The organism is Streptomyces sp. NPDC058619 (assembly GCF_042717785.1).
In the GTDB taxonomy this organism is placed as follows: domain Bacteria; phylum Actinomycetota; class Actinomycetes; order Streptomycetales; family Streptomycetaceae; genus Streptomyces.
The window spans coordinates 194,502-251,130 of the sequence record NZ_JBHXQN010000006.1; the positions used below are offsets into that span (position 1 = coordinate 194,502).

46 protein-coding genes and 4 pseudogenes (1 of these 50 running past the window's edge) are annotated in these 56,629 nt (G+C 72.6%); 12 read left to right on the top strand and 38 right to left on the bottom strand.

The window, feature by feature from the left end; genetic code table 11:
* Window positions 1-127: 127 nt before the first annotated feature.
* From ACFWTC_RS09065 to ACFWTC_RS09075, 3 genes and pseudogenes are all read right to left on the bottom strand, one after another.
* Window positions 128-1,168: a 3-isopropylmalate dehydrogenase gene (locus ACFWTC_RS09065; RefSeq protein WP_383921069.1), complete on the bottom strand. Its 1,041-nt coding sequence runs from the start codon at window positions 1,166-1,168 to the stop codon at window positions 128-130.
* Window positions 1,169-1,289: 121 nt separating this feature from the next.
* Window positions 1,290-1,421: a hypothetical protein gene (locus ACFWTC_RS09070; RefSeq protein ID WP_383921067.1), complete on the bottom strand. Its 132-nt coding sequence runs from the start codon at window positions 1,419-1,421 to the stop codon at window positions 1,290-1,292.
* Between the two features lie 260 nt (window positions 1,422-1,681).
* Window positions 1,682-2,274, bottom strand: a pseudogene (locus ACFWTC_RS09075) (LysR substrate-binding domain-containing protein); the annotation flags it as partial.
* Window positions 2,275-2,492: 218 nt separating this feature from the next.
* Here ACFWTC_RS09075 and ACFWTC_RS09080 point away from each other — a divergent pair.
* Both ACFWTC_RS09080 and ACFWTC_RS09085 read left to right on the top strand, forming a co-directional pair.
* A pseudogene (locus ACFWTC_RS09080) lies at window positions 2,493-2,906 on the top strand (zinc-binding dehydrogenase); the annotation flags it as partial.
* A gap of 118 nt (window positions 2,907-3,024) precedes the next feature.
* Window positions 3,025-4,058: pseudogene (locus ACFWTC_RS09085) on the top strand (alkaline phosphatase family protein).
* A gap of 6 nt (window positions 4,059-4,064) precedes the next feature.
* On the opposite strand, the gene ACFWTC_RS09090 reads toward ACFWTC_RS09085, so the two are convergent.
* Window positions 4,065-4,604, bottom strand: a complete 540-nt coding sequence (locus ACFWTC_RS09090) for a GNAT family N-acetyltransferase (RefSeq protein ID WP_383921064.1) — start codon at window positions 4,602-4,604, stop codon at window positions 4,065-4,067.
* Window positions 4,604-4,936 (bottom strand): hypothetical protein, encoded by a 333-nt coding sequence (locus ACFWTC_RS09095; RefSeq protein ID WP_383921061.1) that lies wholly within the window; start codon window positions 4,934-4,936, stop codon window positions 4,604-4,606. The genes ACFWTC_RS09090 and ACFWTC_RS09095 overlap by 1 nt, the downstream gene beginning before the upstream one ends.
* A 109-nt stretch (window positions 4,937-5,045) precedes the next feature.
* Here ACFWTC_RS09095 and ACFWTC_RS09100 point away from each other — a divergent pair, with 109 nt between their 5' ends.
* Window positions 5,046-5,747 carry a nitroreductase family protein gene (locus ACFWTC_RS09100; protein WP_383921058.1) on the top strand — a complete coding sequence of 234 codons (702 nt, stop codon included), beginning with the start codon at window positions 5,046-5,048 and terminating at the stop codon, window positions 5,745-5,747.
* A 94-nt stretch (window positions 5,748-5,841) separates the two neighbouring features.
* Here the strand turns inward: ACFWTC_RS09100 and pruA are convergent, their stop codons facing one another.
* Window positions 5,842-7,482 carry an L-glutamate gamma-semialdehyde dehydrogenase gene (gene pruA, locus ACFWTC_RS09105; protein WP_383921056.1) on the bottom strand — a complete coding sequence of 547 codons (1,641 nt, stop codon included), beginning with the start codon at window positions 7,480-7,482 and terminating at the stop codon, window positions 5,842-5,844.
* A gap of 31 nt (window positions 7,483-7,513) precedes the next feature.
* A complete protein-coding gene (locus ACFWTC_RS09110) occupies window positions 7,514-8,440 on the bottom strand; it encodes a proline dehydrogenase family protein (RefSeq protein WP_383921053.1) in 927 nt (308 codons plus the stop codon).
* A gap of 184 nt (window positions 8,441-8,624) precedes the next feature.
* Between ACFWTC_RS09110 and ACFWTC_RS09115 the strand changes: the two genes are divergently transcribed.
* Entirely contained in the window at window positions 8,625-9,878 is a 1,254-nt protein-coding gene (locus tag ACFWTC_RS09115) for a PucR family transcriptional regulator (RefSeq protein WP_384028941.1), read from the top strand.
* Window positions 9,879-10,028: 150 nt separating this feature from the next.
* Here the strand turns inward: ACFWTC_RS09115 and ACFWTC_RS09120 are convergent, their stop codons facing one another.
* Window positions 10,029-10,664 (bottom strand): TetR/AcrR family transcriptional regulator, encoded by a 636-nt coding sequence (locus ACFWTC_RS09120; RefSeq protein WP_383921047.1) that lies wholly within the window; start codon window positions 10,662-10,664, stop codon window positions 10,029-10,031.
* A gap of 89 nt (window positions 10,665-10,753) precedes the next feature.
* Here ACFWTC_RS09120 and ACFWTC_RS09125 point away from each other — a divergent pair.
* Window positions 10,754-11,790: pseudogene (locus ACFWTC_RS09125) on the top strand (MFS transporter).
* Between the two features lie 80 nt (window positions 11,791-11,870).
* Here the strand turns inward: ACFWTC_RS09125 and serA are convergent.
* The 6 genes from serA to ACFWTC_RS09155 form a co-directional block, all read right to left on the bottom strand.
* Window positions 11,871-13,460, bottom strand: a complete 1,590-nt coding sequence (gene serA, locus ACFWTC_RS09130) for a phosphoglycerate dehydrogenase (protein ID WP_383921044.1) — start codon at window positions 13,458-13,460, stop codon at window positions 11,871-11,873.
* 283 nt (window positions 13,461-13,743) lie between these two features.
* Window positions 13,744-14,745: a ketol-acid reductoisomerase gene (gene ilvC / locus ACFWTC_RS09135; RefSeq protein WP_384028939.1), complete on the bottom strand. Its 1,002-nt coding sequence runs from the start codon at window positions 14,743-14,745 to the stop codon at window positions 13,744-13,746.
* A gap of 153 nt (window positions 14,746-14,898) precedes the next feature.
* Window positions 14,899-15,423: an acetolactate synthase small subunit gene (ilvN, locus tag ACFWTC_RS09140; protein ID WP_069922074.1), complete on the bottom strand. Its 525-nt coding sequence runs from the start codon at window positions 15,421-15,423 to the stop codon at window positions 14,899-14,901.
* A 32-nt stretch (window positions 15,424-15,455) separates the two neighbouring features.
* Window positions 15,456-17,342, bottom strand: a complete 1,887-nt coding sequence (locus ACFWTC_RS09145) for an acetolactate synthase large subunit (protein ID WP_383920253.1) — start codon at window positions 17,340-17,342, stop codon at window positions 15,456-15,458.
* Between the two features lie 204 nt (window positions 17,343-17,546).
* Window positions 17,547-20,411 (bottom strand): putative bifunctional diguanylate cyclase/phosphodiesterase, encoded by a 2,865-nt coding sequence (locus tag ACFWTC_RS09150; protein WP_383920256.1) that lies wholly within the window; start codon window positions 20,409-20,411, stop codon window positions 17,547-17,549.
* A gap of 273 nt (window positions 20,412-20,684) precedes the next feature.
* Complete coding sequence (locus tag ACFWTC_RS09155) at window positions 20,685-21,632, bottom strand: 2-hydroxyacid dehydrogenase (protein ID WP_383920259.1); 948 nt, start codon at window positions 21,630-21,632, stop codon at window positions 20,685-20,687.
* Between the two features lie 71 nt (window positions 21,633-21,703).
* Here ACFWTC_RS09155 and ACFWTC_RS09160 point away from each other — a divergent pair, with 71 nt between their 5' ends.
* The 3 genes from ACFWTC_RS09160 to ACFWTC_RS09170 all read left to right on the top strand — a co-directional run bounded on the left by ACFWTC_RS09160 (window position 21,704) and on the right by ACFWTC_RS09170 (window position 24,364).
* On the top strand, window positions 21,704-22,711 hold the full coding sequence (locus ACFWTC_RS09160) for an aldo/keto reductase (protein WP_383920262.1): 1,008 nt from the start codon (window positions 21,704-21,706) through the stop codon (window positions 22,709-22,711).
* A gap of 105 nt (window positions 22,712-22,816) precedes the next feature.
* Window positions 22,817-24,052, top strand: coding sequence for a PQQ-dependent sugar dehydrogenase (locus tag ACFWTC_RS09165; protein ID WP_384028937.1), 1,236 nt, complete (start codon window positions 22,817-22,819; stop codon window positions 24,050-24,052).
* Between the two features lie 75 nt (window positions 24,053-24,127).
* Window positions 24,128-24,364: a DUF6191 domain-containing protein gene (locus ACFWTC_RS09170; protein WP_383920268.1), complete on the top strand. Its 237-nt coding sequence runs from the start codon at window positions 24,128-24,130 to the stop codon at window positions 24,362-24,364.
* Here ACFWTC_RS09170 and ACFWTC_RS09175 read toward each other — a convergent pair.
* From ACFWTC_RS09175 to ACFWTC_RS09195, 5 genes are all read right to left on the bottom strand, one after another.
* Window positions 24,327-27,398 (bottom strand): AAA family ATPase, encoded by a 3,072-nt coding sequence (locus ACFWTC_RS09175; RefSeq protein WP_383920440.1) that lies wholly within the window; start codon window positions 27,396-27,398, stop codon window positions 24,327-24,329. The genes ACFWTC_RS09170 and ACFWTC_RS09175 overlap by 38 nt on opposite strands.
* Before the next feature lie 79 nt (window positions 27,399-27,477).
* Window positions 27,478-27,681, bottom strand: a complete 204-nt coding sequence (locus tag ACFWTC_RS09180; protein ID WP_383920271.1) for a hypothetical protein — start codon at window positions 27,679-27,681, stop codon at window positions 27,478-27,480.
* A gap of 159 nt (window positions 27,682-27,840) precedes the next feature.
* Window positions 27,841-28,536 (bottom strand): hypothetical protein, encoded by a 696-nt coding sequence (locus tag ACFWTC_RS09185; RefSeq protein WP_384028935.1) that lies wholly within the window; start codon window positions 28,534-28,536, stop codon window positions 27,841-27,843.
* A gap of 116 nt (window positions 28,537-28,652) precedes the next feature.
* A complete protein-coding gene (locus tag ACFWTC_RS09190) occupies window positions 28,653-30,881 on the bottom strand; it encodes an MMPL family transporter (protein ID WP_384028933.1) in 2,229 nt (742 codons plus the stop codon).
* A gap of 215 nt (window positions 30,882-31,096) precedes the next feature.
* The gene (locus tag ACFWTC_RS09195; protein WP_383920279.1) at window positions 31,097-31,546 is read right to left on the bottom strand and encodes a signal peptidase I; all 450 of its coding nucleotides are present in this window, start codon (window positions 31,544-31,546) and stop codon (window positions 31,097-31,099) included.
* 53 nt (window positions 31,547-31,599) lie between these two features.
* Between ACFWTC_RS09195 and ACFWTC_RS09200 the strand changes: the two genes are divergently transcribed.
* Together ACFWTC_RS09200 and ACFWTC_RS09205 are read left to right on the top strand one after the other, a co-directional pair.
* Window positions 31,600-32,397: a GNAT family N-acetyltransferase gene (locus tag ACFWTC_RS09200; RefSeq protein ID WP_383920281.1), complete on the top strand. Its 798-nt coding sequence runs from the start codon at window positions 31,600-31,602 to the stop codon at window positions 32,395-32,397.
* A 66-nt stretch (window positions 32,398-32,463) separates the two neighbouring features.
* Window positions 32,464-32,964, top strand: a complete 501-nt coding sequence (locus ACFWTC_RS09205) for a DinB family protein (RefSeq protein ID WP_383920284.1) — start codon at window positions 32,464-32,466, stop codon at window positions 32,962-32,964.
* Window positions 32,965-33,218: 254 nt separating this feature from the next.
* Here ACFWTC_RS09205 and ACFWTC_RS09210 read toward each other — a convergent pair whose 3' ends face one another.
* The 11 genes from ACFWTC_RS09210 to ACFWTC_RS09260 all read right to left on the bottom strand — a co-directional run bounded on the left by ACFWTC_RS09210 (window position 33,219) and on the right by ACFWTC_RS09260 (window position 45,991).
* Window positions 33,219-33,968 (bottom strand): siderophore-interacting protein, encoded by a 750-nt coding sequence (locus ACFWTC_RS09210; protein WP_383920287.1) that lies wholly within the window; start codon window positions 33,966-33,968, stop codon window positions 33,219-33,221.
* Between the two features lie 237 nt (window positions 33,969-34,205).
* Window positions 34,206-35,720: an Asp-tRNA(Asn)/Glu-tRNA(Gln) amidotransferase subunit GatB gene (gatB, locus tag ACFWTC_RS09215; protein ID WP_383920290.1), complete on the bottom strand. Its 1,515-nt coding sequence runs from the start codon at window positions 35,718-35,720 to the stop codon at window positions 34,206-34,208.
* 16 nt (window positions 35,721-35,736) lie between these two features.
* The gene (locus ACFWTC_RS09220; protein WP_383920292.1) at window positions 35,737-35,982 is read right to left on the bottom strand and encodes a hypothetical protein; all 246 of its coding nucleotides are present in this window, start codon (window positions 35,980-35,982) and stop codon (window positions 35,737-35,739) included.
* A complete protein-coding gene (gene gatA / locus ACFWTC_RS09225; protein ID WP_383920295.1) occupies window positions 35,979-37,472 on the bottom strand; it encodes an Asp-tRNA(Asn)/Glu-tRNA(Gln) amidotransferase subunit GatA in 1,494 nt (497 codons plus the stop codon). Before gatA ends, ACFWTC_RS09220 begins: the two co-directional genes overlap by 4 nt.
* A 5-nt stretch (window positions 37,473-37,477) precedes the next feature.
* Window positions 37,478-37,774 carry an Asp-tRNA(Asn)/Glu-tRNA(Gln) amidotransferase subunit GatC gene (gene gatC / locus ACFWTC_RS09230; protein WP_010984178.1) on the bottom strand — a complete coding sequence of 99 codons (297 nt, stop codon included), beginning with the start codon at window positions 37,772-37,774 and terminating at the stop codon, window positions 37,478-37,480.
* Window positions 37,775-38,005: 231 nt separating this feature from the next.
* A complete protein-coding gene (locus ACFWTC_RS09235; RefSeq protein ID WP_383920298.1) occupies window positions 38,006-40,189 on the bottom strand; it encodes a putative bifunctional diguanylate cyclase/phosphodiesterase in 2,184 nt (727 codons plus the stop codon).
* Between the two features lie 388 nt (window positions 40,190-40,577).
* Window positions 40,578-42,782, bottom strand: coding sequence for an NAD-dependent DNA ligase LigA (gene ligA / locus ACFWTC_RS09240; RefSeq protein ID WP_383920301.1), 2,205 nt, complete (start codon window positions 42,780-42,782; stop codon window positions 40,578-40,580).
* Between the two features lie 31 nt (window positions 42,783-42,813).
* Window positions 42,814-43,797, bottom strand: coding sequence for a methionine synthase (locus tag ACFWTC_RS09245; protein ID WP_383920304.1), 984 nt, complete (start codon window positions 43,795-43,797; stop codon window positions 42,814-42,816).
* Window positions 43,794-44,483: an SDR family oxidoreductase gene (locus ACFWTC_RS09250; RefSeq protein WP_383920307.1), complete on the bottom strand. Its 690-nt coding sequence runs from the start codon at window positions 44,481-44,483 to the stop codon at window positions 43,794-43,796. The genes ACFWTC_RS09245 and ACFWTC_RS09250 overlap by 4 nt, the downstream gene beginning before the upstream one ends.
* An 87-nt stretch (window positions 44,484-44,570) precedes the next feature.
* A complete protein-coding gene (locus ACFWTC_RS09255; RefSeq protein ID WP_384028931.1) occupies window positions 44,571-44,915 on the bottom strand; it encodes a DUF1330 domain-containing protein in 345 nt (114 codons plus the stop codon).
* An 89-nt stretch (window positions 44,916-45,004) separates the two neighbouring features.
* On the bottom strand, window positions 45,005-45,991 hold the full coding sequence (locus ACFWTC_RS09260) for a GlxA family transcriptional regulator (protein ID WP_383920313.1): 987 nt from the start codon (window positions 45,989-45,991) through the stop codon (window positions 45,005-45,007).
* Between the two features lie 105 nt (window positions 45,992-46,096).
* Here ACFWTC_RS09260 and ACFWTC_RS09265 point away from each other — a divergent pair, with 105 nt between their 5' ends.
* Complete coding sequence (locus ACFWTC_RS09265; RefSeq protein ID WP_383920316.1) at window positions 46,097-47,038, top strand: NADP-dependent oxidoreductase; 942 nt, start codon at window positions 46,097-46,099, stop codon at window positions 47,036-47,038.
* A gap of 10 nt (window positions 47,039-47,048) precedes the next feature.
* On the opposite strand, the gene mnmA is transcribed toward ACFWTC_RS09265, so the two are convergent.
* Window positions 47,049-48,182 carry a tRNA 2-thiouridine(34) synthase MnmA gene (gene mnmA / locus ACFWTC_RS09270; RefSeq protein WP_383920319.1) on the bottom strand — a complete coding sequence of 378 codons (1,134 nt, stop codon included), beginning with the start codon at window positions 48,180-48,182 and terminating at the stop codon, window positions 47,049-47,051.
* A 68-nt stretch (window positions 48,183-48,250) separates the two neighbouring features.
* On the opposite strand from mnmA, the gene ACFWTC_RS09275 reads away from it, so the two are divergent.
* Window positions 48,251-48,925, top strand: a complete 675-nt coding sequence (locus tag ACFWTC_RS09275) for an N-acetylmuramoyl-L-alanine amidase (protein WP_383920322.1) — start codon at window positions 48,251-48,253, stop codon at window positions 48,923-48,925.
* Here ACFWTC_RS09275 and ACFWTC_RS09280 read toward each other — a convergent pair.
* From ACFWTC_RS09280 to ACFWTC_RS09310, 7 genes are all read right to left on the bottom strand, one after another.
* A complete protein-coding gene (locus tag ACFWTC_RS09280; protein WP_383920325.1) occupies window positions 48,918-50,081 on the bottom strand; it encodes a cysteine desulfurase family protein in 1,164 nt (387 codons plus the stop codon). The two genes, ACFWTC_RS09275 and ACFWTC_RS09280, sit on opposite strands and share 8 nt — an antisense overlap.
* A gap of 290 nt (window positions 50,082-50,371) precedes the next feature.
* A complete protein-coding gene (locus ACFWTC_RS09285; protein WP_383920327.1) occupies window positions 50,372-51,229 on the bottom strand; it encodes a thioesterase family protein in 858 nt (285 codons plus the stop codon).
* A 47-nt stretch (window positions 51,230-51,276) separates the two neighbouring features.
* On the bottom strand, window positions 51,277-51,933 hold the full coding sequence (locus ACFWTC_RS09290; protein ID WP_351273824.1) for a trimeric intracellular cation channel family protein: 657 nt from the start codon (window positions 51,931-51,933) through the stop codon (window positions 51,277-51,279).
* A 139-nt stretch (window positions 51,934-52,072) separates the two neighbouring features.
* On the bottom strand, window positions 52,073-53,167 hold the full coding sequence (locus tag ACFWTC_RS09295) for an ABC transporter ATP-binding protein (protein ID WP_383920443.1): 1,095 nt from the start codon (window positions 53,165-53,167) through the stop codon (window positions 52,073-52,075).
* A 14-nt stretch (window positions 53,168-53,181) separates the two neighbouring features.
* Complete coding sequence (locus ACFWTC_RS09300; RefSeq protein ID WP_383920330.1) at window positions 53,182-54,276, bottom strand: ABC transporter ATP-binding protein; 1,095 nt, start codon at window positions 54,274-54,276, stop codon at window positions 53,182-53,184.
* Window positions 54,273-55,271, bottom strand: coding sequence for an ABC transporter permease (locus ACFWTC_RS09305; protein ID WP_383920333.1), 999 nt, complete (start codon window positions 55,269-55,271; stop codon window positions 54,273-54,275). The genes ACFWTC_RS09300 and ACFWTC_RS09305 overlap by 4 nt, the downstream gene beginning before the upstream one ends.
* Window positions 55,272-55,403: 132 nt before the next feature.
* Window positions 55,404-56,629: the 3' portion of an ABC transporter substrate-binding protein gene (locus ACFWTC_RS09310; protein ID WP_383920336.1), read on the bottom strand. The gene runs 550 nt beyond the window's last position; the window shows 1,226 of its 1,776 coding nt (coding positions 551-1,776); the start codon falls outside the window, past its right edge; it ends in the stop codon at window positions 55,404-55,406.

Genomic DNA, 56,629 nt, shown 5'->3' on the forward strand with positions numbered 1-56,629 from the left:
GCGCGGGGACTCCGGTGAAACGGGGGGATTGCGGCCCAGGGGAGATGGTGACACCCGGGGCCGCACAGGAAAAGCCGCCGGGGCGTCGATCGCGACCCGGCGGCTTCCTGGAGGTGGAGCGGCCGGGTCAGCCGGCTACGCGAGCGGCGAGGGCGTCGCCGATGGCGTCGGTGGAGCGGAAGGTCCCGTCGCGCTCCGCGAGGTCGGCGGAGACGGCGTCCTCGATGCGGGCGGCCTGGGCCTCGTAGCCCAGGTGGCGCAGCAGGAGGGCGACGGAGAGGATCGTCGCGGTGGGGTCGGCCTTGCCGGTGCCCGCGATGTCCGGGGCCGAGCCGTGGACGGGCTCGAACATGGACGGGAAGGCGCCGGTCGGGTTGACGTTCCCGGATGCGGCCAGGCCGATCCCGCCGGTCACGGCGGCGGCCAGGTCGGTGAGGATGTCGCCGAAGAGGTTGTCCGTGACGATGACGTCGAAGCGCTCGGGCTGGGTGACGAAGAAGATCGTCGCGGCGTCGACGTGCAGGTAGTCGGTGGTGACCTCGGGGTACTCCCGGCCGACGGTGTCGAAGATGTTCTTCCACAGGTGGCCCGCGTACACGAGGACGTTGTTCTTGTGGACCAGCGTCAGCTTCTTGCGGGGGCGGGCGTTCGCCCGCTCGTACGCGTCGCGGACGACGCGCTCGACGCCGTACGCGGTGTTGATGCTGACCTCGGTGGCCACCTCGGCGGGGGTGCCGGTGCGCAGGGAGCCGCCGTTGCCGGTGTACGGACCCTCGGTGCCCTCGCGGACCACGACGAAGTCGATCTCCGGACGGCCGGCGAGCGGGGAGGCCGTGTTCGGGAACAGTTTCGACGGGCGCAGGTTGATGAAGTGGTCGAACGCGAAGCGGAGCTTCAGCAGCAGACCGCGCTCCAGCACGCCGGACGGGACCGAGGGGTCGCCGATGGCGCCCAGCAGGATCGCGTCGTGGTGCTTGAGGGCCTCCAGCTCCGCGTCCGGGAGGGTTTCACCGGTGCGGTGCCAGCGCTGGGCCCCGAGATCGTATTGCTTGGTCTCCAGCTTCACATCCTGGGGCAGGACCGCGGTAAGGACCTTGAGTCCCTGAGCCACGACTTCCTGGCCGATGCCATCACCGGGGATCACTGCGAGATTGATGCTGGTCGACATGGCGAAACCGTACTCCGTGTCCCAGCCCTCAGACATCTTGCGTCCACCATGTGGACCATCGTGAACGCAACATGTCCGGGGCGACGGTGGGCGAAGGCCTGCTCAGCGGCCCTGTACTGGCTCAGTGGCCGGTCGAGCCGCCGTTGTCCCGGCGGTCCAGCGCGCGCTGGAGGGCGGCGGCGGCGTTCTTGCGGTCGGAGTCCGCCGTGGAGGAGTGGCGGACACGGCGGACGGCAGCGGAGGTGGGGGTCATGGTGATCGACTCCTTGAGATCACGGCGTGGCGGGGCCACGGATGAGGGGTTCCTTCAAGGCGCCGGAAGAGGCGGGGAGCGGTGCGCCGCAGGGGTTGCCTGCCGGGGGCGCGCGCTCGCGACCGCCATTCGCCGGATCGGCGAGACGTTCGGCTCCTACAAAGCTAGGCCAGGTCCGGCTGTATGTCTCCGCACTTACTCGGACTTCCTACTATCTGAGACGCCGGACCCGGCCGCGGACCCCCCGCCGGAGGTCCGTTTCAGCCCTTCCCCGAACGGAGTTCCCTGATCAGAGCACCGACCGTGCGGGAAGCAGCCGATTCCGGTGTGGTGACGTACCCCACCTTCCTCACCGGGCGCGGGGGGCCCAGACCGGTGATCTCCACGCCCGGGACGGGCTCCCGCAGGGACAGTTCCGGGAGGATCGCCATGCCCAGCCGCGGCCGACCATCGTCAGCACCATCCCGTCGTCCTCGGCCTTGACGGTGGCCCGCGGGATCCAGTCCTGGGCCTTCCACTACGCGCGGGTGGCGGAGCCGCAGTTCTCGTCCCAGTCCAGGAGGGGCAGCGCTCTCGGGTCCGGGTGTCCCGCCGGGTGGACCAGGGCGTACGCCTCCTCCACGAGCACCCCGCCCAGCGGTCGGGGCGGCAGTTCCCGGGATCCGTCCAGGGTGGCGATGCCCAGGTCGGCGCGGCCGGCGGCGACCTCCCCGGCGACGCCGGCGCCGAGTTCGCGCACCGGCCGTACCTCGGGGCGGATGCCGGGGTGCCGGGCGGCGAGCCGCTCCAGGGCGGGCGGCAGCAGGTGCAGGGCCGCGCTGCGGAACGCCGCGATGCGCAGGACCCCCTCGACGGCGTGGGCGGTGCGGCTTCATGAGCGCAACCCCCTGCCCGGCCGGGGGATTCCTTCCTAGCGTCGGGGCCATGACCACGCGCACCGCTCACGCCGTCCACCAGTCCGCCCGCCCCGCCGGCTTCCCCGCCGCCGACTTCACCCGCGTCTCCTTCCCGGTCCCGGAGCCCGCGCCCGGCACCGCGCTGGTGGAGAACCTGCTGCTCCCGGTGGACCCCTACCACGACGGCCCGGTCGGCGAGCAGCTCGCACGGGCCGCCCCGGACGGCATCGACGTGTACGTGGACAACGTGGGCGGCGGCCACCTGGAGGGCGCGATCGACGCGCTGCGCGAGTACGGGCGCAGCGCCTGGGTCGGCGCCGTCTCCATGTACAACGGCGACCGGTCCCCCGCGGCGCCCCGCAACCTCTTCGAGGTCGTACACAAGTCGCTCCGCCTGGAAGGGGTATTGGTTCGCAATCACACCAATCTGCAGGACGAGCTGGAGGAGTTCCTCGTACCCCACCTGCGGAGCGGCCGGATCGGCACCGACACCACCGTTGTCCAGGGCTTCGAGCACACGGTGGAGGCGTTCAGGGGCATGCTCAGGGGCGGCAATCTGGGCAAGGTGCTGGTCCGTCCGGACGGCTGAATCCGACCACCCCGATGTTCACCGACTTCTTACCGCACGCCTGTAGACCTTTGGCGCGGCTCCCGCCACTCTTGCGGGCAATGTGCCGCCGGGGCACACGAGTTGGAGGCGAGAGGCCGTGACACCGATCAGCCGCAGAGGGTTCGTGGGTATCGGCGCCGGACTGGTGGCGGGGGCGGCGCTGCCCGGCGCGGCGCCCGCCTCGGCGGCGGCCGCCGCCGCGAGCGGCACCATCACCGACGTGAGGCACGTGGTGATCCTGATGCAGGAGAACCGCAGCTTCGACCACTACTTCGGCAGGCTCCGGGGCGTCCGGGGCTTCGGCGACCGCGCGGCCGGCAACATACCCGGCGGGTGGGGCACCTTCAACCAGCCCGACTGGGGCGGCCGCCGGTACCCGTGGAAGCTGTCCGCCACCCCGCCGGCGGGCGGGGTCGACGGCGAGACCCTCGCCCAGTGCAACGGCGACCTCCCGCACAGCTGGACCTCGCAGCACGCCGCCTGGAACAAGGGCCGGATGGACCGCCCGTCGCGCCGCCCGGCACGCCCGGCGAGTACCTGGACGGCGTCCCGATCGGGCTCGGCTTCCGCGTGCCGGTGATCGTGATGTCCCTGTGGACGCGCGGCGGGTGGGTCAGCTCGGAGGTCTTCGACCACACCTCGGTGCTGCGGTTCATGGAGCGGTGGACGGCCGCCCTCGGCACGCCCGCCTCCTGTCCGAACATCAGCGCGTGGCGCCGCCGGGTGACCGGCGACCTGACCGGCGTGTTCGACTTCGCGCACCCTGTCTTCGGCGTCCCGGCGGGCCTCCCGTCCACGGCGAAGGTGATCGGCCAGTCCACCTGCGCCCCGCTCCCGAACCCGGTGCCGCAGGACAACGCCCTGCCCGCGCAGGAGCCGGGCACCCGCCCGGCGCGGGCGCTCGCCTCCGGCGCGCCGGTCACCTTCACGATCCGCTCCAACGCCTACCGCACGGACGGCCCGTGGACCTACGCGGTCCCGGCGAACTCCTCCCGCGAGGACCACTTCAACGCGGTGGCGTACCAGAACGGCTGGTACGACTTCACGGTCCTGGCCGACTCCGACGGCACCTGGTCGCGCCGCTACACGGGCCACATCGAGACCGGCGCCCCGAGCGTCTCGGGGTCGTAGCGGCGGCTACAGCACGTCCCCGTTGCGCCAGTCGAAGTCGAGCCGCCCGGCGGGGTCCGGCAGGGCCCCGCCGGGCGGCGCCCACACGTAGGTGGACCCCTCCTCCCCGGCGAGCCGCTCCGGCCCGCCGGGGCCGAGGACCCCGAGCTGCCCGCCCCACACGCTCCAGCCGCGCCCGGCGTACAGTCCGGCCCCGTCCTCGGACGCCGACAGCGCCCCGAGCACGTAGGCCCGCCCGATGACCCGCTCCAGCCCGTCCATGACCAGGGCGCCGAGCCCCTGGCGGCGCCGGTCGGCCCGTACGGCGACTGCCTCCACGTACCCGGTCCGCAGCGCCCGCCCGCGGTGCACGGCCCGCCGCTGGACGACGCTCCCGTGCGCTACGAGCCGCCCGTCCGGGTCCCGCACCAGGACGTGCACGCCGCCGAGCGCGTGCTCGAAGTCCTCCTCGGCGAAGTCCCCTTCGAAGGCCTCGGCGAGCAGGGCCCGGACCTCTCGGAGCTCCGGAGCCGTCAGCTCGGACGTGTGCGCGGTCCGTGTGACCATCACCCCTCCAGCCAGTCGGTGTACCAGGTGCGGAAGTCCGGGCTCGTGGGCACGAGCCCGCCCCGGTCCGGGTCGAGCCACCAGACCTCTCCCGCGTACGGGCCGTTCAGGATCAGCCTGCTGTACATGCCGCAGCCCTGCTCCAGAGGGTGAGCGTGCCGCGGGTCCGCTCCTCGGCCCCGGAGCCGGATGCCGTGCTCCTGCTCGAAGGCGCGGATCCGGGCCTCCGGGAGCGGCGGATTCAGTTCGTACCGCTGTCCCTCGGACCAGTGGGTCCGCGCCGCCTTCTCCCGCAGCCGCGCCCGTACGGCCTCCGCGTCCCAGTCGCCCATCCCGCGACCGTACCAAGGACCGCATTGCGGACGCCGCGTGCTTTCCACCGGCCGGATTCGGCCGACGCGGCTCTGGCGGTCTGGACCATTGCCTCGACAGACTCGCCCCATGTCGCCCGATACCCAGCAGTGGACCCCGATCCACGGCCAGCCGTACCGCTCCGCCCCCTACCGGCCCGCGCGGATGCCGGGCGCGGAATCCCTCGCGCGGGCCGCCGAGTTGCGCGCGCGGATGGACGAGCGGCGCACCGTACGCCACTTCTCCCCGGACCCGGTGCCCGACCAGGTCGTGCGGGACGCCGTCGCCTGCGCCGCGACCGCCCCGTCCGGCGCCCACCAGCAGCCGTGGACCTTCGTCCTGGTCAAGGACCCGGCCGTACGGCAGCAGATCCGCGCCGCCGCCGAGCAGGAGGAGGTGCTCTCGTACGACGGCCGGCTCGGCGACGAGTGGCTCGCGGCCCTGCGCCCCCTGGGCACGGACGCCGTGAAGACCCACCTCACCGACGCCCCGGCCCTGATCGTGGTCTTCCAGCAGCGCTACTGGCTGGGCCCGGACGGCACGAAGCGCAAGCACTACTACGTCGACGAGTCGGTCGGCATCGCGGTCGGCATGCTGCTGTCCGCCCTCCACCTGTCGGGACTGGCCGCGCTGGTCCACACGCCCAGCCCGATGCGCTTCCTCAGCCACGTCCTGGACCGCCCCGAGAACGAGAAGGCCTTCGCCGTGATCCCGGTCGGCTATCCGGCGCCCGACTGCGAGGTCCCGGACCTGGTCCGCAAGTCCCTGGACCAGGTCATCGTGGAGGTGTGACCCCCTCCCCCGCGGGCGCCGCCCGGACATGGGACCGCCCCCGCTCCGGACTTGGGGGTACCGGAGCGGGGGCGGGGTTCAGGGGGCCGGGAGATCAGCCCATGTGGGGGTACGGGTAGTCGGTCGGCGCGACCAGGGTCTCCTTGATGGAGCGCGTCGACGTCCAGCGCTGCAGGTTCGTCGCCGCGCCCGCCTTGTCGTTCGTGCCCGAGGCGCGGCCGCCGCCGAAGGGCTGCTGGCCGACGACGGCGCCGGTCGACTTGTCGTTGATGTAGAAGTTGCCCGCCGCGAAGCGGAGCTTCTCCATCGCGTCCGCCGCCGCGTAGCGGTCGGCGGCGATGATCGAGCCGGTCAGGGCGTACGCCGAGACGGACTCCATCTGGGCCAGCATGGCCTCGTACCCCTCGGTGGACGCGTCGTCGTAGACGTGCACGGCCAGGATCGGGCCGAAGTACTCGGTCGTGAATACCTCGCTCGAAGGGTCCGTGCAGGCGATGACGGTCGGGCGGACGAAGTAGCCCTCCGAGTCGTCGTACGTGCCGCCCGCGACGATCTCGCAGGTCGGGTCCGCGGCCGCGCGGTCGATCGCGGCCTTGTTCTTCGCGAAGGAGCGCTCGTCGATGACGGCGCCGATGAAGTTGGTCAGGTCGCGGACGTCGCCCATGGCGATGCCGTTCACCTCGGCCGCGAACGACTCCTTGAAGCCGTCGTTCCAGATCGAGGCCGGAACGTAGGCGCGCGAGGACGCCGAACACTTCTGGCCCTGGAACTCGAAGGAGCCGCGGGTCAGGGCGGTCTTCAGGGTGGCGCGGTCCGCGGACGGGTGCGCGACGACGAAGTCCTTGCCGCCGGTCTCGCCGACCAGGCGCGGGTAGGACTTGTACTTCTCGATGTTGTTGCCGACCGTCTTCCACAGGTGCTGGAAGGTCTTGGTCGAGCCGGTGAAGTGGATGCCGGCCAGCTCGGGGTGGTTCAGGGCCACCTCGGAGACCGCGATGCCGTCGCCCGTGACCAGGTTGATGACGCCCTTCGGCAGACCGGCCTCCTCCAGCAGCTCCATGAGGAGGACCGCGGAGTGGGTCTGCGTCGGGGACGGCTTCCACACCACCACGTTGCCCATGAGGGCGGGGGCGGTCGGCAGGTTGCCGGCGATGGCCGTGAAGTTGAACGGCGTGATCGCGTACACGAAGCCCTCGAGCGGGCGGTGGTCGCTGCGGTTCCACACGCCGGCGGAGTTCGCGACCGGCTGCTCGGCCAGGATCTGGCGGGCGAAGTGGACGTTGAAGCGCCAGAAGTCGACGAGCTCGCACGGGGTGTCGATCTCGGCCTGCTGCGCCGTCTTCGACTGGCCCAGCATGGTCGAGGCGGCCAGCTTCTCGCGCCACGGGCCGGAGAGCAGCTCGGCGGCGCGCAGGATGATCGCGGCGCGGTCGTCGAAGGACATCGCGCGCCACGCCGGGGCGGCGGCGAGGGCGGCGTCGACGGCCTCCTGCGCGTCGGCCTCGGTGGCGTGGGCGAAGGTGCCGATGACGGACTTGTGGTCGTGCGGCTGGACCACGTCGAAGCGCTCGCCGCCACCCATCCGCTTGACACCGTTGATCGTCATCGGGAGGTCGATGGGGTTCTCGGACAGCTGCTTGAGCTGCTCTTCGAGCCGCGCGCGCTCCGGGGTGCCGGGGGCGTACGAGTGGACCGGCTCGTTGACCGGCGCGGGGACCTGGGTCACAGCATCCATGGGGCTGGTAACTCCTTGACCTAGTTCTTGGCTAGTTCTTGGTGATCATCGAGCGGAGGAAGAAGAGCAGGTTGGCCGGCTTCTCCGCCAGGCGGCGCATGAAGTAGCCGTACCAGTCGGTCCCGTACGCGGTGTACACGCGCATCCGGTGTCCCTCGGCGGCGAGCCGCAGGTGCTCCTCGCCGCGGATGCCGTACAGCATCTGGAACTCGTACTCGTCGAGCTTGCGCCCGGCCTGCCGTGCCAGCTCCTGGGCGATCGCGATCAGCCGCGGGTCGTGGGACCCGATCATCGGGTAGCCCTCGCCCTCCATGAGGATCCTCATGATGCGGACGTACGCCTTGTCGATCTCGGCCTTGTCCAGGTACGCGACCTCGGCGGGCTCCCTGTAGGCACCCTTCACGATGCGGACGCGGCTGCCGGCGGCGGCCAGGCGGCGGGCGTCGGCCTCCGTGCGGAACAGGTACGCCTGGATCACGCAGCCGGTCTGCGGGAAGTCGCGGCGCAGCTCCTCGTGGACGGCGAACATCGAGTCGAGGGTGGTGTGGTCCTCGGCGTCCAGGGTCACGGTGGTGCCGATGGCGGCAGCCGCCTCGACGACCGGGCGGACGTTGGCGAGGGCGAGCTCGTGGCCGCCTTCCAGCGCCTGGCCGAACATCGACAGCTTCACCGACATCTCGACCGTCTCGCCGAGGCCGAGCTCCGCGAGGCGCTCGATCAGCAGGAGGTAGGCGTCGCGGGCCGCGTGCGACTGCGCCACCTCGGTGATGTCCTCGCCCACCACGTCGAGGGTGACCTCGAGGCCGTTGCGGGTGAGCTCCTCGACGATCGGGATGACCTGGTCGACCGTCTCGCCGGGGATGAACCGGTTCACCACGGGCTTGGTCACCGGGGCGGCGGAGACGATGCGGCGCATCTTGTCGCTGCGCGAGGCGGCGAGGATCACGGGACCCAGCACGGGGGCACCTCCATCGGGTGGCAGAAGAAGAACGCGAGCGGGAGCGCCGGCGAAACCACAAGTAGAACCACCGTGAAACCTAAGGATCGCTTTGATCCTCTGCCATCGACAGCTGTCACGCATCCGTGTCCCGGATCTCATACAGATGTCTGAGAAGCCGGTCCGCAGGTGGGAGAATGGCCGGGTGAAGGGCGATTACCAGGACCTGGTGGACGAGATCTCGGCGCTGCTCGGCGCCCCGGCGACGCTGGAGAACCGGGACTTCCGCCTCATCGCCTTCGGCGCGCACGACAGCGACGACGACCTCGCGATGGACCCCGTACGGACCCGCTCGATCCTGACGCGGCAGTCCACAGCCACCGTGCGCTCCTGGTTCGAGGGCTTCGGCATCGCCCGCGCCACCGGTCCCGTACGGATTCCGGCGGCGCCCGACGCGGGGGTGTTCCGGGGGCGGATCTGCCTGCCGGTGCGGTACCGGGGCATCGTGCAGGGCTACGTGTGGCTCCTCGACCGGGAGCCCGGCCCCGGGCCGGAGGCCCTCGCCGCGGCCATGGAGGTGGCGGAGCGGGTCGGGACCCTGCTCGCCGAGGAGGCGAAGGCGGGGGCCGACCTGTCGCGGGAGTTCCTGGCGGTGCTCACCGCCGGACGGGGGTGGCAGCGGGACATGGCGGTGGCGGCGCTGCGGGCGGCTCTGGGGCCGGGCGGGGACGGGCTCCACGCGGCGGTGTGCGTGACGCCGTGGACCGGGGAGGCTCCGGGGACGGTACCGGGCGCGGCGGCGGTGTGCGTGGTCCCGCGGGCGCCGGCGGCCGAGGGCGGCGGGCCGGAGGGCGGCCGGGCGCTGGCGGTGCTGGTCCGGCTCCGCTCGACGGACGCCCTGGCCCCCGCGCTCACGGCGGTGGCCCGCCTGCTGCCCCGCGCCCCGGGGGACGGCACGGGCGGCACGGGCGGCTCGGGCGGCCCCGCTGTCGCGCCCGGCCCGAACGGCGCGGGCACCGGCTCCGGCCCGGCCGCGCCGTACGTCGTGACCGCCGGCGTGGGCGACCCCGTACGCACCCTCGCGGACCTCCAAGGCGCATGGGACCAGGCCCTGGCCGCGGCGCGGGCGGCCGCCGCCCAGCCGCGGCTCGGACCGGTCGCCCGGTGGTCGGAGATCGGCCCGTACAGGCTGCTGGCGGCGCTCGCCCCGGGCCCGGTGGACGACCCGTCGACACGCGCCCTGCTGGGCCCGGCCCACCGCGAACTCGCGCGCACGGCCGAGGTGTTCCTGGACTGCGCCGGGCAGGTGGGACGCGCGGCGGCGGCCCTGGGCATCCACCGGCAGACGCTGTACTACCGCCTGTCCCGGGTGGAGCAGCTGACCGGCCTCGACCTGGACGAGGGCGAGGACCGCCTGCTGCTGCACATGGCCCTCAAGGCGTCCCACCTGCACGGCTGACCGTGGCACCGACCGGCACCGGCGGGCCGCCGCGGCCCGCGGACCGGAGCCGTCCCCCTAGGGACGCTCCCCGATGCCCGTGGGGAGCCCGCTCCCCTGGCGTCGCGAGTGGCGCCGGCCGCCGGGCCCCCCGGGCGGGCGGTGGTTCCGTCAGCTGCCCGATCCCCCGGCGGACCCGTCGGCAGCCGCCTCCGGCGCGACCGCGCCCCCCGCCCCGCCCCCCAGCGCCGCGTCGGCGGCCCGGCGCATCCCCTCGGTGATCTCCTCGGCGGTGGCCGCCGTCGCCGGGTCGAAGAGCCACTGGATCATCAGGCCGTTCAACAGCGCCTGGTAGAAGGCGCCCAGGGTGCGCACGTCCCGGTCCGTCAGCTCGTCCTCCGGGGTGCCGGTCAGCATGCCGATCAGCCCCCGGCGCCCCTCCGCCTGCGAGCCCGCGATCATCGCCCGCAGCTCCGGCAGCCTCTCGCCGCTCAGCGCCACCTCCATGCTGGCCGACCAGACGGGTCCCGACTCCTCGTGCCCGGACAGGACGCCCTCCCAGAACGCGCGGAACCGCTCCAGCGAGCCGCCCTCCCCGCCGAGGCCGGACTGGAAGCCCTCGCCCCACTCCTCCATCAAGGCGATGAACGCCTGGGTGAGCAGCGCGTCCTTCGAGCCGTAGTGGTAGCCGATGGACGCCAGGTTGGTACCGGAGGCACTCACGATGTCGCGCGCCGTCGTGCGCACGAACCCCTTCTCGACCAGGCACTTCTTGGCACCTTCGAGCAGATCTTCACGATGTCCCATGCCGCCACGGTAGCAAGACGACCGTCCTAGACGACAGTTCCATACGTACGTCATAGACGATCGTATTAAACGACTGTACATTGCTCCTCATGACGCACCCCGCCGCCACGGCGCGACGCGCCGGCCGCCGCGAATGGACCGCCTTCACCGTCCTGTTGCTGCCGCTGCTCCTGGTCTCGATGGACGTCTCCGTCCTCTACTTCGCCATCCCCGCCATCACCCGTGAGCTCGACCCGAGCGCCACCCGACAGCTCTGGATCTTCGACAGCTACGCCTTCGCCCTCTCCGGCCTGCTGATCACCATGGGCTCGCTCGGCGACCGGATCGGCCGCCGCAAACTGCTGCTGATCGGCGCGGCCGCCTTCGGTCTCGCCTCCATCGGCGCGGCCTACGCCACCAGCGCCGAGATGCTGATCACCGCCCGCGTCCTGCTCGGCGTCGGCGGCGCGACCCTGATGCCCGCCACGCTGGCCCTCGTCCGCAACCTCTTCCAGGACGCCGGGCAGCGCGCCCGCGCCGTCGCCATCTGGTCCGGGGCCATGGTCGGCGGTGTCGCCCTCGGCTCGGTCATGAGCGGGGTGATGCTGAACCACTTCCACTGGGGCTCGGTCTTCCTCGTCAACGTGCCCGCGATGCTGCTCCTGCTGGTCCTGGTCCCCGTGCTGGTCCCGGAGTTCAAGGACCCGGCCCCCGGCCGCGCCGACCTGCCGAGCATCCCGCTGTCGGTGGCCGCCGTGGCGCGGCCCCCGCCGAGAAGGCCGGCTCCCTGCTGGAGACCGGCGCCGAGTTCGGCGGCGCCCTCGGCATGGCCGTACTGGGCAGCATCGGCACCGCGGTCTACCGCCGCGACCTCGCGGACTCCGAGTCCGCCGTACGGGAGACCCTGGGCGGGGCCGTGGCCACCGCCCACCAGCTCGGCGGGGCGGCGGGGACCCGGCTGCTGGACCTGGCCCGCGGGGCCTTCGTCCACGGAATGCAGTACGCGGCCTGGGGCGGCGCGCTGCTGCTGGTCGGGGCGGCGCTGCTCGCCGCGACCCTGCTGCGGCGGGCCGAAGTCCCCGCCCCGCCCGCGGCGGAGCCGGCCGGAACGCCCGGAGCCCCCGTGCCCGGGGGCACGTACAACTGACGGGGGCGGCGCGGGCGGTGGAACGCGGAAGGGCCCGGGGTCTCCCCCGGGCCCTTCCCCCGTTCAGCAGGTGTGCGCGATCAGCCGAGGCTGACCGTGCGCGCCGAGGCGGCGCCGATCTCGGCGGAGATGTCCGCGAGGACGCCCCCCGGGACCTCGGCGTCGACGGTGAGGACGACGAGCGCCTCGCCACCCTCCTCGGCACGGGCGACCTGCATGCCCGCGATGTTCAGGCCGGCCTCGCCGAGGATGCGGCCGACGGTGCCGACCACGCCCGGGCGGTCGGTGTAGCGCAGCACGACCATGAAGTCGGCCAGCGCCAGGTCCACGTCGTACTCGCCGATGCCGACGATCTTCTGCAGGTGCTTCGGACCCGCGAGCGTGCCGGAGACGGAGACCTCCGAGCCGTCCGACAGGGTGCCGCGGACGGTCACCACGTTGCGGTGGTCCGGGGACTCCGAACTCGTCGTCAGCCGCACCTCGACGCCGCGCTCCTGCGCGAACAGCGGGGCGTTGACGTAGGAGACCGTCTCGTCGACGACGTCCTCGAACACGCCCTTGAGCGCGGAGAGTTCGAGCACCTTGACGTCGTGCTGCGTGATCTCGCCGCAGACCTCGACGTCGAGACGGACCGCGACCTCGCCCGCCAGGGCGGTGAAGATGCGGCCGAGCTTCTCGGCGAGGGGCAGGCCCGGACGGACGTCCTCGGCGATGACGCCGCCCTGGACGTTGACCGCGTCGGGCACGAGCTCGCCGGCCAGCGCGAGGCGCACCGACTTGGCGACCGACACACCGGCCTTCTCCTGGGCCTCGTCCGTGGACGCGCCGAGGTGCGGGGTGCAGACGACCTGGTCGAGCTCGAAGAGCGGGGAGTCCGTGCAGGGCTCCTTCGCGTACACGTCGAGTCCGGCGCCGGCGACGCGGCCCTCCTTGATGGCCGTGTACAGCGCGGCCTCGTCCACGATCCCGCCGCGGGCGGCGTTGACGATGCGGACGGACGGCTTCACCTTGTGCAGGGCCTCGTCCCCGATGAGACCGAGGGTCTCGGGGGTCTTCGGCAGGTGCACGGTGATGAAGTCGGCGACCTCAAGGAGCTCGTCCAGCGTCAGCATCTTGACGCCCATCTGGGCGGCACGCGCGGGCTGCACGTAGGGGTCGTACGCGACGATCTTCATGCCGAAGGCCGACATGCGCTGGGCGACCAGGACGCCGATGCGGCCGAGGCCGACGACGCCGAGGGTCTTCTCACTCAGCTCGACGCCCGTGTACTTGTTCCGTTTCCACTCACCGTTCTTGAGCGCGGTGTTGGCCTGCGGGATGTTGCGCGCGGTGGCGACGAGCAGGCCGCAGGCGAGCTCGGCGGCGGTCACGATGTTGGAGGTCGGGGCGTTGACGACCATCACGCCGGCCTTGGTGGCGGCGGAGACGTCGACGTTGTCCAGACCGACACCGGCGCGGGCGACGACCCTCAGCTTCTTCGCCGCGGCGATGGCCTCGGCGTCGACCTTGGTCGCGGAGCGGACGAGGATCGCGTCGGCGTCGACGATCGCGGGCAGCAGCTCGGCGCGGTCGGCGCCGTTGACGTGCCGGATCTCGAAGTCCGGACCGAGTGCGTCCACCGTTGCGGGCGACAGCTCTTCGGCGATGAGTACGACAGGTTTCGAGCTCACGTGGTTCCTCACAAGTCCATTGCGGACGGCCGTCCCGACGGCCGCAGGCGTGGAGGGGGTAGCCGCGTGGAAGACGCACGACACTGTGGGCCTGACGCGTATGTGTTGAGCAGTGTAGTGGCGTTGGCGGCCCGGATTTCCGCCTGTACGGAAGGATCACCCGTCCGTGGTTGGCCGGGGTGGACAAGCCGCCCTCCGGAAGGGCGTCGTCCGAACCCGTCCCGGCCTTCCGGTGGTGTGCGGCGGGGGCGGGACGCACCGTCCCGGCCCCGCCGCCGCGAGATCAGCTCTCGTCGCTGTCGACCCAGCTCATGAGCTTGCGCAGCTTCTTGCCGGTGGTCTCGAGCAGGTGCTCCTCGTGGGCCTTCTTGTACGCGTTGTACTTCGGCAGACCGGCCTTGTACTCGGCCATCCAGGTGTTGGCGAACTCGCCGCTCTGGATCTCCGCGAGGACCTTCTTCATCTCGGCCTTGGTGGCGTCGGTGATGACGCGGGGGCCGGTGATGTAGTCGCCCCACTCGGCGGTCTCGGAGACCGACCAGCGCATCTTCTCCAGGCCGCCCTCGTACATGAGGTCCACGATGAGCTTCAGCTCGTGCAGGCACTCGAAGTACGCGATCTCCGGCTGGTAGCCGGCCTCGGTCAGGGTCTCGAAACCGGCCTTGACCAAGGCGGAGGCGCCACCGCAGAGGACGGCCTGCTCACCGAACAGGTCGGTCTCGGTCTCCTCGGTGAAGGTGGTCTTGATGACGCCGGCGCGGGTGCCGCCGATGCCGGCCGCGTACGAGAGCGCGAGGGCGAAGGCACTGCCCGAGTGGTCCTGCTCGACGGCGGCGATGCAGGGCACGCCGCGGCCTTCCTCGTACTGGCGGCGGACCAGGTGGCCCGGGCCCTTCGGGGCGACCAGGGCGACGTCCACGTTGGCCGGGGGCTTGATGAAGCCGTAGCGGATGTTGAAGCCGTGGCCGAAGAAGAGCGCGTCGCCCTCTTCGAGGTGGTCCTTGATGGACTCCTCGTAGATCTCGGCCTGGAGCGGGTCCGGGGTGAGGATCATGATGACGTTCGCCCAGGCGGCGGCCTCGGACACCGGGACGACCTTGAGACCCTGCTCCTCGGCCTTGGCCTTGGACTTCGAGCCCTCCTTCAGACCGACGACGACGTCGACGCCGGAGTCACGGAGCGACAGCGCGTGGGCGTGGCCCTGGCTGCCGTAGCCGATGACAGCGACCTTGCGGCCCTGAATGATGGACAGGTCGGCGTCGTTCTCGTAGAACAGCTCGGCCACTGGGATATCTCCTTGGTGCGCTGGTGTTGCTCCCACCGTACGGCGGGGAACGGAATCTGAGTTCGCCGGTCTCGCCATGCGGGCGGGGCGTGTCGGGCGGGGGCGTGTCGGGCGGCCGGCCGCGGCCGGTTGGCCGCGGCCGGGGCGCTGCGGTCAGGCGCTGCGGTCGAGTGCGCGCAGGCTGCGGTCCGTGATGGACCGGCCGCCGCGCCCTATGGCGATCGTGCCGGACTGGACGAGCTCCTTGATGCCGAAGGGCTCCAGCATCTTGAGCATCGCGCCGAGCTTGTCGGTGCCGCCGGTGGCCTCGATGGTGACGGCCTCCGGGGAGACGTCGACCGTCTTGGCGCGGAACAGCTGGACGATCTCGACGATCTGCGAGCGGGTCTCGTTGTCGGCGCGGACCTTCACCAGGACGAGTTCGCGCTCGATGGCGTTGTGCGGCTCCAGCTCGACGATCTTGAGCACGTTGACCAGCTTGTTGAGCTGCTTGGTCACCTGTTCGAGCGGGAGGTCCTCGACATTCACGACGATGGTGATGCGGGAGATGTCGGGGTGCTCGGTGACGCCGACCGCGAGGGAGTCGATGTTGAACCCGCGGCGGGAGAACAGCGCGGCGATCCGGGCGAGGATGCCGGGCGTGTTCTCGACCAGGACGGAGAGCGTGTGCTTGGACATGTGAGTCGTTCTCTCTCTCAGGCTCTCTCGGCTCAGTCGTCTTCGTTGTCGCCGAAGTCGGGACGGACGCCCCGGGCTGCCATGACCTCGTCGTTGGAGGTGCCGGCGGCGACCATCGGCCACACCATGGCGTCCTCGTGGACGATGAAGTCGATCACGACCGGGCGGTCGTTGATCGCGTTGGCCTCGGCGATGACCTTGTCCAGGTCGGCCGGGTCCTCGCAGCGCAGCGCCACGCAGCCCATGGCCTCGGACAGCTTGACGAAGTCCGGGACGCGGGTGCCCTTGCGGGGGGCGGCGGACTCGCCGAGCTGGGAGCCTGCGGCGGCGTGACCGGTCTCCTCGCCGTGCAGCACCGTGTTGGAGTAGCGCTGGTTGTAGAAGAGGGTCTGCCACTGGCGGACCATGCCCAGAGCGCCGTTGTTGATGATCGCGACCTTGATCGGGATGTTGTTCAGCGCGCAGGTGGCCAGTTCCTGATTGGTCATCTGGAAGCAGCCGTCGCCGTCGATCGCCCAGACGGTGCGGTCGGGCATGCCGACCTTCGCGCCCATGGCGGCCGGGACCGCGTAGCCCATGGTTCCGGCGCCGCCGGAGTTGAGCCAGGTGCGCGGCTCCTCGTACTGGACGAAGTGCGCGGCCCACATCTGGTGCTGTCCGACGCCCGCGGTGAAGACGGTGCCCTGCGGGGCGAGCGCGCCGATCCGCTCGATGACCTGCTGGGGGGAGAGCATCCCGTCCTCGGGCAGGTCGTAGCCCAGCGGGTACGTCTCCCGCCAGCGGCTGAGGTCCTTCCACCAGGCGCTGTAGTCGCCGGCCTTGCCGTCGGTGTGCTCGGCCTGGACGGCCTGGACCAGGTCGGCGATGACCTCGCGGGCGTCACCGACGATCGGGACGTCGACCGCGCGGTTCTTGCCGATCTCCGCCGGGTCGATGTCCGCGTGGATGATCTTGGCGAAGGGGGCGAAGCTGTCGAGCTTGCCGGTGACGCGGTCGTCGAAGCGGGTGCCCAGCGCGATGAGCAGGTCCGCCTTCTGGAGCGCGGTGACGGCGGTGACCGCGCCGTGCATGCCGGGCATCCCGACGTGCAGCGGGTGGCTGTCGGGGAAGGCGCCCAGGGCCATCAGGGTCGTGGTGACCGGGACGCCGGTGAGCTCGGCGAGGACCTTCAGCTCGGCGCTCGCGCCGGACTTCATGATGCCGCCGCCGACGTACAGGACCGGGCGCTTGGCCTGGCAGATGAGCTTGGCGGCCTCGCGGATCTGCTTGGCGTGCGGCTTGGTGACCGGCCGGTAGCCCGGGAGGTCCTGCGCGGGCGGCCACGAGAAGGTGGTCTTCGCCTGGAGGGCGTCCTTGGCGATGTCGACGAGGACCGGACCGGGGCGGCCGGTGGCGGCGATGTGGAAGGCCTCGGCGATGGTCCGCGGGATGTCCGCGGCCCGGGTGACCAGGAAGTTGTGCTTGGTGATCGGCATCGTGATGCCGACGATGTCCGCCTCCTGGAAGGCGTCGGTGCCGATCGCCTTGGAGGCGACCTGCCCGGTGATCGCGACCAGCGGCACGGAGTCCATGTGCGCGTCGGCGATCGGGGTGACCAGGTTGGTGGCGCCCGGACCGGACGTGGCCATACAGACGCCGACCTTGCCGGTGGCCTGCGCGTAGCCGGTGGCGGCGTGGCCCGCGCCCTGCTCGTGGCGGACCAGGATGTGGCGGACCTTCTTCGAGTCCATCATCGGGTCGTACGCGGGGAGGATGCAGCCGCCCGGAATGCCGAAGACGGTGTCGCACCCCACCTCTTCGAGAGAGCGGATGAGGGCCTGCGCACCCGTGACGTGCTCAACTGCAGCGGACTGGTGTCCGCCGGAACGGGGCCGCGGCTGCGGATGGTGGGCCCCGGTGGCCTGCTCGGTCATCGGCATTCTCTTCTCGAAGCTGAGGGTTTCACGAGGATTCGACTCTGTGCCAGTGCAACAAAAAACCCCTCGTGCCGGGAGGCAGGCGAGGGGAGCGCGTCGGGTGCGTTGAGCGGGGACATGCTGGTCCCGGCTTCAGCCGACGCGCTTTCCAAGTACGAGAATTCGGGTGCGCATGACACTGACCCTCCCTCCGGCGGGAGGTGGATGTCAAGTAGGTGGGACGGGCGTCTCATTATGTGAGCCTCTGTGGATGGCCATCGAACCCGCTGGCGAGCCCCCGGCCAAGGCGGGCTGCACCGCCCCGCCCGGTACGGGGAACGTACCGCGCACGAGCGCGCGGCGCAGCCTGTACTCGTCGAGGGGGCCGGAAAAGGCCATTCCCTGGCCGTGGGTGCAGCCCATGGCGCGCAGGGTGGCGACCTGCTCGGGGAGGTCCACCCCGTCGGCCACCGACTGCATGCCCAGGTCGTTTGCGATCCGCAACAGGCCTGCGGTGATCTTGTGGAGGCGGGCGGACTCCACCACCCCCTCCACCAGGCCCCGGTCCAGCTTGAGCATGTCCACCGGGAGCCGTCGCAGGGCGCTGATGGCCGCGTAGCCGCTGCCGAAGCCGTCGAGGGCGATGCCCACCCCCAGCCGGTGCAGGGCCGCCAGACGGCGCTCCAGGTCGTCGAAGGGGACCCGGGGGTCGGAGACGGCCAGCTCCAGGACGAGGGCCCCGGAGGGCAGCCCGTGCCGGGTCAGCAAAGCCTCCACGGAGCCGGGCGGCATGGAGCGGTCGAGGAGCCGCTGGGCGGTCATCCGTACGGCCACCGGTACGCCGTGCCCGGCCCGGTGCCGGTCGGCGGCCTGTTCGACGGCCTCCTCCAGCAGCCAGCGGCCCAGCTCGGCGGTCCGCAAGGCGTCGGGGCCGGCGGAGGTGGCGCCCTCGCTGTACTCGGCGACGCGCAGGAACTCGGCCGGGGTGAAGAGGATCCCCTGGGCGGAGCGCCAGCGGGCCTGGGCGGCCACGACCGAGACCTCGCCGGTGGCCAGCGACACCACGGGCTGGTGCAGCAGGGCGAACTCGCCCTCGTGCAGCGCGGTCCGCAGGCGCCCCGCCAGCTCCGCCTTGCGGACCACCTCGGCCTGCATCTGCGGGGCGTACAGCTCGACGCGGTTCTTGCCGCCCGCCTTGGCCCGGTACATCGCGAGATCCGCGTTGCGCATCAGGTCCGAAGGGGTGATGCCGGGGTCGGCGAAGGCCACCCCGATGCTGGCGGCGACCCGGACCTCGTTGCCCGCGATGCGGTAGGGCTGGGAGAGGGTGGTGCGCAGCCGGTCGGCGATCTCGTGCACCTGGTACTCGCGGGCGCTGCGGTCGCGGCTGCCGTCGCCCAGGATCAGCGCGGCGAACTCGTCCCCTCCGAGGCGGGCCGCGGTGTCCCCGGCCCGGACGGAGTCCTGGAGCCGGTGGGCGGCCTCGATGAGCAGTTCGTCGCCGGCCTGGTGGCCGATGGTGTCGTTGACCGCCTTGAAGCCGTCGAGGTCGATGAAGAGCACGGCGGTGCTCTGGTCGCCCGCGCGCCGTCCGGTGAGCGCCTGGCGGACGCGCCGGGTGAAGAGGGCCCGGTTGGGCAGGTCGGTCAGGGGGTCGTGCTCGGCGCTGTGCTGGAGCTGTGCCTGGAGCCGGACCCGCTCGGTGACGTCGCGGCTGTTGAGGATGAGGCCGCCCTGGTGGCGGTTGACGGTGGACTCGACGTTGAGCCATTCGCCACCGCCGGACTTGAACCGGCACTCGATGCGGGTGGTGGGCTCCTCGGTGGGCGGTGCGGCGAGGAAGCGGCGCACCTCGTGGACCACGCGGCCGAGGTCGTCGGGGTGGATCAGGGTGGCGAGCTCGGTGCCGACCAGCTCCTCGGCCTCGCGGCCGTAGACCCCGGCGGCGGCGGGGCTGACGTAGCGCAGGGTCCCGGTGGGTGCGGCGATCATGATGACGTCGCTGGAGCCCTGGACCAGGGAGCGGAAGTGGTTCTCCTTCTGGGCCAGTTCCTGGGTCAGCGCGATGTTGTCGAGGAGCATGATGCCCTGGCGGACCACGAGGGCGAGCACGACGGTGCAGCCCGTGACGACGACGACCTTGTCGACGCTGCGGCTCTCGATCACGTTGTAGAGGATGCCGAGCGTGCAGACGGCCGCGGCGAGGTACGGGATCAGCGCGGGCAGCGACCGGGCGATCGGGCGGCTGACGGGCCGCGGTCCGGGGGCTTCCACGGCCTCGTGCGCGGCGCCGGCCCGGCGGGCGCCCCAGGGCGCGTACGCGAGCAGCAGGGAGCCGGCGAACCATCCCGCGTCGAGGAGCTCGCCGGAGCTGTAGGTCTCCTTCAGCAGCGGTGACGTGAAGATGGCGTCGCACAGGACCGTGAGCGCGAGGGCCGCGATGGCCATGTTGACGGCGGAGCGGTTCGTCGCGGAGCGCCGGAAGTGCAGGACGAGCACTATGGAAACGAGGGCGATGTCCAGGAGCGGGTAGGCGAGTTCGAGGGCGGCGCCCGCCACGTTCTCCCCGTTGTGGGACCTGGCCGCCTTGGCGAGGGCCAGGCTCCACGACAGGATCAGCAGCGATCCGGCGATCAGCCAGGAGTCGAGGGCGAGGCAGAGCCAGCCGGCCCGGGTGACGGGGCGCTTGGCGAGCACGAGGAGTCCGACGATCGCCGGCGGGGCGAAGCAGAGGAAGAAGAACTGTGCCGGGGACGGGCTCGGCATCTCCTCGTGGATCACGACCTCGTACCAGCCCCAGATGCCGTTGCCGCAGGCGGACATCAGGGACGAGAGAGCAAAGAGCACCCAGGCGAGCCGGTCACGGTTCGCATGGGTGCGCGCGTACACGTAGCAGGATCCGGCGGCGACGAGGGCCGCGGCGCTGAGGCCGAAGTCACCCATGATGTCGGCCAGTTCATCGCTGCCCCAGCCGAGGCCGGCGCCGACGGCGTATCCCCCCCACACCACTGCCAGGAGTACCTGGACGGCCACTCCCCGGCCTCCGCCCGAGAGGGAGGGCCGGTTCAGGAGCGCCGCCCCCGGGGCACTCACCGGTCCCCCTCGCCTGCCGGCTTGGGGGCACCCCGTCGTCGCCTGCGGCGGCTCTGCCGCGTCGGATCCTTCGTCCATTGGCCGTACATCGCCCGTCGCCCCCCAAAGTGTCCGATCACTCCCCAGCGCCAGACGTTCGTGGCGCAGCCCCTTCTTCCGGACGATACACCACTTTCGTCACTCAGGGACATAGCATCTCTACGCTCCGTTACCACGCGGGGAGTTGTACCCACCGCCCGCATTCGCGTGACTGCGGAGCGTGCCCGCCGGCCGTCACCCGGTGACCAGCACCGTGTGCTCCACGGGCTCTCCGGCGGCGAACCGGGCGAGCTGGCGGGCGAGCAGTCGCTTGGCGCGGGGTTCGAACGCCGAGCTGCTGCCGCCGACATGAGGAGTGATCAGGACGTTCGGAGCATGCCAGAGCGGATGGCCGGCGGGCAGCGGTTCCGGGTCGGTGACGTCGAGTGCCGCGCGCAGCCGCCCCGACTCCACCTCCGCGAGGAGGGCCGCGGTGTCGACGACGGGGCCGCGCGCCACGTTCACGAGCAGGGCCCCGTCCTTCATCCGGCGCAGGAACCCGGCGTCGGCGAGGCCCCTGGTCTGGTCGGTCAGCGGTGTCGTGAGGACCACCACATCGGCCTGCGGGAGGAGTCGCGGGAGGTCGGCGAGGGCGTGCACGGGACCGCGCGCCGTGGTGCGCGCCGTGCGGGCGACGCGTGCGACCGGCCCGCACTCGAAGGGGACGAGCCGGTCCTCGACGGCCGAGCCGATCGATCCGTAGCCGACGATCAGGAGGGACTTGTCGGCGAGGGCTTCGTAGAACCCGCCGTGCCACTCCTCGCGGTCCTGGCCGCGGACCATGCCGGGGATGCCGCGCAGGGAGGCGAGGGCCAGGGTGAGGGCCAGCTCGGCGGTGCTGGCGGTGTGGACGCCGGCGGCGTTGCACAGCCGTACGCCGGGGCGCAGGTCGCCGAGGCCGCCGAGGACGTGGTCGATGCCCGCGGTGAGCGTCTGGACGACCCTGAGGGCGGGCATGGCGGCCAGCGGGCGCACGGTGACCTCGGGGGACTTCATGTACGGGGCGACGTAGAAGACGCAGTCGGCCGGGTCGGCCGGGAAGTCGTCCTCACCGTCCCACCGGCGGTATCGGAAGGAGTCGGGCAGGCCCTCGATCTCCTCGGCGGGGAAGGGGAGCCAGACGTCCGCGGTCTTTGCAGTCATGATCACGAGGCTATGCCAGGGCGGCCGGTTCGAGCCGTTAGTTTGTTTCCGGACCGGGAGGGGGACGCAGGGTGGAGCTCAGGTCGATCGGGGCGGGGGCGCTGACGGTGGGCGCCGTCGGTCTCGGCTGCATGCCGATGAGCTGGGCGTACGCGCCCTCGCGGCGGCGCGGGCAGGAGTCGCTGGCGGCGGTGCACGCGGCGCTGGACCTCGGTTCGAACCTGCTGGACACGGCCGACGTGTACGGGCCGTTCACCAACGAGCTGCTACTGGGCCGGGTGCTGCGGGAGCGGCGGCCGGACGCGTTCGTGTCGGCCAAGGTGGGGCTGCGGGCCGACGCCCAGCACGTGGTGGCGGACGGGCGTCCGGGCTACGTGCGCAGGGCCTGCGACGCCTCGCTGCGGCGGCTGCGGACCGACGTCATAGACCTCTACCAGCTGCACCGGGTGGACCCGGACGTGCCCGTGGAGGAGACCTGGGGGGCGATGGCGGAGCTGGTGGGCGCCGGGAAGGTGCGGGCGCTCGGCTTCTGCGCGCTCGGCGCCGGGGCCGGGCCGGGTGCGGGGCGCGGCGGGGACCGGGCGTACGGGACGACGCTGCGGCACCTGGAACGCGCCCAGCAGGTGTTTCCGGTGAGCGCGGTGCAGGCGGAACTGTCGGTGTGGTCGCCGCAGGCGGCGTGGCAGCTGCTCCCGTGGTGCGCGGACCGCGGAGTGGGGTTCCTGGCGGCGATGCCGCTGGGCAGCGGTTTCCTGACCGGGACGCTCACGCCGGGCGAGGGGTTCGAGCCGCAGGACGTGCGGGCGCGCCACCCGCGGTTCACGGCGGACGCGATGGCGTCGAACCAGGTGCTCGTGGCGGCTCTGCGCCGGGTGGCGCGGCGGCACGGGCCCGGTGTCACGGCGGCGCAGGTGGCGCTGGCGTGGGTACTGGCGCAGGGGCCGCAGGTGGTGCCCGTCCCGGGGGCCGACCGGGCGCCGTGGGCCGCGGAGAACGCGGGGGCGGCGGAGGTGCTCCTCTCGGCGGCCGATCTTGCGGAGATGGCGGCGCTGCCGGTGGCGGTGGGAGCCTGGGACTGACCCGCAACCACTCGATCGAGTGTACGAGCGGTGGAACTTCGGCAGCTGCCGGAGAGGTTGAGACGGGTGAAGGGCACGGTCGGGGCACGGGAAGGGAGCAGGGCGATGCGGTTCACACGTGTGGTGTTCGGGGGGCGGGGCGCGCGGCGCCGGGGCGTGCTGAACGGGGGCGTGCTGGGCGCGGTCGTGCTGGCCGGGTGCGGAGCACTGCTGGCCACCGGCTGTTCGCCGGCCGGCGTCGACGGCGCCCGGCCGGGCGGCTCGCCACCGGGCTCGGCCGCGGGCTCCGGGTCGCCGGGCCCCCCGGGGGCCCCTTCGGGCTCCCCGTCGGTGTCGGCCCCGCCGGCGAAGGGCGCGGTGACGGTGACCGGCGAGGTCGCCAAGGGCCTGGAGTCCCCGTGGGGGGTGGCCCCGTTGCAGGGCGGGGACCTGCTGGTCGCCTCGCGGGACAGGGGCACGATCAGCAGGGTCGAGGCCGGTTCGGGCACGGTGACGCGGATCGGGTCGGTGCCCGGGGTCGCCCCGGGCGGGGAGGGCGGGCTGCTGGGCCTGGCCCTGTCGCCGGACTTCGCTTCGGACCGGATGGTGTACGCCTACTTCACCACCGAGGGCGACAACCGCATCGCCCGGATGCGCTACGACGAGCGCAGACCCGCCGGGCAGCAGCTGGGCGCTCCGGACACCGTGTTCCGCGGCATCCCCAAGGGGCTGATCCACAACGGCGGCCGGATCGCCTTCGGCCCCGACAAGATGCTCTACGCGGGCACGGGCGAGACGGGTGAGACCGGGCTCGCGCAGGACAAGGAGTCGCTGGGCGGCAAGATCCTGCGCATGACCCCGGACGGGGACCCGGTGCACGGAAACCCGGAGGCGGACTCGGTCGTCTACTCCTACGGGCACCGCAACGTGCAGGGCCTCGCTTGGGACGGGGACAAGCGGCTGTGGGCCGCCGAGTTCGGCCAGAACACCTGGGACGAGCTGAACCTGATCGAGCCCGGTGCGAACTACGGCTGGCCGGAGGCGGAGGGCAAGGCGGGTCGGCCCGGCATGCGCGATCCGGTGGCCGTCTGGAAGACCGACGAGGCCTCGCCGAGCGGGATCGCCTGGGCGCAGGGGTCGGTCTGGATGGCGGGCCTGAAGGGGAACCGGCTGTGGCGGATCCCGCTGTCCGGGGCGGACCCGGTGGCGGAGCCCGAGGCCTTCCTGGAGGGGAAGTACGGCCGCCTGCGGTCCGTGGTGGCCCTGGGCGGCGACAAGCTGCTGCTGGTCACGAGCGAGACGGACGGGCGCGGGTCGCCGGAAGCGGGCGACGACAGGATCCTGACGCTGACGGCGCGGTGACGTCGTCGGTGACGTCGTCGGCGACGGTCGGCGGCGTCGGCGACGCGACGGCGGGGACGACGTACGGCGTGGACGGTGTGGTGTAACGCGACGGAGGACCCCGGCGACGGGGCGGAAGGTGCGGTGGACGCGGTGTTCAACATGATCGAGCAGCTGTTCAGCCCGGGGCGCAGGCACGCGGACGAGGAGAAGAAGCGCCTGGAGCTGTCCCGGGTCGACGTCGAGGACGGGGACCCGGGGCGGGGCCCGATAGACCTCGAGTCCGGCACGGTGTTCATACGCCCCGCCGGGCAGCCTCCGACGGGGGACTGACCGGACCGGGGACCGCGAACAGGCGCAGCCGGTGGGCGAGGGCGGCCGCCTCGCCCCGCCCCGCGACGCCCAGCTTCGCGAGGATGTTCGAGACGTGCACGCTCGCCGTCTTCGGGGAGATGAACAGCTCTCCGGCGATCTGGCGGTTGGTGTGACCTTCCGCGACCAGGCGCAGTACCTCCCGCTCGCGGCCGGTCAGGCCGAGGGACTCGGCGGGGTCGGTGTCCGGGGCGGGCGGGGCCGGCCGGGTTTCCGCGGCCCCGGTGGTCAGGGGGATCCGGGCGCGCTGGGCGAGCAGGGCGAGGTCCTCGCGGAGCCGGCGGGCGCCGAGACCGTCCGCGGTGGTGTGGGCGTCCCGGAGCAGGGCGGCCGCGGGTTCCCGGTCGGCTCCGGACGCCAGCAGTGCCTCGGCGAGCCGGTGGCGGGCCCGGGCCAGCAGGTACGGGCGCTCCAAGGGGCGGACGGCCTCCTCCACGGCGGCCCAGTCGGCGACCGCGTCCCGTGCCTCGGCGCGGCGCAGCTCGGCCCGGACGTACTCGGCGTGGGCGGTCCACACCGGGTTCGGGCTGGCCAGGGTGCGGGCGGTGGTGCGCAGCAGGTCCAGGGCGGCTGCTCGGCCGCCCTCCGCGGCGGGGAGCCCCCGGGCGTCCGCCTCGGCGGTGGCCGCGGCGAGCAGCAGCGGCCAGGCGTAGCGGTGCTGTCCGAGCGGGAAGCCGAAGTCGGCGGCCGCGGCCATCGCGGTCCGGGCGTCGGCGATGCGGCCCTCCCCCGCGGCGACCCCCACCGCGAGGCGGAACAGCGGTATCCGGTGCTGGGGCTGGGTCTCGTGGGTGCCGAAGTGCGCGTGTGAGGCGGCGAGCCGGTGGGCGGCCTCCGTCAACTCCCCGCGGGCCAGCGCCAGATAGGCCAGCCGTGCGGAGGCCGATCCACGGGGGGCGGCGCTCTGGCCGACGAGCAGGGTGCGCCGGGCCTCCTCGGCGGCCTCGTCCCACCGGCCGAGGCTGTAGAGACTCTCGGCCATGTTGCCGCGCACCCACGCCTCGGTGTCCAACAGCCTGGCTCGGGTGACGAGTTCGATGCCCCGAGCCGCCAGCTCGACGGCTTCCCGGGAGCGTCCCGCGCTTTCCAGCTGGGAGGTGAGGTTGATGTAGGCGCGTCCGGCGATCAGGGGGAGGCCGAGTGCGGTGGCCCGGTCCTTGACCGCGTGCAGCTCGGCGAGGCCGTCCTCCCCGGTGCCGGAGTCGGTGAGCAGGCAGCCGACGGTGATCCGCGCGTTCAGCTCGGTCTCCCCGGCGCCGACCATCCGCGCGTACGCCACGGCCCGTTCGGCGGCGACGAGGTTGCCGGGGCCCGGGTCGTGGAGCATGCCCCAGCCCGCGGCGCGGACGAGGACCTCGGCGTGCACGTGCGACGGCGGCAGTCCCTTGACCAGCTCCTGGGCCCTGCCGATCTCCTCCCAGCCGTCGCTCCGGCCAAGGCCGGACACCAGCCGGGAGCGCTCGGTCCAGAACCAGGCGGCCCGCAGCGGGTCCCCGTCGGCCTCCAGCATCCTGAGCGCGGTCTTGGTGATCTTCACGGCGCGTTCCGGCTCCCCGCCGTAGCGGGCGGCGACGGTCGCCTCGGCCAGCAGGTCGATCCGCTGGAGCGGAGTGGTGGCGGGATCGCACCCGCACGGCGGGTACACCTCGGTGTAGTCCGCCGGGCGGAGCGCTTCGCGGACCTCCTCCGGGGCGCTCTCCCAGAGGTCCATGGCCCGCTCCAGCAGGCGCAGTTGCTCGGCGTAGGCGTGCCGTCGGCGGGCGGCGACGGAGGCGGCGAGCACCGCGGGCAGCGCCTTGGCGGGGTCGTTCGCGTGGTACCAGTAGCTGGCCAGCCGGATGACCCGCTCCTCGGCGCGGATCAGCGAGTCGTCGCGCTCCAGGGCCTCGGCGTAGCGGCGGTTGACGCGGGAGCGCTCGCCGGGCAGCAGGTCGTCGCTGACGGCCTCGCGGACCAGCGAGTGGCGGAAGCGGTACCCGTCGCCGTCGGCGGTGGCGAGCAGGATGTTGGCTCCGACGGCGGCGCGCAGCGCCTCGATCAGCTCGTCCTCGGTGAGTCCGGCGGCGGCGCGCAGCAGCGGGTACTCCACGGTGGACCCGCCCTCGGCGACGACGGCGACCACTCGCTGGGCCTCGTCCGGGAGGACCTCGACGCGGACGAGGAGCAGGTCGCGCAGGGACTCGGTGAGCCCGGCCCGGCAGCCGCTCGCCCGGGACGCGACGAGTTCCTCGACGAAGAAGGCGTTGCCGTCGGACCGGTCGAAGACGGAGTCGACGAAGTCCTCGTCGGGCTGCGAGGCGAGGATGCCGGCGAGCTGGCGGCGCACCTCGGCCCGGTTGAAGCGGGGCAGCTCGATGCGCCGGACGGTCCGCAGCCGGTCCAGTTCGGCGAGCAGCGGGCGCAGCGGGTGGCGGCGGTGGACGTCGTCCGCGCGGTAGGTGGCGACGACGACGAGGCGGCCGCTGCCCAGGGTGCGGAAGAGGTAGGAGAGCAGGTGCCGGGTGGAGGTGTCCGCCCAGTGCAGGTCCTCCAGGACGAGGACGAGGGTGCGGTCGGCGGCGAGCCGCTCCAGCATCCGGGCGGTCAGCTCGAAGAGGCGGGCGGTGCTCTCCTCGTCGTGCGGGCCCCGCGGGGTGTCGCCGAGTTCGGGGAGGATGCGGGCGAGTTCGTCCTCCTGTCCCGCGGCCGCGGCCGTCAACTCGCCGGGGAGCAGGCGGTGCAGGGTGCGCAGCGCCGTCGAGAACGGGGCGTAGGGAAGTCCCTCCGCCCCGATCTCCACGCAGCCTCCGACGGCGACCACCGCGCCGCGCCGGTCCGCCTCGCAGAGGAACTCCTCCGTGAGGCGGGTCTTGCCGACTCCTGCCTCTCCCCCGATGAGCAGGGCCTGCGGTTCCCGGCCTTCGGCGCGCGTCAGCGCGTCGGTGAGTGCGGCCAGTTCGTCGGCTCGGCCGACGAACACCGGGCTGACTGATCTGGTCTCCACGCCGCCGAGCATCGCACAGACGTCCTGCCCGGCGGCACCCGATATCGGTGCGCTGCCCACCACCTGCCGCTCCCCCGGGTCTCGGTGCGGACTACGCGGCGCGGGTGAAGCGGCTCCGGTGGCCTCTCACCGCCCCTTCGGGTTCCTGGTTCCGGGAGGAGGTGCGGCGCAGCGCCTTCCTCGCCTCCCGGACCAGGCGGTACGCGTCGGCCTGGCGGATGAGCTCGGCGTGGCGGGCATTGGCCATCTCGTACTCGAACATCTCGTGCTCCCTGGTCGCGTTGTTCTCGGACACCTCGTTCGGTGTGTTCCAAGATTCGCGTCCCAGGGGGTGCCGGCACATCGGGAGCATGCCGCATCCGCGGGGTGCGGGGGGCCTTAGTCCGGGCCCCCGGCTCCTGCGGGGCGCCTAAGGCGGCGCCGTCCGGGGGCCGGGCCCCGGACGGCGGGCGGGTCACGGGGTCGGGGTCGCCGGGACCGACGGGAGCGGGAGGAAGTACATGGCGCCGAACACGACGATGCCGAGGCCTCCGAGGGCGACGGCGGCCCAGGCGACGGCCCTGACCCAGGTCGGGAGGGTGCGGCCGGGCGCGCCGAAGGCGGGGCGGGCCAGGACGAAGACGGCGACGAGCAGGGCCAGGGTGGACAGGACGCCGTTGGCGAGGGCGGTCAGCTGCCAGGCGTCGCCGTACAGGGCGGAGATCTGGTCCGCCGGCGGGGCCGACTTGTCGCCCTGGATCTGGCCTATGAGGGTCTGGCGCTCGGCCAGGACGCGGGAGCCCCAGCTGCCGCTGAGCGCGACGAGCCCGAGGCCGGCGGCCACGACGGCGGACGCGGCGGCTCCGACGCCGCCGGACCGTGCCTCCTCGTCGGCGTGCTCCTCGTCGAACGCGTCGTCCTCGTCGAGGTCCTGGTCCGCGGGCTCGGCGTCGTTCGCGGCGGCGTCGCCCGCGGGCGCGGACTCGCTCGCGGACTCCGTCGCGGTCGTGTCCGCGGTCGTGTCCGCGGTCTTGTCCGCGGTCTTGTCCGCGGTCTTGTCCGCCGTCTCGGTCTCGGCCCCGGCGGGCTGGGGGGCCTCGGCCTTCGTGAGGTCGGTGGGGGTGGTGTCCGCCTCGGGGGCGTTCGGGGCGGGGGTCTTCGTGGTGTCCATGCCGGGCACCGTAGGCGGCCTGTCTGAGAGGTCCATGAGAATTCGGCGCCGACGGCGGGCCGGGCTTGAAATTCGGCTCCCGACGCCCCTGAGGACGCCGCCTCCCCGGACCGCGGCTACGTCCGGGCGGCGCTCGCGGCGGGTTCCGCGGCGGGCCGGTGCCCCGGAAGCACCGCGCCCGGGCGGTGTTCGGGGGGCTCGATGCTGATCCGCGGCAGTCGGCGGTCGAGCCAGCCGGGCAGCCACCAGTTCGCGCCGCCGAGCAGGTGCATCAGGGCCGGGACCAGGAGGGTCCGCAGCACGAAGGCGTCGAGGGCCACGGCCGCGGCGAGCGCGATGCCGAACATCGCGATGATCCGGTCACCGCTGAGGACGAAGGCGAGGAACACGGAGATCATGATGACGGCCGCCGAGTTGATGACCCGGCTGGTCTCCGCGAGGCCGACGCGGACGGCGCGCCGGTTGTCGCCGGTCTCCAGCCACTCCTCGTACATCCGGCTGACGAGGAAGACCTGGTAGTCCATGGAGAGCCCGAAGAGCACGGACACCATGATCACGGGCAGGAAGGGTTCGATCGGCCCTGCGCTGCCCAGGCCGAGCAGTTCGCTGCCCCAGCCCCACTGGAAGACCGCCACGACCACCCCGAAGGAGGAGGCGACGGCGGCGATGTTCATGGCGGCGGCCTTGAGCGGGATGCCGATGGACCGGAAGGCCAGCAGCAGCAGGACGCAGCCGAGGGCGATGACCACCCCGACGAACAGCGGCAGCTTGCCGACGATGACCTCGGCGAAGTCGTCGTAGCCGGCCGTCACCCCGCCCACGTGGACCTGCATGGAACTGCCGTCCGCGGCGCGCGGGACGACCTCCGTGCGCAGGGTGTCGACGAGGGCGCTCGTGTCCCGGGACTGCGGGGCGGAGTCCGGTACGACGGTCACCACGGCCGTGTCCCCGCTCCGGTTGAAGACGGCCGGGCCGGCGGAGGCCACGCCCTCCGTCGTACGGAGCGCTTCGGCCAGCCGCCCGGCGGCGAGCCGGTCCCCGGCGCCGTCGAGGCGGGCGACGACGGTCAGCGGGCCGTTCGTGCCGGGGCCGAACCCCTGCGCCAGCAGGTCGTACGCCTGCCGGGTGGTGGAACCGGCCGGGTTGTTGCCCTGGTCGGAGGTGCCGAGGTGGAGGAAGAGGGTGGGCAGGGCCAGCACCAGCATGACGGCGGTGGCGACGGCGCCCAGCAGCTTGGGGCGGCGCTCCACGAACGCGGACCAGCGGACGGCGAACCCGGTGGTCCGCTCGGGCCGCGGCCCCTCGGCGGCGAGCCTGCGGCGCTCGCGGCGGGACAGCGCGCGCGTCCCGATGTACGAGAGCAGCGCCGGGAGCAGGGTGACCGACGCGGCGACGGTCAGGACCACGGTGACGGAGGCCGCTATCGCGACGCCGTCGAGGAAGTTCAGCCGCAGCACGAGCATGCCGAGCAGGGCGATGCAGACGGTGGCTCCGGCGAAGACGACGGCCCGGCCGGTGGTGGCGACGGCGCTCTCCGCCGCCTCGTCCACGGGCAGGCCGCGCAGCAGGCCCTTGCGGTGGCGGGTCACGATGAACAGCGCGTAGTCGATGCCGACGCCGAGGCCGACGAGGGTGCCGAGCATCGGGGCGAAGTCGGCGACCGGCATCGCGTGCCCGAGCAGGGTGATGCCGAAGTAGGCGGTGCCCACGCTGACCAGCGCGGTCGCGAGGGGCAGCAGGCTCGCGGCGAGCGAGCCGAAGGCGAGGAAGAGCACCAGGGCGGCGATGGCGACGCCGATGACCTCGGCGAGGTGGGCGGTGGGGGCCTCCGTCAGGCCGATGGCGCGGCCACCGAGTTCGACGCGCAGGCCGTACGCCTCGGTGCCGGGGTTCTTCGCCGCGTCGACGACCGCCTGGGCCTGGCCCCGGGGTACGGCGTCCGCCTGCCGGTCGAAGGTCACGACGGCGTAGGCGGTGCGCCCGTCGGGGCTGATGCGTGCGGCGCTCTCGGGGCCCGGTCCGTACGGGCCGGCGACCGAGCCGACGCCGGGGAGCGCGGCGATGGTGTCCAGGGCGCGGGTCATGCGCGCCTCGATGTCCGGGGTGCGGGCGTTCTGGTGGTCCGGTGCCCGCCACACGACGGTGTCGGTGTCGCCGCCCTGGCCGGGGAAGCCCTCGCGCAGGAGGGCGTGGGCCTTGGCGGACTCGGTGCCGGGCACCTCGTAGTCGTTGGAGAACGCCGATCCCGCGGTTCCCGCGGCCGCCGCGCTCGCGCCGAGTGCGAGCAGCCAGATCAGGACGGCGAGGAGTCGGTGGCGCGTGCACCACCGCGCGATTGCTGCCAACGGACGTGCTCCCTGGTGGTTCGGATCTTTACCGGGAGGACGGCCCGTCGCAAAGAACGCATGAACTGAACACTTCAGATCGTGAAGGCCCGGCCGGTGGCCCGGGGGGTCGCCCCGAGGTTCCGGCCCAGGTGGTGCACACCATTTCGACCCATGTGGTGTACAGCGTCACGATCTCAGCGTTTCGTGATCGTCGGCCCGTTTCGTGTGCATCGTCACAGGCCGGCCGGGTGGTACGGGTCCTTGGTCACGGCGCCGGGGGTGTCGGGCTCCCCGACGGCCCGCGGCTCCTCGGGCCCGTCGACCCGGTAGCCCGGGACCGAGGGCCACCGGACAGTGAGGACCACCGCGTCCTCCTCGGCGTACCAGGAGTGGTCCACGCCGCGCCCCCACAGGACGTAGTCGCCCTGTTCGGCGAGGACGACGCTGCGTTCCGGGAAGTCCAGCCGGAAGCGTCCGCTGATCAGCACCAGCAGGGCGGTGCGCCGCTCCGCGGTCGCCCACCGCTCCCGGGCGTCGCCCTTCGGGTGGACCCCCCACTTGATCTCCACGTCCTGACTGTGGCGGGGGTCGGCGGGGTCCTTGAAGTGGCCCAGGAGCCAGCCGCGGTCGGCGGCCGCGTCGGGCGTGGCCTTGCCGGTGTAGATGGTGGAGTCGGCGTTCACGGGGCGAGGCTAATGCAGTTGTGCGACCCGCCGTCCGCTGCTCAGCTGGGCCGATGACGATCGATCGTGACGAGTTGACGCGGATCCGGGACCTCTACGACGCGGTGATGCGCCGGGACGCCCGGCCCGACGCGGCGGGCGCCCGCGTGGAGCGGGCGGGCGGGGTCGTACGCCAGTCCGTGCCCGGGCCGGGCTGGAACGGCGTGCTCTGGTCGGACCTCGACGAGGGGACGGCGGACGCGGAGATCGCCGCACAGGTCGCGTTCTTCGGCGGGCTCGGCGCGTCCGAGTTCGAGTGGAAGCTGTACGGGCACGACCGGCCGGCGGACCTCGGGGGGCGGCTGGAGGCTGCCGGGTTCGCGCCGGAGCCCGCCGAGACGCTGATGGTGGGCCTGGCCGCGGAGCTCGCACAGCTGCCGGTGGAACCGCCGGCGGGGATCACGCTGCGGGTGGTGACGGACGAGGCCGGAGTGGACCTGATGATGCAGGTCCACGGGCGGGCCTTCGGCACGGACCGGCCGCACATCCGGGAGCAGGTGCTCGGCATGCTGCGGGAGGAGCCGGACTCGCTCGCGGCCGTGCTCGCGATGGCGGGCGACACCCCGGTCTCGGCGGCCCGGATGGAGATGCGGCCGGGCCTGCCGTTCGCCGGCCTCTGGGGCGGCGGTACGGATCCCGCGTGGCGGGGCCGGGGCGTCTACCGCCTGTTGGTGGCCCACCGCGCCCGCATCGCGGCCGGGCGGGGGATCCCGTACCTCCAGGTGGACGCCTCGTCGGAGAGCCGCCCGATCCTGGAGCGGCTGGGGTTCGGGGTGCTGGGGGTGACGGTGCCGTACCTGTGGGAGGCGTGAGCGGGCGGCCGCCGCGAGCGGGCCGGGGGGTTCCGGGCCGGCGGGGCCGCGGGCATGATCGACGGCATGGAACGCATCAGCCCGCCCCTGACCGGAAACGAACGCGAGACCCTCCGGGCCTATTTGGACTACCACCGGGCCACCTTGGCCATGAAGTGCGAGGGCCTCGACGACGAACAGCTGCGCCGCGCCGCCTCGCCCCCGTCCACCCTGTCGCTGCTGGGCCTGGTCCGGCACATGGCCGAGGTCGAACGGCACTGGTTCCGGCGCGTCCTGGACGGCCGCGACCTCCCGCACCTGTGGTCGGACGACCACGACTTCCAGGCCGCGTACGACGCGTCGGGCTCGACCCGCGGCGAGGCGTTCGCCGCCTGGGAGGACGAGGTGGCGCACTCCCGCCGGATCGAGGCGGCCGCCGGGTCCCTGGACGTGACCGTCCACGTGCCGGGCTGGGAGAAGGAGGCCTCGCTGCGTCTGCTCATGCTCCACCTGATCCACGAGTACGCCCGCCACAACGGCCACGCCGACTTCCTGCGCGAGGCCGTCGACGGTACGACCGGAGCGTGACGCGCCCGGTGCCCGCGGACGGACCGCGCCGGGGCACCGGGCACCACGCGCCGGGCGCCACGCGCCGGAGGCCAGGAGTCGGACGCCAGGAGTTCGGGCGCCTGGAGTTCGGGCGCCTGGAGTTCGGACGCCTGGAGTTCGGACGCCGCCCGCCGGACGTCACCCGGTGGACCACGCACCGACGTCACGCTCCCGACGTCACCCGCCGGGCGGCGCGGGGCCGGCCGTCACGCGCCGAGGGGGCGCAGCGGGCGTCACGCCGCCCCGGCCCCCGCGCCCGCCCGCCAGTACCCGAGGCCGTTCACCCGCTGCTTCGGCAGGCCGAGTTCCTTGCGCAGGTACGAGGTCAGCGTCCGCGTCGTCACCGTGTCGCAGGCCAGCCATACGTACGCCGCCGACGGGTCCCCCACCAGCTCCGGCAGTTCGGCCCGGACCCGGTCGACCAGCGCCGTGCCGCCCCGCGGCACCCGGCGGATCTCGTGCCGTGCCGCGTCCAGCCGTACCGGCAGGTCCGCGTCGGAGGCGTGCTGCGTCTCGAACCAGATCGTCGCGGCGGTCTGCGGGAAGGAGTCCAGCAGGGAGTTGATGGCCGGGAGCGAGGCCGGGTCGCCGATGACCAGCAGCCGGTCCGGAGCCGGGGCGGGGGCGGTGAAGCCCGTGCCCTGGACGGTCGCGTCGATGGTGTCGCCGGGCGCGGCGGCGCGCGCCCAGGCGCTGGCGACCCCGCCGTGCAGGGCGAACTCCAGGGAGAACGTGCCCGCTTGCGCGTCCGGGTCCACGAGGGTGTAGGCCCGCTGGTGCGGCCGGCCCGCCCCCTCGAACCACACGCGCACCCACATCGTCGGGTGCGGGAACTCGCCCGCGGCCGCCAGCAGTCCGCCGTCAGTGAAGCGGATCCGGCGGTAGTCCGCCGTGACGTCCTCGGCCCCGGTGACCGTGAACGTGAAGTCCCTGCCCCGCAGCAGCTTGAGGACCACGCCCTCCCAGCCCTTGCCGACCGCCATGCCCGACCCCTCCCTGCCGCCGTACAGTTAGGCAACCCTAACTTAACGACACCACCGCGCCCGCGGATCCCTCGGCCCCGGCTTCGGCCTCGCGCAGCGGAGGACAGCTGCGGGACGCAGGACGGGTTCGTCGTCCTCGCCGTCCCCGTCCTGCGCCGCTGACCCGGAGGGCCGGGGTACGCGCGAGGGCGCCCCGTGCCGGTGCGGAACCGGTACGGGGCGCCCTCGTGTCGACCGTCAGCCCTCGGAGACGCCCAGGCGCTCCAGGATGAGCTCCTTGACGCGCGCCGCGTCGGCCTGGCCGCGGGTGGTCTTCATGACCGCTCCGACCAGGGCGCCGACGGCGGCGACCTTGCCGCCGCGGATCTTGTCCGCGATGGCCGCGTTGCCCGCGATGGCCTCGTCCACGGCCGCGCCCAGCGCGCCCTCGTCCGAGACGACCTTCAGGCCGCGCTTCTCGACGACCTCGTCCGGGGTGCCCTCGCCGGAGAGGACGCCTTCGAGGACCTGGCGGGCCAGCTTGTCGTTCAGCTCGCCGGCCGCGACCAGCGCCGCGACCCGGGCGACCTGCGCCGGGGTGATCGGCAACTCGTCGACGACGACGCCCTGCTCGTTGGCGTTGCGGGCCAGCTCGCCCATCCACCACTTGCGCGCGGCGGCCGAGTCGGCGCCCGCCTCGGTCGTGGCGACGATGGAGTCCACCGCGCCCGCGTTGAGGATCGACTGCATGTCGTGCTCGGTGACGCCCCACTCCTCACGGAGCCGGTTGCGGCGCGTGCGCGGCATCTCGGGCAGACCGCCGCGCAGCTCCTCGACCCAGGTGCGGGCCGGGGCCACGGGGACCAGGTCGGGCTCCGGGAAGTACCGGTAGTCCTCGGCGTTGTCCTTGATGCGGCCGGCCGTGGTCGAGCCGTCCTCCTCGTGGAAGTGCCGGGTCTCCTGCACGATCGAGCCGCCCGAGGTGAGCACCGCGGCGTGGCGCTGGATCTCGTAGCGGGCCGCGCGCTCGACGGAGCGCAGCGAGTTGACGTTCTTCGTCTCGCTGCGGGTGCCGAACTCGGACTCCGGGGTCGGGCGCAGCGACAGGTTCACGTCGCAGCGCATCTGGCCCTTGTCCATGCGGGCCTCGGAGACGCCGAGCGCCTTGATGACCTCGCGCAGCTCGGCGACGTACGCCTTCGCGACCTCGGGGGCCCGCTCGCCGGCGCCCTCGATCGGCTTGGTGACGATCTCGATCAGGGGGATGCCGGCACGGTTGTAGTCCAGCAGCGAGTGCGACGCGCCGTGGATGCGTCCGGTGGCGCCGCCGACGTGCAGCGACTTGCCGGTGTCCTCCTCCATGTGGGCGCGCTCGATCTCCACGCGGAAGATCTCGCCGTCCTCCAGCTGCACGTCGAGGAAGCCGTTGAAGGCGATCGGCTCGTCGTACTGGGAGGTCTGGAAGTTCTTCGGCATGTCCGGGTAGAAGTAGTTCTTCCGGGCGAAGCGGCACCACTCGGCGATCTCGCAGTTCAGCGCGAGACCGATCTTGATGGCGGACTCGATGCCGATCTCGTTGACGACCGGGAGGGCGCCGGGCAGGCCCAGGCAGACCGGGCAGGTCTGCGAGTTGGGCTCGGCGCCCAGCTCGGTCGAGCAGCCGCAGAACATCTTGGTCCTGGTGCCGAGCTCGACATGGACCTCCAGGCCCATGACGGGGTCGAACGAGGCGAGAGCGTCCTCGTACGACAGCAGTTCGGTGAAGGTGGTCACGGTGAAACTTTCCCTCTCAGCCCAGCAGGACGTCGTCGTCGCCCAGTCGCTTCAGCTCGCGGTACAGGATCGCGAGGCCGGTGACGATGGCGGCGGCGGACACGGCGGCGTCGACGAGCTTCAGCACGTCGTTCTCGGAGCGGGCCATCTTCACCTGCTTCAGCACGCTGAGCGCGCCGAAGGCGGTGGTGCCGATCGACAGGTAGGTGCCGGTCTTGGACTTCCTGAAGCCCTTGGCCTTGGACAGTGCACTGGTGCTCACAGCGACGGTGCCTCCTCAAGCAGCGGGTGACCCCAACGTGCGATGAAGGCGGCCTCGACGGCCGCGCCGACCTTGTAGAGCCGGTCGTCCTTCATCGCGGGGGCGATGATTTGCAGCCCGACCGGGAGACCGTCCTCCGGGGCCAGGCCGCAGGGGAGCGACATGGCGGAGTTGCCGGCCAGGTTGGTCGGGATGGTGCACAGGTCCGCGAGGTACATGGCGAGGGGGTCGTCGGTGCGCTCGCCGATCGGGAAGGCGGTGGTCGGGGTCGTCGGGGAGACGATGACGTCGACCTGCTCGAAGGACTTCTCGAAGTCCTTGGTGATGAGCGTGCGGACCTTCTGGGCGGAGCCGTAGTACGCGTCGTAGTAGCCGGAGCTGAGCGCGTACGTGCCGAGGATGATGCGGCGCTTGACCTCGTCGCCGAAGCCGGCTTCGCGGGTCAGGGCGGTGACGTCCTCGGCGGACTTGGTGCCGTCGTCGCCGACGCGCAGGCCGTAGCGCATGGCGTCGAAGCGGGCCAGGTTGGAGGAGCACTCGGACGGCGCGATCAGGTAGTACGCGGCCATCGCGAGGTCGAAGGACGGACAGTCCAGCTCGACGATCTCGGCGCCGAGCTCGCCCAGGAGCTCCACCGCCTCGTTGAAGCGCTGGACGACGCCGGCCTGGTAGCCCTCGCCGGCGAACTGCTTGACCACGCCGACGCGCATGCCGGCGACGGAGCCGTTGCGGGCGGCCTCGACGACCGGCGGGACCGGGGCGTCGATGGAGGTCGAGTCCATCGGGTCGTGGCCGGCGATGACCTCGTGGAGGAGGGCCGCGTCCAGGACCGTACGGGCGCAGGGGCCGCCCTGGTCGAGGGAGGAGGAGAAGGCCACCATGCCGTAGCGGGAGACACCGCCGTACGTGGGCTTCACGCCGACGGTGCCCGTGACGGCGGCGGGCTGGCGGATGGAGCCGCCGGTGTCCGTGCCGATGGCCAGGGGGGCCTGGAAGGCGGCCAGCGCGGCAGCGGAGCCGCCGCCGGAGCCGCCGGGGATCCGGGTGAGGTCCCAGGGGTTGCCGGTGGGGCCGTAGGCGCTGTTCTCGGTGGAGGACCCCATGGCGAACTCGTCCATGTTGGTCTTGCCGAGGATGACGACGTCGGCTTCCTTCAGCTTGCGCGTCAGGGTGGCGTCGTACGGCGGGATCCAGCCTTCGAGGATCTTCGAGCCGACGGTGGTCGGGACCCCGACGGTGGTGAAGATGTCCTTGAGGGCGAGCGGGACGCCGGCCAGCGGGCCGAGCTTCTCGCCGGCCGCGCGCTTGGCGTCGACGGCGCGCGCCTGGGCGAGCGCGCCCTCACGGTCGACGTGCAGGAAGGCGTGCACCTTCTCGTCGGTCGCGTCGATGCGGGCCAGATGGGCCTCGGTGACCTCGACGGCCGTGAGCTCGCCGGAGGCGATCTTCTCGGCTGTCTGTGCGGCGGTGAGCCGGATGATGTCGGTCATGGTTGTTAGTCCTCCCCCAGGATCTGCGGCACCTTGAAACGCTGCTGCTCCTGGGCGGGAGCCCCGGAGAGCGCCTGCTCGGGGGTGAGCGAAGGACGGACCTCGTCCGCGCGCATGACGTTCGTCAGGGGCAGCGGGTGGGAGGTCGGCGGGACGTCTTGGTCGGCGACCTCGGAAACGCGGGCGACCGCGCCGATGATGTCGTCGAGCTGTCCGGCGAAGTGGTCCAGCTCTTCGGCCTTGAGCTCCAGACGTGCCAGCCGAGCGAGGTGGGCGACCTCCTCGCGCGTGATGCCAGGCATGCAGCGATCCTCTGGGGGTGGTGAGCGTGTATGGGTTTCGGGCCCAATCCTATGGGGCCGGGCCCGCTCACCACGAAACCGATTGCCGGGCCCGCTGCGCGGATGCCCGTACGGAGGGTGCCGCGGGCCCGCCGCGCGGAGCTCCCGGGCTCCGCCCGGACCCGCGCCTCAAACGGCGGCGGGGCTGGATTTCGGCTGATGCCGCCGACCGGTGACCCAGCCCCGGCGGGGTCAGCCCGCGTCGGCCTCTGCGGCCGCCAGTTCGGCCGAGATGTCCGCCGGGCGGCGCCAGCCGCGTTCCCCGCGGGCCAGCAGCCAGGCCGTGGCCTCCTGCGGCGGCATCGCGGCCGCGACCAGCCAGCCCTGCACCGCGTCGCAGCCCAGGTCCCGCAGCCGCTCCCACGTCTCGTCGTCCTCGACGCCCTCGGCCACCACCAGCAGGCCGAGCGAGTGCGCCAGGTCCACCGTGCACCGCACGATCTCGGCGTCCTGCGCGTCGACCGCCAGCCGGCCCACGAACGACCGGTCGATCTTCAGCTCGCTGACCGGCAGCCGGCGCAGGTGGACCAGCGACGAGTACCCGGTGCCGAAGTCGTCCAGCGACATCTTCACGCCGTGGCCGGTCAGCCCCGCCATCGTGTCGGCCGCCCGCTGGGGGTCCTCCAGCAGGACGTGTTCCGTTATCTCCAGCTGGAGGCCGCTGGCGGGGACCCCGTGGCGGGCCAGCCGGGCGGCGACCGCGCCGGCGAAGCCCGGGGTGTGGACGTCGCGCGGGGACACGTTGACGGCGACCGGGACCTTGAGGCCCTGGGCCCGCCAGCGGGCCACCTGGGCCAGCGCGGTCTCCAGGACGTACTCGGTCAGGTGCGGCATCAGGCCGGAGGTCTCGGCGATCGCGATGAACTCGTCCGGGGACACCCGGCCGCGCTCCGGGTGGACCCAGCGCACCAGCGCCTCCAACCCCGCGACCTGGCCGTCGAAACGGACCTTCGGCTGGTAGTGGAGTTCCACCTCCCCGGCGTCCAGGGCCCTGCGCAGGTCCCCGAGGAGGCCCAGCCGGTCGGGGGTGTTGCTGTCCCGCTTGGACTCGTACACCTCGACGCCGGTCCGGTCGCGCTTGGCCTGGTACATCGCGACGTCCGCCCGCCGCAGCAGCCCCTCCGCGTCCAGCGCGTGGTCGGGGAAGACGGCGAGGCCGGCGCTGGCCTCCAGGACGAGGGTGAGGCCGTCCAGGTCGAGCGGGGAGCTGAGCTCGGCCACCAGGTGGCGGGCGATCCGCTGGGCGCTGGTGGTGGAGTCGGCCACGGGCAGCAGGACGGCGAACTCGTCGCCGCCGAGGCGGGCCGCCTCGGCGTCCTTGGGCAGGGCCTGCCGCAGCCGGTCGGCGATCTGCAGGAGCAGCCGGTCGCCGGCGAGGTGGCCGAGGGTGTCGTTGACCGCGCGGAAGCGGTCCAGGTCGATCAGTACGAGCGCTGCGCGCGTGCCGAGGCGTTCGGCCTCGTCCAGGGCGGTCCAGGCGCGCTCCAGCAGCCACTGCCGGTTCGGCAGCCCGGTGAGCGGGTCCCGCAGCTGCTCCTCGGCGCGCGCCCGGGCGATCCACAGGGTGGAGTCGAGGGCGATCAGCGGTACGGCGAACAGGGGCAGCAGGACGGGCTGGGTGACGGCGACGACGCAGATCAGGGGGGCGATGCCGAGCAGCGCGACCGCCACTAAAGCCTGTCGGAGCAGGGCGGTGCGGGCGACGGTGGGCAGGCCCCCGCCGCGCGGCGACAGGGCGAGCCACAGCAGGAGGCGGGTGACGAGGAGGTAGGAGACGGCGACGAGGACGACCTCGGGCACGGATTCCAGGTCCCAGGTGCCGGGCTGCCACGGGGTCTCGACGGACGGCTGCTCGCCGAACGCGCCGAGGACGAGGGCGCCCGCGCCGATGCCGAGGATGTCCACGGAGCCGTGCAGCAGGCCCTGGCGCCAGCGGTGCCGGCGGGCGGCCCCGACGAGGGAGACCACCGCGAGCGAGACGAGTCCGGCGGGCACCCAGCCGTAGAGGAGGAGGACGCCGAGGGTCAGGGCGGCGCCCGAGCCGGTGCCGCCCCACCACCGGTCGCGGCCGAGGGCGACGAGGTGACCGACGATGATGCCGGTCAGCAGGGCCAGTGCCCAGCCGACCGTGCCGCCGGGGAACAGGGCCTGACGGCCGGTCAGTGCCGAGACGATGCCGGCCGCGAGGACGACGAAGGACAGGCCCACGACGACGAAGGGCAGGATGCCGCGCCCCTGTCCGCCCGCGCACGCACCGTTGTCCAGCGGTCGGGTCTCCGGCGCCCTGGACCCCAGGACACCGAACCGGCCCGCCCGCGGGGAAGGACGTTCCCCGCCGAATTCGGGTGCCGGGTCGGCGCTTTCGGTGGGTTTCATGCCCGTCCCTCTCACAGCCGGCGATGCCGATGTCACGCGGTGGCGCCGATGTCATGCCGTCACGGCCGGACATCGGGTCCCGCAGCCGTGCACGACAGGCGCACCCCCCAACAGTAGGACGCGGGAGGCTCCCAGGGGCAGCGGTCGGCGGCGGTTGCCCGAATGCGACCCAGCCATCGTCATCAGTACGGTATCCGCCGAACGGGTGAGTTGGGGCCAGGCCCCCCGGCCGTCCCTCCGATGATCCGACAGGTCACCGCCCTGCGAACAGCCCCGTACCGGCCGATTGCCACCGCCCGCCGCGCCTGGCGTGCGCCCGCCCGTACGGCCGCACGCCACGCATCCGAATCCCGGGTCCGCTCGCCCGGAAGGGTTCCCTTGTGGGGTATTACTCCGCTTCGCCGTCCCCGTCCAGGGGGAGCGCGGCTTCGCGGGCCGCGTCCGGGCCCTGTTCCAGCAGGACCTCGAAACCGGCGTCGTCGAGGATGGCGAGCTTCAGCTGCACGGCCTTGTCGTACTTGGAGCCCGGGTTGTCGCCGACGACGACGAATGAGGTCTTCTTCGACACCGATCCGGTGACCTTGGCGCCCCGGCTCTGCAGCGCGTCCTTCGCGCCGTCGCGGGTGTGGCTCTGCAGGGTGCCCGTGACGACGACGGTGAGCCCTTCGAGGGGGCGCGGCCCCTGGTCCTCGGCGGAGCCCTCCTCCTCCATCCGGACGCCGGCCTCGCGCCACTTGCGCAGGATCTCCTGGTGCCAGTCGACGGCGAACCACTCCTTGAGGGAGGCGGCGATGATCGCGCCGACCCCGTCGGTGCCCGTCAGCTCCTCCTCAGTGGCCTGTTCGATGCGGTCGATCGAGCGGAACTCGCGGGCGAGGGCCTCCGCCGCCACCGGGCCGACGTGCCGGATCGACAGGCCGTTGATGAAGCGCGCCAGCGGCCGGTCCTTGGCCGCCGCGATGTGCTCCAGCATGGCCAGGGCGTTCTTCTTCGGCTCGCCCTTCTGGTTGGCGAAGACCGTGACGATCTTCTCCTCGCCCGTCTTCGGGTCCCGCTTGGGCAGGCCGCTGTCCTGGTCGAGGACGTACGCCTTGATGGGCAGCAGCTGCTCGATGGTCAGGCCGAAGAGGTCGCCCTCGTCCAGCAGCGGCGGCTCGGCCGGCTCCAGCGGGCCCGTCAGCGCGGCGGCCGCCACCATGCCGAAGTTCTCGATGTCCAGGCTCTGCCGGCCGGCGAGGTAGAACAGCCGCTGGCGCAGCTGGGCGGGGCAGGTCTGGGCGTTGGGACACCGGACGTCGATGTCTCCCTCCTTCATCGGCCGCAGCTCCGTCCCGCACTCGGGGCACTCGGCCGGCATCACGAACTCGCGCTCGCTGCCGTCGCGCAGGTCCACCACCGGTCCGAGGATCTCGGGGATGACGTCGCCGGCCTTGCGCAGCACCACGGTGTCCCCGATGAGGACGCCCTTGGCCTTGACGACCTGCTGGTTGTGCAGGGTGGCGAACTCGACCTCGGAGCCGGCCACCGTCACCGGCTCCACCTGCGCGTACGGGGTCACCCGGCCGGTGCGGCCGACGCCGACCTTGATGTCGATGAGCTTGCTGTTGACCTCTTCGGGGGCGTACTTCCAGGCGATCGCCCAGCGCGGGGCGCGGGCCGTGGAGCCGAGCCGGCCCTGGAGGGAGATCTCGTCGAGCTTGACGACGACGCCGTCGATCTCGTGCTCCACCGAGTGCCGGTTCTCGCCGAAGTAGGCGATGAACTCGCGGACTTCGGCGAGGGAGGAGACCACCTTGTTGTGCCGGGCGGTCGGCAGGCCCCACTCGTGCAGCAGCTCGTACGCCTGCGACTGGCAGGTGATCTCGAAGCCCTCGCGCGCGCCGATGCCGTGCACCACCATGTGCAGCGGGCGGCTCGCGGTGACCTTCGGGTCCTTCTGGCGCAGCGAACCGGCGGCCGCGTTGCGCGGGTTGGCGAAGGGCTTGCCCTCGGTCTCGACCAGCCGGGCGTTGAGCTCCTCGAACTTCTCCATCGGGAAGAAGACCTCGCCGCGGATCTCGACGAGCGCCGGGATCCGGTCCCCCGTGAGCCGGTCCGGGATGTCGGCGATGGTGCGGACGTTGGGGGTGATGTCCTCGCCGGTGCGGCCGTCGCCGCGGGTGGCCGCGCGGGTCAGCCGGCCGTTCTCGTAGGTGAGGTTGACGGCGAGGCCGTCCACCTTGAGCTCGCACAGGTAGTGGTAGTCCGCGGTGTTCACGTCGCGGGCCACCCGCTCGGCCCAGGCGGACAGTTCCTCGTCGTCGAAGGCGTTGTCGAGGGAGAGCATGCGCTCCCGGTGCACGACGGAGGCGAAGTCCGTCTCGTACGCCCCGGCCACCTTCTGGGTGGGCGAGTCGGGCGTGCGCAGCTCCGGGTACTGCCCCTCCAGCGCCTCCAGCGAGCGCAGCAGCGTGTCGAACTCGGCGTCGCTGACGACCGGCTGGTCGTTCACGTAGTACCGGAAGCGGTGCTCCTCGATCTGCTCGGCCAGCAGCGCGTGCTGCTCGCGCACCGCCGCCGCCGGTGCTGCCGTGTCCTGCTGTTCGGCTGCCATGCCGTGTCCTCCCGTGGGCCCGTCCCGACCGTCACTCAGGGTTGTCGGCGAGCGACCTCGCCGCTCTGACGCAATGCGCCTGCGCCGCGCGGGCGTAGGCGGGCGACGCGCCCGCCAGACCGCACGACGGGGTGACCACGACGGACTCCGCCAGAGTCCCCGGGGCCAGTCCCAGCCTGCGCCAGAGCTTCCTGACACCCATGACGCTACCGCCCGGGTCCGACAACGGGCCGTCGGTCCCGGGCACCACTCCGGCGAAGAGCTTCGTACCGTCCTCGACGGCCTCCCCGATGGCGTCGTCCTCGCGCTCGGTGAGCAAGGAGAAATCGAACGACACGCCCGTGGCGCCGGCCCGGCGCAGCAGGGCGAAGGGGACCTCGGGCGCGCAGGAGTGCACGACGACCTCGCCGTCGTGGACGGCGACGAGGTCGCGCAGCGCGCCCTCGACGACCTGCCGGTCGACGGCGCGGTAGGTCCGGTAGCCGCTCGCGGAGCGGACCCGGCCGAGCAGCACGGCGGTCAGGGACGGCTCGTCGAGCTGGAGGACGATCTCGGCTCCGGGGATCCGCTTGCGCACGTCGGCCAGGTGGTCGCGCAGGCCCTCGGCCAGCGATCCGGCCAGGTCGCGACAGGCGCCAGGGTCCTGGAGGACGGCTTCGCCGCCGTGCAGTTCCAGGGCCGCGGCGAGCGTCCACGGGCCGACGGCCTGGACCTTGAGCCGTCCCTCGTAGCCCTGGGTGAACTCCTCCAGGGCGTCGAGGTCCTCGCCGAGCCAGGACCTGGCGCGCCTGCTGTCGCGGCCCGGCCGGTCGCTGATCCGCCAGCCGCTGGGCTCGACGTGCGCGTACATGTCGACGAGCAGCCCCAGCGAGCGGCCGATCATGTCGGCGCCGGGGCCGCGGGCGGGCAGCTCGGCGAGGTACGGGAAGTCCTCGAAGGAACCGGTGACGGTCTTGGCGGCCTCGCGGGCGTCGCCGCCGGGAAGCGAGCCGACTCCGGTGGCGCCCGCGCTCATCGGCCGGGCCTGACGGTCAGGTCGTTGACCTCGGCGTCGCGGGGCAGGTCGATGGCCATGACGATGGTGGTGGCCACGGACTCGGGGTCGATCCAGGCGGCGGGGTCGTAGTCCTTGCCCTCCTGGGAGTGCACCTTGGCCTGCATGGGGCTGGCGGTGCGGCCCGGGTAGACGGAGGTGACGCGGATGCCGTTCGGCTTCTCCTCGTCGCGCAGGGAGTCGGCGAGGGCCTTCAGTCCGTGCTTGGAGGCGGCGTACGCGCTCCAGTCGGCGTGGGCGCGCAGACCGGCGCCGGAGTTCACGAAGACGATGTCCGCGCGCGAGGCGCGCAGGGTGGGCAGCAGCAGCCGGGTGACCTCGGCGGGGGCGATGAGGTTCACGTTGAGCTGCTGGTGCCAGGTCTTGGGGCGCAGGTCGCCGACGGGGCCGAGGTCGACGATCCCGGCGATGTGCAGGAGCGAGTCGATCCGCTCCGGGACCGCCTGCTTGGAGAACGCCCACGACAGCCGGTCGGGGTCGGCGAGGTCCCCGACGAGGGCCGCGGACCCGGGGTAGCGGTCGGTGAGCCGGCGGGCCCGGCCGGCGTCGCGGGCGAGGAGGACGAGGTCGTCGCCGCGGGCGTGCAGGCGGGCCGCGACGGCGGCGCCGATGCCGGATCCGGCACCGGTGATCAGGTGAGTAGCCATGACCCCCATGCTCGCACCCCGCCCGGGGCCCGCGCCGCCGCCCGCTCCCGGGCCCCACGTTGTACGACCGAGCGTCGGCGGCCCGGGTCAGAGCCCCGCGGCCGTGCGGAGTCCCGCGGCCGTTTCGGCGGCGTCGTAGTCGGGGGCGACGCCCTCGACCAGGACGACCTCGCCCGGGATGTGGGCGGTGCGCAGCGGGAGGATCGACTGGTAGGCGTCGGAGGCGTACCAGGCGCGGGCCCGCTCCAGGTCGGGGAAGCCGATCATGACGACCGTGCCGGGGAAGGGGCCTTCCAGGACTTCGACCTCGCGGCCGTGGACGAGGAAGCGGCCGCCGAAGGGGTCCATGGTGGCCTGGATGCCCTCGATGTAGCGCAGGACGTCGTCGTTCATCGTCGTGGGGCGTATGTGGGCGATGGCGTACGCGGTCATGGCGGTCTCCCCTGTAGGTCGGTCCGGCCGGTCCGGGCCGTTGCTCCGATCCTGCCGACCGGCCGGCCGCGGGTCCATGACCGCCGGGGTCATGCCGGTGCGGCGGCGGTGGCCGGGTCGTGCGGCTGGAAGGTCCGGCGGTAGGCGATCGGGGAGGTGCCGAGGGCCGAGCGCATGTGCTGGCGCAGGGAGTTGGCGGAGCCGAAGCCCGCGCGGTGCGCGACGAGGTCCACGGGCAGGTCGCTGGACTCCAGCAGGTGGCGGGCGATGTCGAGGCGCTGGGCGGTGAGCCACTGCACGGGGGTCATGCCGACCTCGTCGCGGAACCGGCGGGTGAAGGTGCGCAGGCTCATCCGGGCGTGGGCGGCCAGCTCGGCCAGCGTGACGGGCTCGGCGAGGCGTTCCAGGGCCCATGCGCGGGTCGCGGTGGTGGTGGCGACGGTCGGCTCGGGGACGGGCCGGTCGATGTACTGGGCCTGCCCGCCGTCGCGCCACGGCGGTACGACGCACAGCCGGGCGGCGCGGTTGGCGACGGCGGTGCCGTGGTCCTGGCGGACGAGGTAGAGGCAGAGGTCGACGCCCGCGGCCACTCCGGCGGAGGTGAGGACGTCGCCGTCGTCGACGAACAGGACCTCCTCGTCGAGCCGGACGCGCGGGAAGGCCCGCTGGAACTCGGGGGCGTGCAGCCAGTGGGTGGTGGCGGGCCGGCCGTCGAGCAGACCGGCCGCGGCGAGGACGTACGAGCCGGTGCAGATGGACACCAGCCGGGTGCCGGGGCGGATCGCGGCGAGGGCCGCGGTCAGGGCGGGCGACAGGGGGGCTCCGTGGGCGAGGTCGTCCATGGCGTGCGTGGGCGGGATGATCACGGTGTCGGCGTCGGCGAGCGCCTCCGGGCCGGCCGAGACGACGACCGTGAAGCCCGCGTCGCTGGCGACGGGGAGGCCGTCGGCGGTGCAGACGGTGACCTCGTAGAGCGGGCCGCCGGCGTCGTCCTGGGCGTTGCCGAAGACCCGGGAGGGCATCCCGAGCTCGAACGGGGGGACTCCTTCGAGGGCCAGTACGGCAATACGGTGCATGGCCAGATCCTGTCACATGGTGGCCGTACGGTCAGCACCGTGGCCCGGTCCCGGCGCCGAAGCTGGTTCCACAGCAGCACGAGACACACCCCCGAGGAGAAACACATGCGCGCCATCGTCGTCAGCCAGTGGGGCGGACCCGAGGTACTGGCCGAGACCGAGCTGGACCGGCCGGAGCCGGGCATGGGCGAGATCCTGGTACGGGTCCACGCGGCCGGGGTGAACCCCGTCGACTGGAAGACCCGGGCCTCCGGCGCCCTCATCCCCTGGGGGCCGGTCCCGCAGGTCGGCTGGGACGTGTCGGGCACCGTGGAGGCGGTCGGCCCGGGCGTGACCCTGTACCGGGCGGGCGACGAGGTGTACGGCATGCCCCGCTTCCCGCAGCAGGCCGGCGCGTACGCCGAGTACGTGACCGGTCCCGCGCGGCACTTCGCCCGCAAGCCCGCCTCGCTGGACCACGTGCAGGCGGCGGCGCTGCCGCTGGCCGCGCTGACCGCCTGGCAGGCGCTGGTGGACACCGCCGGGGTCTCGGCCGGGCAGCGCGTGCTGGTGCACGCCGCGGCCGGCGGGGTCGGTCACCTGGCCGTGCAGATCGCCAAGGCCCGGGGGGCGTACGTGATCGGCACCGCGAGCGCGGGCAAGCACGACCTGCTCCGCGAACTCGGCGCCGACGAGGTGATCGACTACCGCACCACGGACTTCGAGGACGTCGTCTCCGACGTGGACGTCGTGATCGACGCGGTCGGCGGGGACCACGGGCGGCGCTCGCTGAAGGTGCTGAAGCCGGGCGGCCACCTGGTGACCCTGCCGGGCCCGGACGGCGTCCCCGACGGCGCGGACGACGTGCACGCCGTCTGGCTCATCGTGGAGCCGGACCTGAAGGGCCTCCAGGAGATCGCCGCCCTGGCGGACAAGGGCCTGCTGAAGCCGCTGGTAGAGGCGGTCCTGCCGCTGGGGCAGGCCGCGAAGGCCCACGAGATCGGCGAACTGGGCCGCACCACCGGCAAGATCGTCCTGACGGTGGTCCGACCCCCGCGCCGCGCTTGACCCTCCGGCGCTACACGGACGCGGCCGCGGACCGGGTGGTCGTCGCGATGGTGGCGGAGCCGACCACGCGGGTGCCGTCGTACAGCACGATCGCCTGACCGGGGGCCACGCCGCGGACCGGCTCGGTGAAGGAGACGCGCAGCTCGCCGTCCACGAGCTCGGCGAAGACCTCGGTCTCGCCGCCGTGGGCGCGCAGCTGCGCGGTGTACGTACCGGGGGCGGCGGCCGCACCGCCGCACCAGCGGGGGCGGATCGCGGTGAGGGCGGTGACGTCGAGGGCCCGGGCGGGGCCGACCGTGACGGTGTTGTTCACCGGGGAGATGTCGAGGACGTAGCGCGGCTTGCCGTCTGCGGCCGGGTGACCGATGCGCAGGCCCTTGCGCTGGCCGATGGTGAAGCCGAAGGCGCCCTCGTGGGTGCCGACCTTCTCACCGGTCTCGTCGACGATGTCGCCCTCGGCCTTGCCGAGGCGGCCCGCGAGGAAGCCCTGGGTGTCACCGTCGGCGATGAAGCAGATGTCGTGGCTGTCGGGCTTCTTCGCGACGGCCAGGCCGCGCTCCTCGGCCTCGGCCCGGATCTCCTCCTTGGTGGTGAGGGTGTCACCGAGCGGGAAGAGGGCGTGGGCGAGCTGCTTCTCGTCGAGCACGCCGAGGACGTACGACTGGTCCTTGGCCATGTCGGAGGCGCGGTGCAGCTCGCGGGAGCCGTCCGCGTTCAGCACGACGGTGGCGTAGTGGCCGGTGCAGACGGCGTCGAAGCCGAGGGCGAGGGCCTTGTCGAGCAGCGCGGCGAACTTGATCTTCTCGTTGCAGCGCAGGCAGGGGTTGGGGGTGCGCCCGGCCTCGTACTCGGAGATGAAGTCCTCGACGACGTCCTCGCGGAAGCGCTCGGCGAGGTCCCAGACGTAGAACGGGATGCCGATGACATCGGCGGCGCGGCGGGCGTCGCGGGAGTCCTCGATGGTGCAGCAGCCGCGGGCTCCGGTGCGGAAGGACTGCGGGTTCGCGGAGAGCGCGAGGTGGACGCCGGTCACGTCGTGCCCGGCTTCGACCGCGCGGGCGGCGGCGACGGCGGAGTCCACGCCGCCGGACATGGCGGCCAGGACGCGGAGGGGGCGGGCGGTGCGCGGCAGGTTCTCAGTCATAGCACCGTCCAGGGTACGGGGAACCGCAAGGGGTCACGGCGCGTTGTCGGGGTCAGGGGGTGGATCACATGACGGGTGAGGGCGCGAAGGGCGGGAAAGCCGCGGGGAGACCGCGGCGGACCCGCAGGGCGGTGCTGCTCGGGGGGCTCGGGGTCGTCGCCGCGGCGGCGGTCGTCGGCCGGGACGAGCTGGGCCGCGCCTGGTGGCTGATGCCGGGGGTGTCCAAGCCGCGCAAGGAGGGCGACATCGACCACGCGGGGGCGGGCTGGACGGCGGCCTCCCCGGCGAACTGGCGGCTCGCGGACCGGCCGGACGACTACCGCGTGGACCGGATCGTCGTGCACGTCACACAGGGCGGCTTCGCGTCCTCGGTGGACGCGTTCAAGAACCCGTGGCACAAGGCGTCGGCGCACTACATAGTGCGCCAGGACGGCCATGTCGAGCAGATGGTGCGGGAGTTGGACGTCGCCTTCCACGCGGGCAACCGGTCGATGAACGAGCGGAGCGTCGGCATCGAGCACGTGGGCTTCGTGGACCGCCCGCAGGACTTCACCGACACGATGTACGCGGCGTCGGCCGTGCTGGCGGCCGGCATCTGCCGACGCTACGGCATACCGGCGGACCGCACCCACATCGTCGGGCACTCCGAGGTGCCGGGCGCCGACCACACGGACCCGGGTCCCCACTGGGACTGGGACCGGTACGTCCGCCTGGTCGGCGAGGCCCTGCGCGCCGCTAGCTGAGCCCCGCCGTGCGGGCCCGGTCGACCGCCGGTCCGATGGCCGCGGCGACGGCGGCGACGTCCTCCTTGGTGGAGGTGTGTCCCAGGGAGAAGCGCAGGGTGCCGCGGGCGAGCTGCGGGTCGGTACCGGTGGCCAGCAGGACGTGGCTGGGCTGGGCGACCCCGGCGGTGCAGGCCGAGCCGGTGGAGCACTCGATGCCCTGGGCGTCGAGCAGGAGCAGCAGGGAGTCCCCCTCGCAGCCGGGGAAGCTGAAGTGGGCGTTCGCCGGGAGGCGGCCTTCGGGGTCACCGCCGAGGACGGCGTCGGGGACGGCCGCCAAGACGGCGGAGACGAGCTCGTCGCGCAGGGCGCCGATCTCGGCGGCGAAGCGCTCGCGCCGTTCGGCGGCGAGGACCGCGGCGACGGCGAAGGCCGCGATGGCGGGGACGTCGAGGGTGCCGGAGCGGACGTGCCGTTCCTGGCCGCCGCCGTGCAGGACGGGGACCGGGGTCTGGTCGCGGCCGAGCAACAGGGCGCCGATCCCGTAGGGGCCGCCGACCTTGTGTCCGCTGACGGTCATGGCGGCCAGGCCGCTCTCCGCGAAGCGGACGTCGAGCTGGCCGAAGGCCTGGACGGCGTCGGAGTGGAGCGGGATGCCGTGCCCGGCGGCGACGTCGGCCAGTTCCCGGACCGGCATGACGGTGCCGATCTCGTTGTTGGCCCACATCACGGTGGCCAGGGCCACGTCGCCGGGGTCGCGCTCGACGGCCTCCCGGAAGGCCTCGGGGTGGACGCGCCCGTGGCGGTCCACGGGCAGGTACTCGACCCGCGCGCCCTCGTGCTCGGCGAGCCAGTGCACGGCGTCGAGGACCGCGTGGTGCTCGACGGGGCTGGCCAGGACGCGGGTGCGGGCGGGGTCGGCGTCGCGGCGGGCCCAGTAGAGGCCCTTGACGGCGAGGTTGTCCGCCTCGGTCCCGCCCGCGGTGAAGACCACCTCGCTCGGGCGGGCGCCGATCGCCTCGGCGAAGGCCTCGCGGGCCTCCTCGACGGTACGGCGGGCCCGGCGGCCGGCGGCGTGGAGGGAGGACGCGTTCCCCGTGGCGGCGAACTGCGCGGCCATCGCCGCGGCAGCCTCCGGCAGCATCGGGGTGGTGGCGGCGTGGTCGAGGTAGGCCATGATCCCCCGATTCTACGAGGCGCCCGGTCCCCCGGACTCCAGCGGGACTCCCCCGGACCGGACCCCCGCCCCGGTCGCACGGCGGGGCGGGGGTCCGGCCGACCGTGGCGCCGGGGCGCACCGACGGGCCCGGCCGAGGTCAGGGACCCGGGGCGGGCCCGGCGGGGCATGACGGACCCGGCGGCGGTCAGGCCCAGGCCCGGCGCGGCCCGGCGCGGGCCGGGCCACGCAGGACCGGGCCGGATCGAGTCGGGCCCGGCCGGATCGGGTCGGGGCGGGCCCGGCCGGGATCAGGCCTGGCGCGGTGCGCGGGCCAGCTGGCGGGACTGGGCCACGAGGTGGTCCGCGGAGTCCCAGACCTCGGCGTCCTCCTCCAGGAAGCCGCCGGCCAGGTTGCGCGTGGTGATCGCGACCCGCAGCGGGCCCGGAGCCGGGCGGCGGCGCACGTGGGTGGTCAGCTCCACGGTCGGGGTCCAGCCGATCAGGCCGAGGTCGAAGGAGGTGGGCGGCAGGGCGTCCACCGCCAGCAGCATCGACAGCGGGTCGGCGTCGCGGCCGTCGGCGAGCTCGAACCAGGCCCGCATCTCACCCTTGCCGGAGGGTGCGCCGACGGCCCATCCGGCCGTGGCCGGGTCCAGCCGCAGCCGGAGCCGGTCGACGATGGCGGAGCTGCCGGGGATGGGGGCCGGGCCGGCCTCGGCGCCGAGGCAGTCCTCGTACGCGGGCATGGCGGGCGGGCGGGCCGTGGTCCGCACGTCGTCCGGGAGCGCGGAGAGGTCGCCGTAGGAGGCGAGGACGCGGATGCGCTCGACCTCGGCGCCGTTCTCGTCGTACTGGAACAGCGAGGCCTGGCCCGTGGACAGGGTGCGGCCGATCCGGACGACCTGGGTGCGGATCACGGCGGGGCCGGGCGCGGAGGAGGTCAGGTAGTGCGCCGAGACCGTGAAGGGGTCCGGGTGCGGCAGGGCCGCGGACAGGGCCCGGCCGACGAGGGCCAGCAGGTAGCCGCCGTTGACGGCGGTGATGATCGTCCAGCCGGCGGAGAGTTCCGCGTCGTACACCCCGGCCTCGCCCGCGCGGGCGGTGATGGTGGTGTCGCGGTCGAACTCGCTGTCGCCGATGGATGCCTGGGCAGCTGCGTGTGACATGGAAACGACGGTACACCGCAGATCTACTAAGCGGTAGCTTATGTTTATTACGGCTCTTCGGCCACCGAGGAGCGGCGGTTCCACGCCAGCGGCGCCCGCAGGTGGTACCGGATGGCGAGCAGCCGCAGGACGAAGGTGGTGACGATCGCCAGGCCCGTGGTGATCGCGTTCAGGGTGTCGAGGGCGATGAAGACGGCGACCATCGAGGCGCCGACCATGGCCGGTACGGCGTACATCTCACGGTCCCGCAGCAGCGAGGGCACCTCGTTGACGAGCACGTCGCGCAGGACTCCCCCGCCGACGGCCGTGGCCAGCCCGAGCGCGGCGGACGCGGTGAGGCCGAGTCCGTACTCGTACGCCTTGGTGGTGCCCGTCACGCAGAACAGCGCGAGGCCGGCGGCGTCGAAGACGTTGATGGCCCGGTTGATCCGCTGGACCTCGGGGTGCAGGAAGAAGACGAGCGCGGCGGCGATCAGCGGCGTGACGAAGAAGCTGAGCTCGCCGAAGGCCGCGGGCGGGACGGCCCCGATGACGAGGTCGCGGAAGAGGCCGCCGCCGAGGGCCGTGACCAGGGCGAGGACGGCGATGCCGAAGACGTCGAAGTTCTTGCGTACGGCGAGGAGCGCGCCGGCCGTGGCGAAGACGAAGATGCCCGCGAGGTCCAGCGCGTGCTGGATGCCGGGCGGGAAGAGATCGTGGAGCACCGGGACATTGTCGCCTGCGGCGGGCCCGCCGCACGCCCCGGCCCGGGCGGCCCGGGGCTCCCGGATCCGCCGTTCGGCGGCGGCCCCGCACACGCGGGCGGGGCCGGAGGTCCTCCGGCCCCGCGCGTGTTTTCGGCCGCTACTCCGAAACCGTGGCCACCGCGTCGGCCGCACCCGGCAGGGGCTGGTCGCCCGGCACCTGGTCGGGGGCGTTCTCCGGGTGGTGGCAGGCCACCTGATGTCCCGTCTTGAGCTCCAGCAGCGGCGGCTCCTGCGTGGTGCAGACCTGCGTCGCCTTCCAGCACCGCGTGTGGAAGCGGCACCCGCTCGGCGGCGAGATCGGCGACGGCACGTCGCCCTTGAGCAGGATGCGGCCGCTCGCGGCGCCGCGCCGGCGCGGGTCCGGCACGGGCACGGCCGACATGAGCGCCGTGGTGTAGGGGTGCATCGGGGCCCCGTACAGCGCCTTGTTGTCGGCCAGCTCGACGATCTTGCCGAGGTACATCACCGCGATGCGGTCCGACACGTGCCGGATGACCGACAGGTCGTGGGCGATGATCACGTAGGTGAGGCCGAGCTCCTGCTGGAGGTCGTCCAGCAGGTTGACCACCTGGGCCTGGATGGACACGTCCAGCGCCGAGACGGGCTCGTCCGCGACGACCAGCTTCGGATTGAGCGCCAGGGCCCGGGCGATGCCGATGCGCTGGCGCTGGCCGCCCGAGAACTCGTGCGGGTAGCGGTTGTAGTGCTCGGGGTTGAGGCCGACCAGCGACAGCAGCCGCTGCACCTCGGGCTTGATCCCGCCCTCGGGCGTGACGTTCTGGAGCTTGAACGGCGCGCTGACGATGGTGCCCACCGTGTGCCGGGGGTTCAGCGAGCCGTACGGGTCCTGGAAGATCATCTGGATGTCGCGGCGCAGCGGCCGCATGCCCGCCACGCCGAGGTGCGTGATGTCCTTGCCCTCGAACTCGACGGTGCCGCCCGTGGGCTCCAGCAGCCGGGTGATCAGGCGGCCCATGGTGGACTTGCCGCAGCCGGACTCGCCGACGATGCCGAGGGTCTCACCGCGCCGGACGTCGAAGTCGATGCCGTCCACGGCCTTGACGGCCCCGGCCTGGCGCCGCAGCAGCCCCTTGGTGATGGGGAAGTGCTTGGTCAGGCCGGAGACCTTGAGCAGCACCTCGGGGGAACCGGTGGCCTGCTTGGGGATGACGGCCGTGTCCGTCTTCTTCATGTCGGGGGTCTCGGTCACAGCTTCGGCGCAATCTCTTCGGTCCAGATCCGGGTCCGCTGCTCGTGCGACATGTGGCAGGCGGACCAGTGGCGGGTGCCGTCCTCCGTGAGCTCGGGCCGGACCGTACGCGTCACGTCGTCCTCGGGGACGTCGGCGTACGGGCAGCGCGGGTTGAAGGCGCAGCCGCTCGGGATGTTGATGAGGCTGGGCGGCGAGCCCTTGACCGGGATGAGGCGCTCGGTCTGCTCGCGGTCGATGCGCGGCATCGAGCCCAGCAGGCCCCAGGTGTAGGGGTGGCGGGGCTCGTAGAAGACCTTCTCGGCCGTGCCCCGCTCGACGCAGCGGCCGCCGTACATCACCAGGAGCTCGTCGGCCATCTCGGCGACCACGCCCAGGTCGTGCGTGATCATGATGACCGCGGAGCCGAACTCCTTCTGGAGGTCCCGGATCAGGTCGAGGATCTGGGCCTGGACGGTGACGTCCAGGGCGGTCGTCGGCTCGTCCGCGATGAGCAGCTCGGGATTGTTGACCAGCGCCATCGCGATCATCGCGCGCTGGCGCATGCCGCCGGAGAACTCGTGCGGGTAGCTGTCGACGCGCTTGTGCGGCTCGGGGATGCCGACGCGGTCCAGGAGGTCGACGGCGCGCTTGCGGGCGGCCTTCTTGTCGACCTTGTTGTGGACGCGGTACGCCTCGGCGATCTGCTTGCCGATGGTGAAGTACGGGTGCATCGCGGACAGCGGGTCCTGGAAGATCATCGCGATCTCCCGGCCGCGCAGCCTGCGCACCTCGTCCTCCTCGGCGGTGAGCAGCTCCTTGCCGTTCAGCCAGATCTCGCCGGAGATCCGGGCCCGCTGGCGGCCGTACTGGCCGACGCGGTGCAGGCCCATGATGCCGAGCGAGGTGACCGACTTGCCGGAGCCGGACTCGCCCACGATGCCGAGGGTCTTGCCCTTCTCCAGCGTGAAGGAGAGCCCGTCGACCGACTTGACCAGGCCGTCCTCGGTCGGGAAGTGCACCTTGAGGTCGCGGACCTCCAGGAAGGCGGTGGGGGGCGCCGTCCCGCCGACGGGCTGGTTGAGGACTCCGGTCTTGGTCAGATCGGTCATGACAGCCTCACTCGGGGGTCGATCACCGCGTACATGAGGTCAACGATGAGGTTCGCCGCGACGACGAAGAAGGCGGAGATCAGGGTGATGCCCAGGATGACCGGCAGGTCGTGCTCGCTGATCGCGCGGACCGCGCTGTAGCCGAGGCCGTGCAGCGAGAACGTGTACTCGGTCAGCACCGCGCCGCCCATCAGGGCGCCGAGGTCCAGGCCGAGGACGGTCAGGATGGGCGTCATCGTCGAACGCATCGCGTGCTTCCCGATGACGACGGGTTCCGTCAGCCCCTTGGCGCGAGCGGTGCGGATGTAGTCCTCGTTGAGGACCTCCAGCATCGTCGCGCGGGTGAGCCGGGCGTACATCGCCGCGTAGAGGAAGGCGAGCGAGACCCACGGGAGGATCATGCCGTTGAACCACTTGACCGGATCGTCGGCGAACGTGGCCTCGGGGCGCCCGAACCAGCCGAGCTGGTCGGAGAAGAGGGCGATGGCGAGCATGCCCGTGAAGTAGATGGGGAGGGAGACGCCGGCCAGCGCGATGCCCATGGCCGAGCGGTCCAGGACCGTACCGCGCTTGAGGGCGGAGATGACGCCGGTGGCGACACCGCCGATGACCCAGAGCACGACGGCGCCGGCGGCGAGCGAGAGGGTGACCGGGAGCCAGTCGGTCAGCAGCGGCCAGACCTCCTGCTCGGTCTTGAAGGAGTATCCGAAGCAGGGCGCGGCGCAGTGCGTGACGTCGGAGCCGTTGGCGTACGTGCGACCCGCCACCAGCCCGACGACGAACTTGCCGAACTGGACGAGGATCGGGTCGTCGAGACCCATCTTCTGCCGGATGCCCTCGATGGCGGCGGGGTCGGACTGCTTGCCGACGAAGTACAGCGCCGGATCCGTCCCGATCATCTTCGGGAAGAGGAAGAAGATTCCGAAGGTCACCAGCGTGATGACCAACAGCATGACGATGACGGCGAAGAACCGCCGGATGAGATATGCAAGCACTGCGCTCGGCCTGGCCGCTGCCCGGGGGCGCCCTCTTCTGGAGAGCGCCCCCGCGCCGCGACCGCGGCCATCACCTGCCCTTCGTGCCTAGCGGGTGTGGCACTGGAACACTGGAACTGGACTGACGGACGGTTACTTCACGACGCCGAGCGACGCGTAGTCGTAGCGGCCGTTGTAGGCGTCGGAGGTGTAGGCGTTCGTCAGCCGGGTGCTGCGCCAGGTGATCGTCTTGTCGTAGACGAAGGGCAGGTAGACCGCGGCCTCGGAGACCTTCTGGTTCATCTGCTTGTAGATGTCGCCGGCCTTGTCCGGGTTGGTCTCGGCGATGGCGTCGTCGAACAGCTTGTTGATCGCCGGGTCGTTCAGCTCGGAGAAGTTGTTGTTGCCGCTCTGCAGGATGAAGCGACCGTCGACCAGCGGCTGGGAGAAGCCCTGACCGGTCGGGAAGTCGGCGCCCCAGCCCATGATGATGATGCCGTAGCCCTTCTCCTTGACGACCTTCGGCGAACCGATGATGCCGGAGGTCTGGGCGCCGTCGAACTGGTCGACGTCGGCCTCGATGCCGACCTGCTTCAGGGCGTTCTGCAGGGAGACGGCCGTGGCGACCTCGACCGGCTTGTTGTTGCGGACCGCGATGGTGGTCTTGAAGCCTTCCGGCTTGCCGCAGGCGGCGAGGGCGGCCTTGGCCTTCTCGACGTTCGGCTTGCCGTCGTTCTTCAGGACCTCGTACGGGTCGTACTTGGCGTCGGAGCCCTTGATGCCCAGCGGCAGCATGTTGGGGGCGATGTCGCCACCGGCCTGCGGGCCGCCGCGGGCGGTCTGCAGGGACTTCTTGTCGGCCGCGTGGATGACGGCCTTGCGGCACTCGACGTTGTCGAACGGCGCGACGGTCTGCGGGAACACGGCGTACCGGATGAAGCCGGTCTGGCCGTTGTCCAGGTTGCCCTTGTGGTCCTTCAGCGCGGTGGCGCGGGCCGCCTGGCCGATGCCGGTCGCGTTGATGTCGAGGTCGAACTCGCCGTTCATCAGACGCTTGTCCATGTCGTCCGCGTTCGCCATGAACGTGACCGAGATGGAGTCCGGGAGCGCCTTGCGGATGGTGTCCGACTCGGGCTTGTAGTTCGTGTTGCGCGAGAGCTTCATGCTCTTGTTGGGCTCGTACGAGTCGATCTTGTACGGGCCGTTCGAGAAGGGCTTCAGGCCGTACTTGGCCGCGGTGTCCTTCTCCTGCTTGACCGGGCTCGCCGCCGGCATGGCCAGCATCTGCTCGAAGTCACCGTTGGGCGCGGGGAGCTTGAAGATGATGGTCTTCGCGTCCGGGGTCTCGATCGCCTTGAGGCCGAGCTTGTCCGGGGCGG

Bases quoted from the DNA above. Each gene is read 5' to 3' on its own strand.
- ACFWTC_RS09185 (WP_384028935.1), bottom strand. From the start codon at position 28,536: ATGGACACCACGAAGACCCCCGCCCCGAACGCCCCCGAGGCGGACACC.
- ligA (WP_383920301.1), bottom strand. From the start codon at position 42,782: ATGGCAGCCGAACAGCAGGACACGGCAGCACCGGCGGCGGCGGTGCGC.
- ACFWTC_RS09265 (WP_383920316.1), top strand. From the start codon at position 46,097: ATGCGCGCCATCGTCGTCAGCCAGTGGGGCGGACCCGAGGTACTGGCC.
- ACFWTC_RS09205 (WP_383920284.1), top strand. From the start codon at position 32,464: ATGGAACGCATCAGCCCGCCCCTGACCGGAAACGAACGCGAGACCCTC.
- ACFWTC_RS09200 (WP_383920281.1), top strand. From the start codon at position 31,600: ATGACGATCGATCGTGACGAGTTGACGCGGATCCGGGACCTCTACGAC.
- ACFWTC_RS09285 (WP_383920327.1), bottom strand. From the start codon at position 51,229: ATGTCACACGCAGCTGCCCAGGCATCCATCGGCGACAGCGAGTTCGAC.
- ACFWTC_RS09175 (WP_383920440.1), bottom strand. From the start codon at position 27,398: ATGCTCGGCGGCGTGGAGACCAGATCAGTCAGCCCGGTGTTCGTCGGC.
- ACFWTC_RS09145 (WP_383920253.1), bottom strand. From the start codon at position 17,342: ATGCCGATGACCGAGCAGGCCACCGGGGCCCACCATCCGCAGCCGCGG.
- ACFWTC_RS09100 (WP_383921058.1), top strand. From the start codon at position 5,046: ATGTCGCCCGATACCCAGCAGTGGACCCCGATCCACGGCCAGCCGTAC.
- ACFWTC_RS09210 (WP_383920287.1), bottom strand. From the start codon at position 33,968: ATGGCGGTCGGCAAGGGCTGGGAGGGCGTGGTCCTCAAGCTGCTGCGG.
- ACFWTC_RS09245 (WP_383920304.1), bottom strand. From the start codon at position 43,797: ATGAGCGCGGGCGCCACCGGAGTCGGCTCGCTTCCCGGCGGCGACGCC.
- ACFWTC_RS09120 (WP_383921047.1), bottom strand. From the start codon at position 10,664: ATGGGACATCGTGAAGATCTGCTCGAAGGTGCCAAGAAGTGCCTGGTC.
- ACFWTC_RS09275 (WP_383920322.1), top strand. From the start codon at position 48,251: ATGACGGGTGAGGGCGCGAAGGGCGGGAAAGCCGCGGGGAGACCGCGG.
- gatC (WP_010984178.1), bottom strand. From the start codon at position 37,774: ATGCCTGGCATCACGCGCGAGGAGGTCGCCCACCTCGCTCGGCTGGCA.
- mnmA (WP_383920319.1), bottom strand. From the start codon at position 48,182: ATGACTGAGAACCTGCCGCGCACCGCCCGCCCCCTCCGCGTCCTGGCC.
- ACFWTC_RS09155 (WP_383920259.1), bottom strand. From the start codon at position 21,632: ATGACTGCAAAGACCGCGGACGTCTGGCTCCCCTTCCCCGCCGAGGAG.
- ACFWTC_RS09255 (WP_384028931.1), bottom strand. From the start codon at position 44,915: ATGACCGCGTACGCCATCGCCCACATACGCCCCACGACGATGAACGAC.
- ACFWTC_RS09260 (WP_383920313.1), bottom strand. From the start codon at position 45,991: ATGCACCGTATTGCCGTACTGGCCCTCGAAGGAGTCCCCCCGTTCGAG.
- ACFWTC_RS09250 (WP_383920307.1), bottom strand. From the start codon at position 44,483: ATGGCTACTCACCTGATCACCGGTGCCGGATCCGGCATCGGCGCCGCC.
- ACFWTC_RS09295 (WP_383920443.1), bottom strand. From the start codon at position 53,167: ATGAAGAAGACGGACACGGCCGTCATCCCCAAGCAGGCCACCGGTTCC.
- ACFWTC_RS09095 (WP_383921061.1), bottom strand. From the start codon at position 4,936: ATGGGCGACTGGGACGCGGAGGCCGTACGGGCGCGGCTGCGGGAGAAG.
- gatA (WP_383920295.1), bottom strand. From the start codon at position 37,472: ATGACCGACATCATCCGGCTCACCGCCGCACAGACAGCCGAGAAGATC.
- ACFWTC_RS09090 (WP_383921064.1), bottom strand. From the start codon at position 4,604: ATGGTCACACGGACCGCGCACACGTCCGAGCTGACGGCTCCGGAGCTC.
- ACFWTC_RS09070 (WP_383921067.1), bottom strand. From the start codon at position 1,421: ATGACCCCCACCTCCGCTGCCGTCCGCCGTGTCCGCCACTCCTCCACG.
- ACFWTC_RS09300 (WP_383920330.1), bottom strand. From the start codon at position 54,276: ATGACCGATCTGACCAAGACCGGAGTCCTCAACCAGCCCGTCGGCGGG.
- ACFWTC_RS09165 (WP_384028937.1), top strand. From the start codon at position 22,817: ATGCGGTTCACACGTGTGGTGTTCGGGGGGCGGGGCGCGCGGCGCCGG.
- ACFWTC_RS09065 (WP_383921069.1), bottom strand. From the start codon at position 1,168: ATGTCGACCAGCATCAATCTCGCAGTGATCCCCGGTGATGGCATCGGC.
- ACFWTC_RS09235 (WP_383920298.1), bottom strand. From the start codon at position 40,189: ATGAAACCCACCGAAAGCGCCGACCCGGCACCCGAATTCGGCGGGGAA.
- ilvN (WP_069922074.1), bottom strand. From the start codon at position 15,423: ATGTCCAAGCACACGCTCTCCGTCCTGGTCGAGAACACGCCCGGCATC.
- ACFWTC_RS09280 (WP_383920325.1), bottom strand. From the start codon at position 50,081: ATGGCCTACCTCGACCACGCCGCCACCACCCCGATGCTGCCGGAGGCT.
- pruA (WP_383921056.1), bottom strand. From the start codon at position 7,482: ATGGATGCTGTGACCCAGGTCCCCGCGCCGGTCAACGAGCCGGTCCAC.